The organism is Caballeronia udeis, assembly GCF_001544555.2.
Lineage (GTDB): Bacteria > Pseudomonadota > Gammaproteobacteria > Burkholderiales > Burkholderiaceae > Caballeronia > Caballeronia udeis.
In genome coordinates this window covers 1-55,095 of the sequence record NZ_FCOK02000067.1, presented here as the reverse complement: position 1 = coordinate 55,095, position 55,095 = coordinate 1, and the positions used below count along the sequence as shown (strand labels likewise).

Sequence of the window (55,095 nt, the reverse complement as noted above, 5' to 3'; positions counted from 1 at the left end):
TGAGCCTTCGGTTCTTCGGAGCCTCAAGCTTAACCCGCGTCGCTTGAGGTACAGCAGGTCCAATACATTGTGTCTAGAGATCGGCAATCATCTTTTTGGTGTCCAGATGACGGCGTTCCACGGGGTATAACGTGTCGAGGAGGTACCCGCGACCTGGCCGCGACTGTTGATTGCGCTAGCCGAACCGCCGTTGCCACCGGGGAGCGTGCCCAGGTCGGTCATCACTCCGTGTTCATACAGAAAGGCGTGAAAGTTCCCGCTTGCATCGGTCGACGAGCCGACCACCTGGCCTCGATCGTTGATTCCGGACGCAGCACTGATATTGCCACCGGGGAGTGTACCTAGGTCGGTCATCACCCCTTTTTCATACAGGAAGGCGTGCTCGTACCCGCCCGGAGTGGCCGCCTGGCCGACCACCTCACCGCGATTGTTGATCGCGAAAGCGTCAGCGCTGTTGCCGCCGGGGAGCATGCCCAGGTCAGTCATCACACCGTTGTCGTACAGAAAGGCGTGGTCGTTGCCGTCGGTTGCGGTAGTGGACCCGCCGACCACCTGACCGCGATCGTTGATCCCAAAAGCCCAGCAGAAGTAGCCACCGAGTGAGCCCAGCTCGGTCACCACGCCTTTTTCAAACCGAACGGCTTTGGCATCCGTGATTGCGTCGAGCGACCAACCGACCACCTGGCCGCGATTGTTGATGGCGGTAGCGATACTGGCGTTGCCGCCGGGGAGCGTGCCCAGGTCGGTCATCACTCCGTTTTCAAACAGAAAGGCGCGCTCGTTGTTCCCGTTTGCAGTGGACCAGCCGACCACCTGGCCGCGATCGTTGATCCCGTCTGCGGCAGCATTGTTGTCACCGGGGAGCGTGCCCAGGTCGATCACCTTCCCGTCTTCAAACAGGGTAGCGTGCTCGTCCCCGCTCACGATGTTCGAGAAACCGACCGCCTGGCCGCGCTCGTTGATTCCACTAGCCTGGCTCGCATTGCCAGGGAGCGTGCCGAGATTCCTGATGACAAAACTTTGACCTGCGGCGGGCTGGAATGCGGCAGCCGCGAGCAGGGTGAAAACAATCAGGGCACGGTGAACGGAGTGCACACTGCAAATTGGCCTGCATGCGGTTTGCATAATAATTCCCTTTCCTGGGGCATGAACTGGATCGCCGTCGGCAACCGGGCAGTAGGCATACCGAATGCGCTTTGACAAGGACGCAACTGATCAGGCACGGACTTCAGCACGACTTCGGTTCATGTGCGGCACAAGGCGGTACACCTTGCGTCTCAATGTCGGGGGAGGTCGACAGGGAGTAGCGTTTTTTTGTATTTGGAAGATGGGCGCAGACAGAAGTTATCGAGCAGTCTAGTCCACGAAGTGGTTTTTTCAACTTATTAAGTGTGAGGCAGATTAATGACAATGAAAAATTGTGATTACTTGCCTTTGCTCGACAGTGGGTTAAACAATAGCTTGGGTTCGAGCGCCCGACCCTCTGGACCTCTTCGAACGCGGGACGGACATCAGCCCGTCGCGCTATATAGCTTTCGGCATGGCGTCGTCGGAGACAAATACACTTGGCCAATTTCCCCTTGCGGACTTCTTGGCGAGTCCTGGGACAGCGTCGCCGGTCATCAAGCTTCCCATCAGGTGATGCTCCATCCATTAATAACGTGGAACTCGACCACAATATTGTCGACGATGTTTGGGCGACAGCAGAACGACCGCTCCCGGCCGAACAGCGGCGGATGACGATCGGCTCACATCGACCCTGAGCGACCTTTCGTGGCATTGCGGTTCAAACGTCTCGCTCTTGAGTACATCGGTCACTCTTGGGACTGCCCTTGAGGGCGGTCCGGCCTTCACGTGGGTGCTGACTTTACTGTTCCGAACGATGTCTTCGGCACATACAGCCATTCAGGCATCCTTTAATCTAACGAAGAAGCGGGCCGACCGTGTCCTGATCGAGTCGGCCGACTGCTTGCTATCACTTGCCGACACAAGTGCCTTGTATACCTGACGCGATATCATTGAGCGAGGGCGCGTTCGTTTTTGGACTTGCGTCGCTCAAGAACGCGACAGCCGTCTTTTTCAATAACAATCGCGGGTCGAGCAACATGCGTGCAATAGCGAGACGAAGATTCATTTCACTGTCACTGGCTGCATGCGCAGCCGGCATAATCGCTTCTCGGGCGCGCCCGGGCGGCATCGCCTATGGCAAGGCGCCGCGCCAGCGGCTAGACGTATATGCGCCCGAGTCCCGCATCAGCACGAACCACCCCGTCGTCGTGTATTTCTACGGCGGAGGCTGGCAAAGTGGTCAACGCTCGGCGTCGCGCGGAGTCGCGAAAGCGCTCGCCGCGCGAGGTATCGTAACGATCGCGGCGGATTACCGCATCTATCCGGAGACCGTCTTCCCTGGCTTTCTCGACGACCCTGCTGCCGCCGTGCGTTGGACGCGTGATCATGTGCGCGAATTCGGCGGCGACAGCGGACGCATTTTCGTGATGGGACATTCCTCCGGCGCGCATATGGCGGCGATGCTCGCGACCGATCCGCGCTATCTGGCCGCGCAGGGCATATCGAATACCTCGCTCGCCGGGATGATCGGACTCGCGGGTCCGTACGCCGCAATTCCGACGAGCGACCCTCACATGGACGAGATCTTTCCGGCGGCCCTGCGCGAGCGGGCGCTGCCCATCGCGTTCGTCACGGGAAACGAGCCACCGATGTTGCTCGCCGCCGGCACAGCGGATACCGATGTCGATCCGCGCAACAGTGATCGTTTCGCAGACGCGCTGCGCGCGCATGGCGACGCCGTCGAACTGAAAAAATATCCGGGTTACGGCCACGATACGATCGTCGACTCGTTTTCGGGGGGGCAGAATACGGTCTCCCCGGTTCTGGCCGACGTCACCGCCTTCATCGATGCGCATTAAAGATGCGATTCGATAATCGGCGCAAAAAGACTGCGGCTTTCGCCCAGCCGATGGGCGGTGTCGAAAGCGAACGGCCATAGGAGTGTCTTGCTAGCCGATCGGACGAATGTCGCAAGCAGTGTGCACGCGTGCCGGGAAACGGCACGCTGCTGTGGGAAGAGGAACTGGTCTGGGCATATGACGCGGACAGCGTCTTCGACTCCGATAACGAAGTGCCTATTGCGGTATTTCCGGAACCCTGCGTCTATCGCGAAGCTGCTGTCGCGGCGCTGACCCGCGCCGCGAGACCATGGCGTCTGGTGTTCGAGAGCAGCAGCATGGCCGGCTGTTTGTCGGCCGCGCAGGCGGGCTTCGCGGTGAGGCCTGTCGCGCGCAGTCAGTTGCGCGAAGGGCTGCGTGTACTGGATCTGTCCGACGGCATGCCGCCCCTGCCCAATGTGCAGTTCTACGCGTTCGCGAACAGTACTTCTGCCGCCGCGCGCGAATTGATCGCGGCGGTGGAGAAATCCGGCAGGCAAGCCCGGTTTCATATGCCTGCACATTGGTAGCGGATGAAAAAAGTCGCGCGAAATACGTAAGTCATCCTGTCTAAATTAACCTCTTCGACCGTTTCTGCTATTTGCATCAGAGCCGTTTGACCCGCGGCGCGACATCGAAGTTAAAACAGATGGCGCAATCGCTTGAGAGATCGTGTTGCAGGTTGGCTGGTGTTGGCCACTCCATCTTCGAAGATGCACCCGATACCATCATCGTGCAAATCACGTGATTCCTGCAGCAGACCTGACACCGGATCCTGCATATTGTGTTGAAACGGACCGCACCAGACTGAAGCCAAAGGCTCCTGATTTCGCCGCAATGGAGGCACTCGTTCACGCTCGCCTATAATGGCAAGACCGATAGTGATTTCAAGGCAGGAGCCCTACTTTATGAGTCAACCACGCGGGCGATACTCGGGATCTCGCGACAAGGGCCAGCATCAGCCACGTCAACCTTCAAAAGCGACATCCCATCGGCAGAACAAGCCGTTTGCAAAAACTCAATCAACTCGAGACCCGGTTCAGACAGCATCCATTTTCAAAACACGTTCGTTCAAATTGCTGGTCGATGCAGCAGGGGCGGAGAACATTGCGCTCGGACTCGACTCCAACCTGACACGCGTAGCCGAATTGATAAACGGCGAGCGGTTCACGCCCGAGACAGCCTTTCACATTGAAACTACGCTTGGGTTACCCGATGGTTTTTTCGATGACCCCAATCCGGTCCTCACGCCTGAAATTATTGCACGCTTGAGGTCACCACTGGACTTCATTGACACAAACGTTGAACCGGAAGCTACCTACGTGGAAGCATCCAGGCCGACGTCCGTCATCCAGTTCAACCACCACCCCACCCCCACTGATCATTTGCCCAGGGAACCAGAAATGCCGAAGAAAACAAGTGGCGGGTCGCCAAGGGCTGCTGCAAACAGCAAGACTACGACAGCCGCGAAGCCTGCTGCGGCAACCCGGCCGCAATCGGCCCCGGCGAAAGTCAAAGCGTCCTCAAAGTCAGAGTCTCAGCAATCCCTCGCGTTGAATGACATTGCAACAGTGGAAAACATTCGTCGCGCCAACCTGCATGTCCTGACCTCCCTCAAAGGATCGAAGGTACGGCTCGCCGAGGTGATGGAGATCAGTGACTCCAACATGGCCAATCGTTTTTATGGACAGAAACGTATGGACGATCCCGAAGCAAACCGGTTCACGGAGCGCCTTGGTTTGCCCACCGGATGGCTGGACATTCCGCGTTCAGTAACCGATATCCCCGAGCCGGTTTCGGCGTTGCTTGTTCCTGCGTCGCGTCGTCATACGGCCGCTCAGCACGAACTGCCGCCGGTGGTTGAACCGAAAGCGACAGCCGCGAAGAAGCATGCCGTCACGAGCGTGAAAACTGCGAACCCTCAGCACGCTTCACCTCCAGACACCGGCGATATGAGTGCCGCCGCCTTCAAAACGAGCGCGGTCGTGGCACAACAAGATCAGGCGCTCCCGTTCGTCGCCGAACCTGCGATTCGGCAATCTGCCAATAACGATGTTCCGTACGTCGCCGATCATCAACGGTCGACGCCCGCTCCCTCAACGCAGGTCGTCACAGAGCCGCAGGGTCAAACTTCGGCGACCAGTCTGAGCGATCTGCATGGTATCGGACCCATAGCAGAGGCACTTATCAAGACACTCGCCGGCAAGGCGCGTACGGGTCGGTTGGATGAATTGAAAGCCTTGGAGCTTTTACAACAGGCGGTGTTGCTTTGATCTGATTTCAATGTGGCGATCGATATCGCCAGAAGGACGCCGGGAGAGCTCCCGCGATAACCCGCGAGGAGCGGTTTTCGCCGGCGTTTCGAATAGGCGTGCGGCATCGAGAATGTTTCGATGCCCGGAGCATAAGTACCGCAGCACTTGTTCGGGTTTTGTCGAGATAAGGCAATCGGAACGAGCAAAAGCGATATTGTCAGGATGACTTATTGATCTAATCTTGCACCCGTGTGCTTACGGCTGTCGAAGTATCTACGGGCCAGACCGCGAAGAAGAAGCTGTATTCGAGGTATTCAATATGCCGTCCGGTCCGAACTGAAAGCTGATCGTGGTGCCACGGCCGTCCGTGCCACCACCAAACGTACCAATGATTGGAATCCATGTCACCGCGAGCGACTGTGGTTTTGTGAACGCATAAACCAGATAAGTCGATCCATCTGGTAAAGCAGACGTCTGCGATGGCGTGCCCAGTCTGGCAACCACCTGCTGCTGCGTCGTCACCCCGGGCCTGAAGTCCGATATATCCTCAGGTTTGATCTCCCGCCCCGTCGAGCCGCAGCCGGCCAGAAAGCACGCACAAACGATCAACAGGGTCATCGTGGTTCGCGAGCCTTTCATACACTACCTCCTCCGTCAAATACCTGGTTCAACTTGATGCACATTAAAAAACTTGTGAGCGTACAGGTTGGTGGCGTGTCGCACTCGACGCGCCGCTTCATTTCTTTTTAAATACAACATTATTACATTAATATTTCAATAATTCGCCGGGCGTTCTGACTTGGCGTCGTGACCTTTCTCCACTATGGTTTTGACCTCATTACATTTAGTCAGAAAGCGTAGTCCTACAACAATTTCAGCAAATCCCACCCCAGTACCACTACAGAGATCGAGGTGCATCGCCGTATACCGATACAACGGCCATGGCTATTGGCCCCTCCTTTGGCTTTGCAAAGTCTCGCAAGGCCATTGGGAGTGCCGTAAGAGAAACCGGGATTCGAATCTTATAGCCAGATGTCGCGGATTGGACTCGTTAGCGATAGATCTCAAGGATGCGTGATGATTGAGTTCATGAAATACCTGAAAGCCGCCAAAGAAATAGCGGCTATTCCCAAAAACGATTCCGATCTACTGATCGCTCAGTATAGAGCTTTCACATTTCAGATGCCCCTCATGTATGTGATCTTGATGATCAACACATGGGGTTTGGCGGCGACCCACATGCACATGGCGCCGCGATGGATGACAATCTACATACCGGTTGTCATGACCGTGATCTCGGCCGTGCGAGTGATCGGCTGGCTGCGTCGTTCGAAGCAGGATGCAACCCGTGATATTGCGTTAAAGGCGCTGTCTCGCACCCAGCGACTCTCGGGCATTATTGCCCTCGCTTTCACGCTGTGGGCATTCATGCTATTTCCCTACGGCGGCGCCTACGAAAAGGCTCATGTAGCCTTTTATATGGCGATCACCGTTATAGGTGTAATTTTCTGCCTGATGCACTTGCGCTCGGCCGCTTTCACGGTTGCTTTCATCGTCAACGGCTCGTTTGTCATTTTCTTCTCCCTGTCGGGGAACCTCGTCTTCGTCGCAATCGCCATCAACACGGCCCTTGTCTCCGCGGCCATGCTTGCCATACTGCTGGTCCACTATCGTGACTTTACCGACATGGTGAGTGCACGCGTGGAAAATTTCCGGCTTGCAAATGTTGATAGCCTGACGGGTCTGGCCAACCGTCGTGCATTTTTTTCCTACCTTGACAACGCGTATGCGAAGGCCAGATCCGATGGAACCCGCCTCGCCGTAGGCATTATCGACCTGGATGGTTTCAAACCCGTCAACGACATTTATGGTCATGCGACCGGCGATAAACTGCTTCAGACAATTGGGATGCGCCTGGGAAAGGTATGTCCGGAAAACTACTATGTCGCAAGGCTCGGTGGGGATGAGTTTTCGATTGTGGCCTCAAATTTCGGCGATACGAGCGAACTCGTGGCAACCGGAGAACTCATCTGTTCTGCGATACGAACTGCTGCGCCGCTGGGAGATACGACACTGCGAATAGGAGGATCAATAGGATTCGCCGTCTATCCCGATATGGCGAGTGACACGGTGCAATTGTTTGCGAATGCCGACTACGCGCTCTATCACGGCAAGCGCACGGGTCGTGGCAGGGTGACACTTTTTTCGGTTGATCACGACGCCAAAATTCGATCCGACGCGAAAATTGAACAGGCGCTACAACATGCGAACCTCGAAGATGAACTGACTGTAGTGTTCCAACCGATCATCGATGTTTCGAGTCGATCGACAATTGGATTCGAGGCACTTGCTCGTTGGTCCAGTCCGACATTGGGTTCCGTCACGCCGGCGCAGTTCATTCCTGTTGCTGAACGAACAGGGATGATCCTGACGATCACCCAGACGCTATTGAAAAAGGCGCTTGCGCACGCCTTACTTTGGCCTGGTCACATCCGTCTTTCGTTTAACCTGTCCGCCCACGATCTTAGCTCGCCCGAGAGCGTCCACGACATCATTGCGCAAATCGAAAGGAGTGGATTCAATCCCACTCGGATCGATCTCGAAATAACCGAAACCGCCTTTATTCGTGATTTTTCGCAAGTTCGTAGTGCCACGGAGACTTTGCGATCGCTCGGATGCGGTATTTCCCTGGACGACTTTGGTACAGGTTTTTCGAGCCTGACGCACCTTCATGCGCTCCCGCTCACCAAAATCAAAGTCGATCGCAGTTTTGTAACGGGTCTGAACAAGAATCCCGCGAGCTACAAGATCGTCAAGTCTCTGCTTGCGCTCAGTCGGGATATGGGCCTTGATTGCATTGTTGAAGGCGTGGAGACGATAGCCGAATTAGCTATTCTCAAAACACTCGGAGACCTGACGGTTCAGGGATATCTGTATTCCAGGCCAATCCCGGCAGACGACGTCGTTAGCTTCCTTGAGCAACCGGCGACCGCTGCTTAGTCTTTACTTGTTCACCCTTTCCCGCGCAATCAAAGCGCCTGCGTCGCCCAGCCCGCGAGCGTGTCGCCGAAACCGCCCTGCACGCGCGCAGCAACGCGAGCGCTGGTGACAACGCGCGGCGCGGCGCTCCACGCAATGTTGGCGCCAATCGCAATCAACCGTTCGACGAGCACCACATCTTCCCGGCACGCGAGTGGCGGGAAACCTCCGGCTCGCCGGTACGCCGATGCGCACACGCCGAGATTCGCGCCGTGTACGTGACGGTGGCCGTCCCTATCGCGATAGATGCGGGCGAAGACCTCCCTCACCGCGGGCGGATGCGCGTCCCAATCGTCGACGCAGATCGAACCGCAGACCGCCTCGACACCGAGCGAAAGCTGCACGGCTAGCCAGTCCGGTGAAACGCGGCTGTCGGCGTCGGTAAAAGCCAGCCAGCGCGCGCCGGCCGCAAGCAGGAGCGCCGCACCGGCCGCCCGCGCGACGCCGACATTGCGCGCGGCAACGGTCAGGATTTCCACGCCGGCCGCACACGCGATCGCTTCACTGCGATCCGTACAGGAATCAAGAACGACGACAATACGCACGGTCTCGCCGGCAAGCGCGGCATGACCGGCGGCCACGGCAAGCGCGGCAAGGCAGCAGCCCAGGAGCGCCTCTTCGTTGTGTACGGGAATGACGGCGCCGATCATGCAAGCGACTCTCTTTGTGCAACGGAACGTCCGTCGCGGGTCCAGACGTCGATCAGCACATCCGCGTCCAGATGGTGTGCCACCGGCAAAACACCGCAGTGCGAAGCAAAGCAGTCGTGCACCGCCTCGGCCGAGGCCTGCCGCTCGGCAAACGCATGCCGCCAGTCGCAGGCGAGCAGGCAGCCGTCGTCGGCCAGCGAATCTCCGATGCGTTTGGCGAGCTGTTGCAGGTCGTCCGAGCCGAGGTAGTACGCGAACTCGCTGACGACGATCAGATCGAATGGCGCGTAGCCCTGGCCCTGCGGCCATTCCCGAGGCAGCATGCGCTGCTCGACACGTGCGTGAGGCCATGATGCAAGCCGCGTACGCGCCGCCCGAACCGCGCTCTCGTGCAGGTCGGCCGCGAGCAAGGCGTCGCAGCGCGGTGCGAGCACAGCGCTCAACTCGCCGTTCGCGCAGCCGGGCTCGAAGACGTTGCGGTAGTGCTCGCGCGGCAGCATCGCGGCCGTCAATGCGCGCTTGCGCCGCTCGTACCAGCGCTCACGCAAACACCAGGGATCGTCGTCATGCGCGTAGAGAGCGTCGAAATAGCGCTGTTGTTCACGCCGGTCCGGTGTGTCGGAAAGAGGCGGCAGCGCGCCGGTGCAACCGATCAAAGCGACCATCGCTCACCCCCAACCGTTGATGCCGCGTCTTGTGCCACGGCCTCGCCGAGCGCCGCCAGATCGCGCTCGGCATGGCTTTGCCTGATGAACACGGGAAGGTCGGCAAGCGCGCGTGCGAACGCCGCATCCCGGCAATACGGCGCCGCTCCGAGCGCGCGCCCGACCGCGGCAAGTACGGTATCGACCGCGGCCTCCACGCCGAGCCGGGCTCGCAACGCAGCGTCATGCAGACCGTCGCTCGGGTTGGCATCGATAAGCCGTGCGGTCTCGCGCAAGAGCGCTGCTGCGCCCGCCAGGGCGACATCGGCCGTGCCAAGATGCGCGAGCCGATATGGATCGGGGCGCGCCGCCGTCGCCTCGCGCAAACGCCGCGCAAGTCCGGCTGCGGCGCCGAACCAGCAGGCAGCGATGCCCGCGCCGCCCTGCCAGAACCCGGGGCGGTGGACGTAATCATGGGGCTTGCCAATCAGCACGGCCGGAGCATTCTCGAATCGCACATCGCCGCTCGCGGTGGCCCGCATGCCCACCGCGTGCCAACGCTCGGTGCTCACTGCCGTCTGCGGACCGCCTATCGGCACGGCTGCGAGTATCGGCTCGCCGTCGAGCCACGCTATGACGAGTGCATCGGTTACGGCGCGCGCGCCGGAGCACCACGACTGCACGCCGGAAAGCTGAACAATCCGGTCTTCGACACGCACCGCTGCCACGCGCGCATCGGGCGCCTGAGCGGCCCATACCGCCCAGCGGCGACCCGGGCGCGGCGCCGGGCCGTGCAGTTCGGCGAGAATCGCAAGCGCATCCGTGTGTCCTTCGAACAGTTTGACGAGACCCAGGTCGCGCGCCGCGACGGCGGCGAGCGAGCGCCAGCGTTCGAGCGTGGCGCCGCCGCCCGGCAGCGGCAGACGATCGAAACCGCCGTCGACCAACACGTCAAAAGCCTCGCCTAGCGAGCGTGGATCGTCGGGATCGAAGCGCAGTTCGGCGAGACAGGCGTCGAGTGCGTGCGGGGCGAGGTTAACGGTTTCCTGCATCGCTTCTCCTTGTCGGTGGCCTTGGGCAACGCGCCCATTGCGAATTGGTCCCGCAAGGGCTATTCCTGTGCCGGCCGTCGATCCCGGCAGCGGCTTTGTCGCGGGCTAGCACTGGGTCAGCAACCCCCATGCCACGGCGGCGCTCGCGCCGCACAAGGTGTTTGAGCAGGACAGACGGAATGTCGTGTTTTGATGCCGGGTGCGATGATGGCCCCGCCTATCGCGATGGATGCGACCGGCAATGGATGCGACCGGTTTCTTAACCTCCTTGTGTGCGTGCTTCGGTTCATGTCACTCGCTGACGATCACCGCGAGGCGCAGGAGCATATTCACCGGATGGTCGACGCACTCGAAAATCTCTATCAACTGACGAACGTGACGCTGAATACATCCAGGCTGAGCGCGGACGAGGCGCTGCAGCAATTGCTGACGTGAACCCATCCGGCCGAGACAAGCTCGGCCGCCGTGGATCACTAACAGCCTTGTCCAAGTCAGTCGCTCGCGCTCTGCGGTCCGGCCGTGGGCTCAAGGCTCAACTCTCAGGGCTCCGGGCCAATCTCCGTCGCACCCTCTGCCGACTCGGCCAGCCACACCAGCTTCTCCATGTTCGACTGGTGCATGCTCTTCGACGTAAGCCGGACATCGACGCGATTGACGACGACCAGATCGAGCGACGGCACAACGACCGCATATTGCCCGTGGTTGCCGTCGGCCCAATAGGTTGCGCGCAGGAGGGCCAGCTTCGCACCACGCGGACCGCTCGCGGGCGTGCTCGTCCACCACATGTATCCGTAGCCGCCAGTCGGCGTATTGGAGTACGAACGAGTTGATTCCATGACCCAGCTTGCAGGAACAATCTGCCGGTCACCCCAGCGGCCATTGTTCAGGTACAGCAGCGCAAAGCGAGCGAGATCGCGGGCACTCATGTCAATTGGATAGGCCGGATATCGGGTCGTCAGTCCGCCCGACACATACTGCCCATCCGAAGGACGATAGTCCTGCATGCCGATCGGATCTGCGATTTCAGTTTTCAGTGCGTCGAAGATGCGCTGATTCGTTGCCTTCTCGTAGATCGTGCCGAGCGTGTTGAAATCCCAGTTGTTGTAGTACCAGAACGTACCCGGAAAGTGACTGCCGCGCGGCGGCTTCGACGCCACCATTCCTGATGTTTCATAGACGGTGGGGTGATAGACACCCGAGCGGGCCTCGAGCATCATGCGCACGCTTGCCTGCTTCTCGGTCGGTGTCAGGGACGGCTCGTTATCATCTATACCGAGTTGTTCCAGCGTCTCGTCCGGATGTATCTGGCCTCTGGCGACCGCAATTCCAATCAGCGCGCTCATGAAGCTCTTCCTCCCCGAATAGAGATTCGACCTCCTTGAAACATCGCCCCACTCAGCGACGACCAGACCATGCTGAATGATCATGCCGGATGTCGAGCCCTCCCGTTTTGCATAGGCTACGGCCTGGTCAAGTCCTTGCTGCGAGAAGCCCACTGTTGCAGGGTCGACTCGAGTCCATTCCACTCCGGGAAACGGCGACTGCGCACTCTGGTCGCCAAGAGCTATTGAGCGGTACGGATAAGGAAATTACCCTTGCGAGAGTGGCAAACCGATCGCCAGGAAAATCTTCAAATTTCCATCGACACGATAACCCCGTCCCCGACTCTCAACTCACCCGGGACCGGACAATCACCTCCCCTGCGCGCGCACCACAATGCGCGCCTTGCCACCACGTCAACTCCCCGTTCACCACCACGGCTTCCACACCGTCGGCGGCGTCGGTCGGCGTGTCGTAGGTTGCCCGGTCCTTGATGGTGGCGGCGTCGAATATAACGATATCAGCGTGATTACCCGTCTCAAGCGTGCCGCGTCCCGTCAAGCCGAAGTTCCTGGCTGTGAGTCCGCTCATCTTCCACACTGCGGTTTCCAATGGAAACAGGCCGACGTCGCGACTGTAGTGTCCAAGCACGCGTGGAAACGTACCCCACAAACGCGGATGCGGCTTCTCGCCCAACGCCAGCCCGTCCGATCCGATCATCGTGTCGTCGAATGCCAGGATGCGCCGCACGTCGTTCTCGTCCATGCTGAAGTAGATCGCGCTCGCCGGTTGCAAGCGTCTGGACGCCTCGGTGCGGCTTACGCCCCACTCCTGTGCAATCTCCCCCAGATCACGACCCGCCAGTTCGGGATGGGGTTCACTGGTCGCAATACGCACCCGTCCCTGGAGTTTCGTTTCATCGGTGTGCAGCATGGTCGAGCTGGCGTCGTAGGGATAACAATCGAGTGCCACGCACTGGCATTGCATTGCCGCACGGATCATCGGCAACGTCAGCGTCGACCTGCCGAAGTTCGCCTCGCGTTGCAGCTTGTGATGCGAAATCACGACCGGCACGTCGAGCGCGCGGCCGATCTCGAACGTCTCGTTGAGCGAGTCGATGCAGCCGTCCGCCTCGTTGCGCATGTGCGTCACATAGACCGCGCCGGTGCCGGTCAACGGGCGGCACACCCTGATCACTTCTTCCGTTGGCGCAGCGGCGGCGGGCGGATAGTACGTGCCCGTGGAAATGCCAATTGCACCAGCTTCCAGCGCTTCGGTCAACAAGCCCTGCATCGCTTCGATCTCCCCGTCATCGGCTGCCCGATCGAGCGAGTCCATTGTCATCACGCGCAGGGTGGTGTGACCCACCATCGCGGCCACGTTGACGGATGATGGCGAGCGGCGAACCGCGTCGAGATAGTCGGCAAAACGCGAAAATGCAGCGCGTGGCGCGTGTTCGTCGTCCGTCAACAAGCTCAACGGCATTGGGCGCGGCGCATCCGGGCTCAATGGCGCAAGGCTGATGCCGCAGTTGCCGGTCACGACCGTGGTTACACCCTGGGAGATCTTGCAGATCATCTGCGGATCGAAGAGAACAGCAGAGTCGTCATGAGTATGCGAATCGATAAAACCCGGCGCGACGATCTTGCCGGTTGCATCGATAATCTTCGCCGCTGAACGCGCTCGCAGGTCACCGATCTCCGCGATACGTCCGTTGCGGATACCCACGTCGGCGTCAAAGCGCGGACGACGCGTGCCGTCGATCACCGTACCGCCGCGAATGATGAGATCAAATAAATCGGCATCCTGATTAATCATGAAAGATAGTCCATTTCGTAATCATTTGACATGCGGCCGGTTGTGAATGGGCCACTTGGGCAGCTTGATCTTTTTATACGGCAACGCAGACCAGTCGGGACTCGCGGAACCGGGCGCGCCAACGTAGATGATCTCGTGAGCAATGGTGGAAAACGATGCATGAAAATGCTGCGCCGACTTCACCACTACCATCTTCTTACTCGCCAGATCGCACTCGAGTTGCGTGAACAGATCGATGTTGAGCGCCTGCGCGCGGCGCGTGGACAGAACGATCTCAATGCCTTGCAATTCGACCAGCGCACAGTCGCCGAGCGGCGATGGCGTGCTTGCCTGACCGGTCATTGTCATGTCCGGGAACACGGCGCGCACCAGACACCGCCCATCGACCGGCGTGCCCGAGAGCGGCCCGATCTTGCCGCCGATCCGCAGATCAAGCGTAGCGCCGACGCCGGCATCCAAAGCGATGCTGACCGCAACCGGATCCCACAACGGTCCGAGCGCGGCATTACCAATGCGGCGCGCCAGCATGCGTTGAAGGATGAAGGTCGAGTCGCCGGCTGCGCCGCTGCCCGGATTGTCGGAGCGGTCCGCCAGCACGACTGGGCCGCCGGAAGATGCCAGCGCGCGGTCCAGCGCCGTGTCTATGTCGAGGTAACGCACGAGCAAGGCGTCGCGCAAGGTGATGACCTCATCGGCGAACCTCCTTGCAATGGTTTGCGCCGTGGGCGCATCGCCATCCGCATAGACCAGGACCTTGGTGCCCATGTCCTTGACGTCCCCGGTCGCGAAGCCCTGCACGATCGAGATAGACAACACGCCGTCGTGTCCCTCAAGCGCCTGGGCGCGATCCGTCAGCGAGCGGCCGGGTTCGCGCGTGGTATGAATCGGCACGACCATGCCGCAGTCCACCACTGCCGCCACCGGATCGATTTCGCCCAGCGCAGTGCGGTGACAGAGATCGGCCAGTTCAAGCGCCCGCTCCAGCACGTCGGTATGCGGGTACTCCTTGAACGTGATGAGCACGTTGGCATGGCCGACCATCGCTTCACTCAAGTGCGCATGCGGGTCCAGCTCCGCACCGATCACCGCGTCAGGGCCCACTATCTGCCGGACCTCGCGCAACAGATCGCCCTCGCAATCGTCGTAACCGTCAGCCACCATTGCACCATGCAGGCCGAGCAACACGATGTCGATGGGCAAGGCCGCGCGCAGATCAGCCAGCAGTTCGTCTCGCAAGGTCTCATACGCCAGGCGCGTGACCACGCCGCCGGGATTCGCCGATGCGACGAGCCCTTCACTGAGCGTCCAGCCATAGGTTGCGGCGCGTTGCCGTGCCGCCCACAAGGGACCGCCGAAGAAAGTCATTTCGTCGGGATGCTGCCCGGCCCGGAAATAACCGCGATCATGGAACGCGCCCAGGCCTGTGGGGATTGGCGCGAAGGTGTTTGTTTCCGTCGCGAGGCTGCCGGTAAACACACGCATTGGGGTCTCCTTTGGTGTTCAGGTTTGCAGGCTCGGCAGAGGCGGCTCGTTGGCCGGACTCCACGTCGACGCTACCAGCACCGCCAGGATCGCGGAAACCAGCAGCAGCCAGAACGCAGCAAAAAACGAACCGTCGAATGCGGCGATCAGCGTGCCCATTGCCAACGGCGCAATCGAGCCCGCAATCTGTCCGCCAAAATTCATCAGGCCCGTGGCGCTGCCGACCAGATGTTCGGGGAAGTGCCGCAGCGGCGCTGAAAAAACCGTCGCATAGACGAAATTGAACGCCAGCGAGAACAGCGTCCAGTAGATCAGCAGCAACGAGATCATGGTGGTCGTGATCATCAATGCAAGAAATACCGCGCTCATCAGCGCCCCCATCACAAGGAACAAACGTTCCTTGCTCTTGCCGTATTTGTCCAGCAACGCACCCACTACATTCGTGCCTGCAAATGCGATCAGGTTCGGCACAGTCACCGCCAGACTGATGTGAAGCAGATCGATGTGATAGGTCTTCATCAGGTACGACGGCATCCACGACTGTACGCCGACATATAACATGCTGGTGAAGAACCAGATGGCGGTCAGCTTCCACGCCATCCGGATGCGCAGCAGCGAGCGCCACAAATGCCGCGGCCGGTTCGCGACGCGCGCCCTCTGCTGCGCGACGCCGCCGCGCAGCGAAAGCCACAGGATCATCGCTACGAGCAAGCCCGCACCGGCAAGGATATGAAATGCCCCGCGCCAGCCGAGATGCACGACGGTAAGCGCGATCAGGCCGGATCCGGCGGCATTGCCCAGGAACGTGGTTGAAATCAGGAACGACTTGGCGCGCGCCCGCTCGGGCTTTGGAAATACCTCGGCGACCGTCACTGAACTGGCCGGCGAGAAGCTGCCCTCGCCCATGCCGAACATGAAACGGATCGCAAGGAGCGAACCGAACGACCACGCAAGGCTCGTCGCGCCGGTGAACACCGACCACATGACGATACATAACACCACGATAATCCTCGAGCCGAAGCGGTCCGAGAGCCAGCCGCCAGCGAGCTGCATGAATGCATAACTTATGTAGAACGCGCTTAGCAACATGCCGGCTTGCCGGGTATCGAGCGCGAATTCATGACTGATCGGAATGATCGCGGTGCTCATCAGGATCCGGTCCGCGTAGCCGACTGCCCACGCAAGGAACAGCCCCGACAGACACACCATTTTTTGCGACCGGGAAAACACGTACCCCGCAGACTCCATAAGCCCTCCACTTCACGTTAGCGCTACGACGCACTCGATACCCCCGGCGGCCGTTCGGCGCGCGGGACCGGCCTGCAGACCGAATATGAGGGCGCGTCCGGGCTGCGTCTAATGAAAATAAAATTCCAAAATATAACCCTGTGTTATAGGAGGCTTACAGAAGTCCAGGCAGCTCAGGCCGAGAACCGTGTTCCAAATGACCGGGCCGTATCGTAAGCTGCATGGCGATGTCAATCCAGGAGACTCAGGTGCGTTTGCGACATATAGAAATCTTCAGCGCGATCATGCTCACCGGCTCGACCAACGGCGCGGCCAAGCTCCTGCACATCTCGCAGCCCGCTGTCAGCAAGATGCTGCAGCACGCCGAGCAGTCCGCCGGCTTCGCGCTGTTCCTGCGCAGCAAGGGCAAGCTGGTGCCCACCCCCGAGGCGTTGCGCTTGCGCGAAGAACTCGGCCCGTTCGATGAACAACTGAAGCGCATCCGGCGGCTTGTCACGAGCCTTGCGCACGGCGCTGTCCGCCCGTTGCGGGTCGCCGCTACGCCCGCGCTTGCGCACCACGCGCTGCCGCAGGTCATGGCGCGCTGGTGCCGCGCGTTTCCTCAATCCAAGTGCGAGCTGAGCGTCGCGCACACCCGCGAGATCGAACACGCGCTGCTGCTTGACGAGATCGAGCTCGGGCTGACCATGCGGCCCGTCTCCCATCCCAATCTGGTTGCTACGCCGGTATGCGAAAGCTCGCTGTGCGCCATTGCGCCGGCCGGCTGGTGGCCTGACGCCCTGCTTGACCAGCCACTGACGGCAGACGATCTGGCGGGGCAACCGCTGATCACCATCGATCCGGATGACTACCTTGGGGCCATCCTCTCCGCGTGGCTCGCTGATGCTGCCGAACCGCCCGTCAGCAATCTGTCGGTGCAGACTTATCCGCTTGGAAAGTCGCTGGTGCAGCAGCGCATCGGCATTGCGATAGTCGACTCGTTCACGGCGAATTATCCCGAGCATCATCCGGACATCCAGATCCGGCCGATTGCGATCGATGAGACCTTGCAGGTTTATGCGGTGACCGAGCACTCGAGACCGCCGCCGCAAACAGCGGAGCGGCTCATCCAGTTCCTGCGTGACGATGCGCCGGGGCCATCGACCCGTGAGTTATCGCGGTCTTAGAGACGGCCCGCTTGGTCTCTATAACCGACGGCTATAGTACGAGCGCTGGTCGATATTGGACGCCGTTGGCGAGCTGCAGAACAATGTCCTCCAGCGCAACCAACCATCGACTATTCCATGCATGTGCTCGTACTCGGAGCAGGAGTCACCGGACTGGCGACCGCCTGGTATCTGCGGGAGGACGGCCACACCGTCACCGTCGTGGAACGCAATGAGGACGTTGCACTCGAATCCAGCTTTGCCAACGGCGGACAGCTTTCCTACAGTTATGTCGCCCCGCTCGCCGGGCCGGGGATACTGTCAAAGCTGCCTTCCTGGCTGTTGCGCGGTGACTCGCCGATCCGCTTTCGACCGCGTCTGGATCCCGACCAGTGGCGTTGGCTCGCGCAGTTTGTCGGCGCGTGTACGCAACGCCAAAGCGAGTTATCCACGCGGCGCCTGTTAGCCCTCTCGTTCCTGAGCCGTGACTTGATGCAGCAACTGCGGACCAGTGAACCAGGCTTGCACTTCAGCCACTCGAATGCCGGCAAGCTGGTGGTGCATCGCAAACGCGCCTCGTTCGACGCCGCGCTGCGCCTGCTCGATTACCAACGCTCGCTCGGTTGCGAACAGCAAGCCCTCGACACCCGTGAGTGTGTGGAGAAAGAACCCGCGCTGGCGCATCTCGCCGGGCAGTTGCAAGGCGGTATCTTCACGCCCAGCGAAGACAGCGGCGACTGCTACCAGTTTTGTGTCGGGATGAGCCGCCTGCTGCGGGCACGCGGCGTGGTATTTCGGCTCGGCACTAAGGTTACCGCCCTGCGTCGCGTGCAGGGCGGCGACCGGCGAGTCGAAGCATTGGCTGACGATCGCGCGATCGATGCCGATCAGATCGTGCTGGCAGCCGGCGCCGCCAGTGCGGCGCTGCTCAAGCCGCTAGGCCTGCGGGTTCCGCTTTATCCGTTGAAGGGATATAGCCTGACCATGCAGGTCGACCCGCGCGGCCACGCACCGCACATCAGCATCACGGACTTCGAACGCAAAATAGTCTATGCCCGTCTCGGCGACCGGCTGAGGGTCGCCGGCATGGCCGACGTCACCGGCCGCCGGGCCGATGTCGATCCGTCCCGCGTCGCCACGCTGCGCGCCGAATCGGCTGCGGCGTTTCCGGACGCCGGCAATTTCGATGAAGCAACGGTCTGGTGCGGCCTGCGCCCGGCCACGCCGCACGGCACACCAATCATCGGATCAACATGCTACGAGAATCTCTGGCTCAACCTTGGGCAAGGTGCACTGGGATTTACACTCGCGCTTGCAAGCGGCCGATCCATTGCCGACCTGATCGCAAAACACCTCCCGGCGGTACCGCTCGACGGTTTTACGCTGTAAGTAAAACCACGCCACGGCAAGCTAGAAAATCTTGCCGGGGTTCAGAATGCGCGCGGGGTCCAGCGCTTCCTTGATTGCACGCATTGACGCTACATCCGCCTCCGAACGCGTCAGGTACCACCCCGAAGGCAAAGCTGCTTACGAACCATCGCAAAGGGCTTACCCCATATTGCACTTTGTATCGTCCGGTTAGTTCGTCAGGTGTTAGATGCGTCGCGTAGAAGCCCACGTCGCGTTGACTTAACGTCTGCGGCAAGGGTCCGGACCGGTCTTGCAGCAGGAGCTGTCGTTATCGTTTGGTTACTCGCTGTAGCAAGTGCCGTTGGTCGAAGCTGATAAGTTCGGAACAGTGATGCCGTTCATGCGACGTATCGAGTGCGTGGACGAGTGCACCTCACCGGAACCGAAGGAGAAGCATGAAGAAGATTGCAGCTATGGCGGCCCTCGCGGCCGTGACATCGTTACTTGGCGGCTGCTGGTGGGGACCGCCACCGGGCGGCGGCGGTTGGGGCGGTCCCGGTGGACATGGTGGCCCAGGCGGTGGGGGTGGAGGTGGTCCGCAAGGCGCCGTTATCGTGCCACACACGACTTCTGTGACCTGAACATCCATCGCGGTCGGCGCTGCCCATTAGTGGGGCTTCGTCAGTTCACCTATGGTCAATGGTCCGGCGCCACCAGTGGCAAAGATCAAAGGGCCGCTCCATTAACCATACGCCTCGCGATCTACCGCGCCTTCGCTACCGGGCAACACCCTTGCGGTCCGACCAGCTCCCGACATACTTGACGAGCTCAGTCATGTCGCGAGACTTGCCGTCCTGCATTGCCGCGTAGTTCCATACCTGACGTGCGGTGTTGCCTAACCACATTGGAACGCCAAGCGCTTGACACTCTTCCACCGCGAGCCCGATGTCCTTGCATACGCTGCCGATCGGGAAGCCGAAATCGAACGTGCCCGGCAACACCTGCTTCGGGAATTTATCGAGCGTCGCGCCGTTCTTGCCGCTGCCCGCGTTGAACACCGACATCATCACTTCCGGGTCGAGCCCGCCCTTCACTCCCGCCACGAAAGCTTCCGAAGTGATCGCAAACGCCGTTGACGAAAGCATGTTGTTCAGCAGCTTGAGTAATTGCGCCTGCCCTGCCTTCTCCCCTACGATGAACACCTTCCCGAAGATATCGAATAGTTCGCGTACCTGAGCAATAGCCTCCGGTTTACCCGCGGCCATGACGGCGAGCGTGCCTTTTTGCGCGCCCGCCGCACCGCCGCTGATGGGGGCATCAACGGTTTCGATGCCTCTTTCAAGCAGTCCGGCCGCCACTTCCTGTTCCGTGCGCGAGCCCACGGTGGACAGGTCGACCAGGATCCTGATCGTCTTGCCGAACGCCAATCCGTCCGCGCCCAATGCGACGTCCTTGAAGATAGCGGGGGTGGGAAGGCTCGTGAAAACAACCTGCGCGCTATCTGCCACTTCACGCGCACTGCTCGCCACCTGTGCGCCGATCGCCGATAACTCCGCGAGCGCCTCCTCGTTGCGATCGTAGATCACCAGGGAATGACCGTGCTCGATCAGCCGGCGTGCCATGGGACGCCCCATGACGCCGACACCCACAAAACCCAACTTCATTTGTTCCGACATGATGTTTCCTCGACAGTGTTGAATGGTGTGCTTGCCGCATGTGTTCGCTTATGGATTCATGGACAGGCGAGGCGCATTGGCAAGGACGCATCGGGAGCGATTTCCAGCGCCCATAGCGCGTCGATCAAAGGGCTTGCCCTGCAAGAGGACCCGCCGTATTCGGCCAGATCCCTGAGCTTGTCTTCCAGGTCGGTGTCCGCGAGCGGCGCTTGCAGGCTGCCGCGCGCTGCATCGATACGGCGCGACATCGTCTCGCCCGAGCGCAACACGATCGTCACCTGCGCAGCCTCGACGGAATACGCAGGGTCATCGACGAAATCAAGGCGGCTGGCAAAGGCCCGCAAGAGTGGATCAGCCACCGCTGCATCGGTGAATTCGGCGAGGCCAGCGCGGCCTCTGGCAAGCGCAACCGCTACGCTGTGTTGCGCACTGACCTGTGCTTCGCGCCCAAGCGTGATGTTCGGCCGGTCCGTTCGTGCACGCAGCAGAGGGTGCCCACTGAGCGTGACCTGTTCGACATTGGGGAAAGAAAACCCCGGAGCCGCCGATAACTCCAGGCACGCCTCGATGACTGGATTGAGTACAACCCCGCATGGGTAAGGCTTGTACGTGTTCGATAACAGCGCCCATTCGCGGCCGAGCGTGGCGAATGCGGAGTCGACATCGGCGTCGGTGGCATCGCTCATCACGCGCAGGAAGCCGCGCTCGCCTTCAATGGGCCGTTCGGGTCCTGCAAAGCCTTCTTGTGCGAGCAACGCCGAGAGCAGCCCGTTACCGGCCGCATTGCCCACGCTGATGCTCTTCGACATGCTGCCCAGCGTTTCAACCAGCCCGGACGATTGCGCCGATGCATTGCCGAATGCCCAGGCGATGTGAGAGGCATCAAGATTCAGGGCCTTCGAAATGGCCGCCGCCGCGCCGAACACGCCGCAGGTGGAGGTGATGTGCCAGCCGCGCTGATAGTGCCCGGGCGACACCGCGTTGCCCAGCCGGCACTCGATTTCCACGCCGAGTACAAACGCAAGCAGCCACTGCTTGCCGCTCAACGGCAACTTCTCCGCAAGCGCGAACAACGGCGCGGCCACCGGCGCGGTCGGGTGAATGATGGTGGGCAAATGCGTATCGTCGAAATCGAAGACGTTCGCGCTCATTGCGTTCAGCGCGGCCGCATTCAGGATGTCGGTCTTCTCTTCCCGTCCGATGAGCCCCGCTTCACGCCCCGAACTGAAACGGCCGTACACGCTCACGGCTTTACTGATGCCCGGGTCCGAACAACCTGCGAGCGCCACGGCAAAGTAATTCACCAGCGCACGCTTCGCTTCATGGCGCACCTTCGGCGGAATGTCTTCCCACTGCGTCTGCGCGACGAACGCGGCCAGCGTACGCGTGATGTCTTTCATGAACGTCTCCCTCCGTATCACGATGCGTTCAGCCAGCGAGCCAGCCGCCTTCCATCGGCATCATGGCCCCCGTTATCTGACTACCCGCGTCCGAGCACAGGAACACGACAAGATCCGCGACATGCGCGGCGCTGACGAATTCGCCGGTGGGCTGCTTGCCTGTGAGGAACTGCTTGACGGCGTCAATGTGGCCAAGACCTTTCTCCTCCATCAACTGCTCAATGCGACTTTCGATATTCGGCGTCTTCACAGTCCCCGGGCAGATCGCATTACAGGTAATTCCGTCATGGACCGTCTCCACCGCAACGGCGCGTGTCAATCCGAGCAACGCTGTCTTGGTCGTCACATAGTCCACGCGGTTCGGCGTGGCTCGTGATCCGTACACCGACGTCATGTTGAAGATGCGACCCCAGCCACGCGCGCGCATGTCGGGCAAGAGCAACTGGATGGCAAGAAATGCGGCTGTCAGGTTGACGGCCAGTGCCTGGTTCCAGCGGTCTGCGGGAAAATCCTCGATCGACGCAAAGTGCCGGACAACCGCGTTATTGATCAATATATGGATGCCGCCCATGCGTTCGCATGCCGTGTTCACCAGCGTCGAAACCGCGCCAGGGTCGGACAGGTCCGCTTGAACATAGGCAGCCTTGACACCGTAATCCTGCTCGATCCGGGCCAGGGATTCACGCACGCTCTCCGGCGCTTCGAGTCCATGCAGCACGACGTTGCAACCCGAGCGGGCAAGACCTTCAGCCATCGCCAATCCCAATCCGTTTGACGACCCGGTGACCAGCGCAGACTTTCCTTTCATGAAAAGTAATCCTAATGAAATGAGAAAATGCCGGCCTGAGATTGGAGACGACAACCCGGGCGCGAACGCCCGAGCCATGCCTATTCGCTCGCGGTCTCGTCCAGCATCCGCATGGCTGCCTTCTCTGCATTCGCCACATGCAAGCGCGCGGCAGTCTCGGCGGCCGGCGCGTCTCGCGCCTTCAGCGCCTTGAACAGCTTGTCGATTTCCTTGAGACTCGAAGGCAACCGGTCGGGATGCATCAGCGAGGTCGCGCGAAGCAGGTTCACCCGCGAATAAAGACTGGTCAGGATCTCTTTCACCAGAGCGTTCCCGCAATTATCGAGCAACACGTCATACAGATCCGTCTTCGCGGCCAGCACGCCAGCCTGATCCCCCGTCACGGCCTTCGCCTTCAGCGCCTTCGCGGCTTCGCCAAACTGCGCTATGGCGGCGTCACTCGCTACCCGCGCAAACTCCCCCGCTGCAAACCCCTCGAGCAGACCGCGTATGGCGTACAACTCCGACGCCTCGCTCTTCGAAATGACCGCGACCATGGGTCCTTTGTGCGGCACGCTGCTGACCAGCTTCTCGGCTTCGAGCCGGCGCAATGCTTCCCGAATCGATGTGCGGCTCACGCCAAGTGTCTCGCACAACTCGCGTTCCACCAGCCGTGCTCCCGGTGCGAAACGCCCGGACATGATGGCCTGGCGAAGGACAGTCTCGACCTGATGCCGTAATGTTTCCGGTCGTATCAAATCCATATCGGATGCCATGATTGTATTCCCGTCGGACGATTTATCAGTGACCCATGATACGCGAAGTTCCGGCTGAAACCGCCATTGCGCAAGGCTCTGCATGGCCGGGAGTTACCCGGACGTCACCTGGACGTTACCCGGGCGTTCCGGGTTCGAACTCGTCCAGCGCAGCCAACAGGATAGGCGCGGCGAGTACAGCGCCGTGTATCCCGATGGTGCTTACAATCTCCAGCACTTCCATGATCTCCTCGGCCGTCGCGCCGTAACGAAGCGCATTGCGCATGTGCAGTTTCAGGCCCGGCATATAGAGGTGGGTTGCGGCGGCATCGAAGGCGCAGTACATGAACTCCTTGACCTTGGGTTCCAGTACGCCCTCGCGCCACGGCACGGAGGAAAACGCCACGTAGGTTTCGAACAGATCGGGATCGAGTTCAAGGAAACCTTCCCACGACGAATGCCAGTACCCCCGGTTCTCAACGAAACTTTCCTTCAGCGCGGCACGACGGGAATCGAGCGGTGCCGGACCCTGGCGTTTGCCCTCTTCTTCGAGCACCTCGATCAGCACGGGCACCCCAACGTTCGCAGCATGAATGCCCACGGTGCTCGCAAGCTGGATCACTTCTACCAATTCCGCACGCGTAGCACCCGCGCGAAGTGCAGCCTTGATGTGCTGCGCCACCCCCGGCGCATAGAGGTGAGTCGCAGCCGCGCAGGCAGTGATTGCGACAAACGCTTTCACCTTGTCGTCCAGATGATTTTTCTTAGACGGCACCGCCGAGAACGCCAGATACGCCTCGAAGAAGCTTGCGTCGAGGCGTAGCAGACTCTCCCAGTCATCGCTCCATGTGCCGTGCACGTGCATGAACGCATCCTTCGCCTGCTGCTGCCGCTGCGTCAGGGAAACGGTCATGGCTCTAGCCCACCGCGTTCCGGTATACCGCTTCCGCGACCTCTTCTTCCCACATTGTCTTTCCGAGCGAGGTCGCCGTATGAACCATGTAACTGTCACGTCCGGCTCCGTGCCAATGACGTTCATTGGCGGGAATCCACACCACGTCGCCGGTGCGGATCGCCTGCGGCTCACCGCCATCGACGCATACGAAACCGCTGCCCGACGTCACCTGCAGGATCTGCCCCTGCTCATGTGTATGCCAGAAGGTACGCGCGCCCGGAGAGAAAAATACGTTCGCGATGGTGACCTTGTCGGTCATCGGCATGATCGAATCTGCCCACACGACACCACTGAACGTAGCCGAGCGTTGCTCGGATACCGCACCTTCGGCCCTGCCGCGAAACACTTTCATTACTGTTCTCCCGTTGAAGAGTTCCTGGTGTCCTTGAGGCGTACGCCACCCGACACGTCACCGATCGCATCCACCACGCGGTTGCTGATCACATCGCCGTAACCCAGCGCCGTTGCCAGCCCGAAACTCGCGAGGGGCCCGGATGAATTCAGCGAAGACACTCCAAGCTCGCGCACGCGGTCGATATAAAGCACGACGTCCTTCGTCATCAACTTGCTCGTCAGGCCGCCCTCCAGGTAGTCGCCATCGACAATCTTCGGAAAGCGGTTCTGCGTGGCGAAGTTCACACCGCTGCTGCTGTTGAGCACGTCGAGCAGCCGGTGCAGATCAAGCCCGGCCTTCTTGCCCGCGACCATCACCTCGGCGGTGGCAGACAGACTCACCGCGTTCAGGAAGTTGTTGAGCAGCTTGGTCGTATGGCCCGCGCCGCTCCCGCCCATGGTGATGACCTTTGTCGCGATCGGCTTGAAGACCCACTGGATTGCGTCGATGGCTGCGGCGTCGCCGCCGACCATCAGCGTGAGCGTGCCTTTTTCCGCCGCGGCCGCACCGCCGGAAATGCCTGCATCGATGTACTGCACGCCGCGCTGCTTGAACAACGCGTTGAGCCGGATAGTGGAACTCGCGGCGGCCGTGCTCAGATCGATCACCGTCTGTCCTTCGCGGCACGAGGCAAGAATGCCGTCCGCGCCCTCCACTACCGCCTCGACCACCTTGCTGTCCGGCAGCGACAGCAGCACGACATCCGCTAACCGGGTCACTTCCGCGATCGATGCAGCCGCTCGCGCGCCGGCTGCGAGCGCGCGTTCTGGTGTGGCGTCGAAGCCCAGCACTTCAATGCCCGCCTCGACCAGGCGCCGGGTCATACGCCCGCCCATGTTGCCCAAACCGATGAAGCCAATGCGTTGCGTGTTCATGAGTGTCTGCCGTAGGTTCAAAAGTCGACGTGCTTCGTTTCCGGTCCCATCAGCGCGCCGATCGTACCGATCACGCCACCAATGCATAGCAGGACCACCGGCGTGAGCCGCAGCGGCATGAACGCACCCAGCCAGTTCATATAAAACGCATAGAACGAAGGGATGATCACCGAGAGGCTGAAGCCCACGCCAAAGCCGGTGGCGCGAACATCGGTCACGAAGCGCTCGTTGATGTAGGTCACGATCACGCCCCACGGCGAGGTGACCAGCACCGAGAGCAGCATGACCAGCAGAATGATGACCGGCAACGACAGGCCGTCCACGTTGGAAAGCACATAGAGAATGACGGCGCCGACCGTCGCGATCAACGGACCCGCCACCACGAAGAAAGTCCGTCGGCCGATTTTCTGTCCGAGCATCCCAGAGCCGATATAGCTGAAAAACAGCACGAAATAGGACAGCAGCAAAGTAAGTGACATCTGGAACCCGGACAGGTGCAGCGTGTGCACAAGCAGGCCCGTCGGCATGAAGATCGTGATGATGTTCTGCGTGAGCCAGAAGCCCGACATCATCAGCAGGACCTGCAGCAGGTTACGTCCGCTCTTGCCCCGAAGGAGGTCGGAAAGCGGCAGCTTCTCGGGCTTCTTTTCGCCGGTCTCGCTCTCCCAGATTTCCGATTCGGAGACTTTATGAACGTAGTACAGCGCGAGAACGCCCGCCAATACCGCACCAATAACAAACGGAATACGCCAGCCCCACTGTACGTACGGCGAGTGCAGGCCGTTGAGCGGGAACACAGCGAACATCAGCATGGCGACCAGGTTGATCGTCACATAGGCTGCCGGGAAACCGGCAATGATCAGTCCCCCGACAAAGCCGCGCTGCTCCTTCTTCGAATATTCGATGGCAAGTGGCATTGCGCCGGTGTAGCCGCCGCCGAGGAAAATGCCATCGATAAACCGTAGTATCACGAGCAGCCAGTAGGAGCCGATACCCAGCGTTTCGTAGCCGGGCAGCACCGCGATCAGCAGCGTGACGACGCCAAACCCGGAGACCGAAAGAATCGACGCCCGGCGACGCCCCACCCGGTCCGCGACCATGCCGAAGAGCAGCGCGCCGATCGGCCGGCCCAGCAAGGTGGTGATGAAAACGAGGGACGCAAGGATCGCCTCCGTGCCGGCCGCGAGATGCGGCGGCTGGAAGAAGAACAGCACCGGAGCAAGCACGACGACCGGCAGGTAAATGTCGAACATGTCGATGAATTCGGAGAAAAACGCGCCCTTGATCGCGTTCCGACGCTTCTCATCGATGGACTGCCCGGTCGCCGCCCTTGCGGCGCCATGTGTCGTGACTGCTTCCATGCTCGTCTCCATTGATCTGGTATTGCATCGCTCACGGATGCATTTTTGAATTCAAGGCCCGGGAATGCAGGACCTCAGCCCTTGACGGTGTCGGCCTCGTAAGCCCTGATTGCGTCGGTCGCAACCCGGAAAGCCGCGAGCGCGAGGGGAGCGCCGCAATACACGGCAGCCTGCATCAGCACTGCGCGGATCTCCTCCTTCGTGACGCCGTTTTTTAGCGCGCCCTTGACGTGCACGGACAGCTCGTGATGCTGGCTCATGGCGGTCAGCATGCCGATGTTGAGCATGCTTCGCGTCTTGAACGTCAAGGTCGGATCACCCCAGATCTCGCCCCATGCGTATTCGGTGACAAGCTTCTGCATCGGCCGGTTGAAGTCGTCGGCATTCGCCCAGGACTTCTCGACATGCGACGCGCCGAGCACTTCCTTGCGGTTCTCGAAGCCCTTGTCAAAACGTGCGTTGTCTTCCATTGCTTGTGGTCCTCTCGTGTTACGTAATTTCCGGGAGCGTCAGTCTTGACCGTAGCCGACCATTGCCTTGATTTCGAGGTATTCGCGCAGGCCCGCTTCGCCCCATTCACGGCCATTTCCCGAGCGTTTGTAGCCGCCGAAAGGCGCGTTGAAATCGGGTGCGGGATAGTTCAGGTGGACGCCGCCCGCGCGGAGCTGACGGCCGATGGTCCGGGCACGCTCAATATCGGCGGACTGTACGTACGCCGCCAGACCGTAGTCCGTTCCATTAGCGATCCTGATAGCTTCGTCTTCGGTGTCATAGCCCATGATGGATAGCACCGGTCCAAAGATCTCTTCACGCGCGATGGTCATGCCGGGCGTGACGTCCGCAAAGATTGTGGGCTTGACGTAGTAACCCTTCGATAACCCGTCCGGCCGCCCCGTTCCTCCGGTAACGAGCCGCGCGCCTTCATCAATACCCTTCTGGATCAGTACCTGCACCCGCTCGAACTGGTTGCGATTGACCAGCGGTCCGAGTTGCGTGGTCTCGCTGTCCGTTGCCCCTACGACGTAGCCCAACGCCGCCGCTTTTGCGATCTGTGCAGCGTCGTTCATCATGTGGCGCGGCACGAGCATGCGGGTGGGGATGGAACAGGATTGTCCGGAATTGGTGAAGCATGCGGCCACACCGCGCGTGACCGCGTCGTCCAGGTTCACGTCGTCGAGCAGGATGTTCGCGGACTTGCCGCCCAGTTCCTGCGCCACGCGCTTGACCGTTTCCGCCGCCATCTGTGCGACCAGAATGCCCGCACGTGTCGAGCCGGTGAACGACACCATGTCGATATCCGGATGCGACGCAATCGCCGCGCCCACGCCCGGTCCGTCGCCGTTCACGACGTTCAAAACGCCTGGCGGAACCCCGGCTTCGTGCGCCACCTCGGCAAACAGCAGCGCGCTCAGCGACGAATACTCGCTCGGCTTGAGCACCATCGTGCAACCCGCAGCCAGTGCCGGCGCAATCTTCACTACGATCTGGTTGATTGGCCAGTTCCACGGCGTGATAAGTCCGCAAACACCCACAGGTTCGAGGCGCACGCGCGTGGTCCCGCGCTGTTCCTCGAACTCGAAATTCTCGAGCACGCCGATCAGTGCATTCAGGTGTGCCCGACCGCGCGCCGCCTGCCCCTTGCGTGCAAACGCGATCGGCGCGCCCATCTCGATGCGCATCGCTTCGGCGAATTCATCGTAGCGCCGCTCATAGACCTGCACAATCCGGCGGAGCAAGTCGATGCGCTCCTGCACCGAAGTCGCCGAGTAAGCGGCAAATGCCTTGCGAGCCGCGGCTACCGCGCGATCGACATCGGCCGCATTTCCCAACGCCAGCCGATCAATCGTGCTTTCGGTCGCCGGGTCGATCAGGTCGAACCAGGCCGGCGAGACCGGATCGGTCCATTGTCCATCGATATAAAACTGTGCCGCGCGAGACATGTGCATCCTCTCTATTTGCGGGGTTGTTCGTCGACTATTCGTCGCCTATTCGTCGTTCACGAGCAACCGGTACATCTCGGTGTGATCCGTCGCGGGCGTCGAGCGTTGCGACACCTCGTCCCAGACCGCGGTGCATGTCATGCCAAGCTTCATGGGATAGCCCACTGCTTCGGACAACGCCCGCGCGATCTTCAGGTCCTTGTTCATCAACTGCAGCGCAAAGCCGGATGCATACGAGCCCGACAGCATGAACTGCTTGACCTTGTTTTCTGAGGTATTACTGCGTCCAGTCGATGCATTCAGCACGTCCGTCATGGAGGCCGGGTCGATACCGAAACGCTCGGCAATATGCAGCGCTTCCACCGTTGCCATAAGGCCTGCCGCCGAGACGTAATTGTTCAGCGCCTTCGCCGCGTGCCCCGACCCCGCCGTGCCGATATGCAGGACACTCTTTCCCATGGCGTCGAGCACGGGCTTGCAGATAGCCAACACGTCGGCGTCGCCACCGGCGAGGATGGCGAGCGTGCCCTCCTTGGCCTTCTTCACCCCGCCCGAAACGGGTGCATCGAGATAGTCGAGTTCCATCTTCTCAAGCGTCGCGCCGAGCTTGCGCGAGCGTTCCGGCTCCGATGAACTCATGTCGATCACAACCGCACCCTTGGGCAAGAGACGCGCCCACGCCTTAGCGTCGCCATCGAGCAGCACGCTCTCCACAATCGCCGAATTCGGCAGCATGGTGATCAGTACATCAAGCGACGCGGCGTTGTCGGCGGCGAGCCGCGTGGCACCGACTTCATTCGTCAGCGCATCCGCGCGGGACACGTCGGCATCGGCGAGAAAGAGTTCGAAGCCGGCCTTCGCCAGGCACTGCACCATGGGCGCGCCCATCATTCCCAGCCCGATAAAACCAATGCGTTGCGGTCGCGTCATCTGTCCCGCCTCCGTGATAGAGCTCAACACTGACAGGCGGCGATTCCTCGCCGCATCCATGCAATAAGTCTATGCGATTGTATGACAATCAGTCGATAGACAATTAATACGGGTTTTCCCGATCTTACTTCAATGCCGAGAAAGCTGTCGGCGTAAGGAACACGTTCTCTATCCGCTCGACAATCATCTTCTCCGCCTCACTCGCGGCGCGCTTGGCGATCCACTCCGCATCGGCCTGGAACGCGTTCCACTTGGTCTCGCGTTCGGCGAGGCTCTCCCACTTCAACAGGTAGGTAAGCGCGTGATTGCTGGGCCCGATCAGCGTGGTCCAAAAGCCGATCTGTTCGATGCCATATTTTTCGAAAAAGCCCAGCGTCGTGGTGCTAAAGCGTTCCTGAAGGGCAGGCAGACGGCCCGGCAGGCAGTGATAAACGCGCATCTCTACAATCATGGTGTTGTTCTCCGTCAGGTAAGGATCAAGGTAAGGGGCGATCAACGCGGCGCCACATCCAGGCGCGCGATCCAGCCTTCCGTTTTGTGGTCGTGCGGCGCATAGACCCTGAGAACTTCGGGGTCGTGGCCCGGCACGACATGATCGGGAGAGTCCGCGAGGTGCATGACGGTCCTGAAGCCCTCAAGCATGTCGCCGACGTTGTAGACGATCGGGTACGGCCGGTTCTCGCGTATGTTTGCGTAGAAGTGAGAGGCGTCGGAGGCGAGCACGACCCAGCCGCGCTCCGTGTGAACGCGCACGACCTGCAAGCCATTCGAATGACCGCCGACCCAGTGCACGCTCAAGCCAGGCGTGAGTTGCGAATCGCCGTCGTGGAACTGCACGCGACCCTCGAACACCCGGCCGACCATCGCCTTCACGTCTTCCGGCTCGAAGGGATGGCTCAGCGCGTGGTGACACATGCAGCGGCCCGTGCAATAGGCCATCTCCTTGTCCTGCACGTGATACCGCGCCTTCGGAAAGAGCGAGCGGTTACCCGCGTGGTCGTAATGCATATGCGTCAGGATGACGTCATCCACTGACTCCGGCCGGATGCCGATCTGCTTCAGACCGGCTTCGACCGGGTGGGTAATGGTCCGTCCGCGCTGTTGCGCCATGCTGTTGTCGAACCCCGTATCCACGATGAATGCGCGCGACTCGCCGACGACCGCCCACACGAAATAATCGAGCGGCATGGGGACATCGTGCGAATCGCCGCCAATGAAGTTCTCCGTGGAACGGCGCGCGTGGTGCGCGTACTTCACTGCGAAGATGCGATAGTTTTCGGGCGTTGGCATGAACGGGTATTCCTTTCTTTGCAGGTTGCTTGGGAACGGCGGCTGAGTGGCGACTATTCGAGTGCGCTGGCCGGGCTCGCGTCGTGGATCAGCGCGGCAAGCACCGATCCGGCAATGTAAATGTCGAACGAATCAAGGAACATGCCAGCCGCAACTAGGCCGAGCAGCCGCCCGTGAAAGCGCGAGAGCGGCAACCGGTCGAGACGATACCCAATACTTGCTTCGGCTAGCATCGACATGTATCTCCTGGATTTTCCTGCGAAAGCAGCCTGTTTTTTGGATACAGGTTTTGAACTTATTATATGTCGATCATACAATCCGTCAAGAAGGTGATCCGTGACGACGGCCGGATAGGAGGACAGGAAAGTACGCTCGATCTTGTTATGCGCGGGCTTTCAGCCGGCCGCACGCGGCAGGTGACCGAACCACACCATAAGCGTTTCTTCTCACGCGAGACTAAAACCGTCTTGGCTTAAAGTTTCCTTCGCTTCTACTGTTATGGGTAATCCCACAGCCGATGCAAGGAATTCCGTGAGTACTTCCCGAATCGCCGCTCGAGTGCGGCGCATCAAACCGTCTCCGAGCACATCCGCGGCAGACCGCGCCAACGAGTTGCGTCGCCAGGGCAAGTCGATCGTCAATCTCGTGGTCGGTGAACCCGATTTCGATACCCCGAAACATATTCGTGAGGCCGCCGCTGCCGCCATGGACCGCGGCGACACCCGATACACGCTGATGGCCGGCAAGCTTGAACTTCGCGAGGCTATCGTGGCGAAGCTGGCCCGCGAAAATGGGCTGTCCTACGCGCCGAACGAGATCATTGTCACGAATGGCGCGAAAAGCGCGATCTATAGCGCGTTTTCCATCACGCTCGAACCGGGCGATGAAGTCATCGTGCCGGCGCCCTATTGGGTGTCGTACCCCGACATGGTGCTTGCCTGCGACGGAACGCCGGTAACGGTCGCCTGCCCGGAAGAAAACGGCTTCAAGATCACCCCGTCGCAACTCGAGGCCGCGATCACGCCGCGCACCCGCTGGCTATTGATCAACTCGCCGAGCAACCCGACCGGAGCCAGCTACACGCTGGCCGAGTACCGCGGGTTAGCCGATGTGCTCGCTGCCCATCCTGATGTGCTCGTCATGACGGACGATATCTATGAGCACTTGCGCTACGACGGCCAAAGCACGCCCCACTTCCTGCAGGCCGCACCGGAACTGCGCGACCGGACGCTCGCAATCAACGGGGTGTCGAAGACTTATGCCATGACAGGCTGGCGGATTGGTTACGTGGCAGGCCCGCGCGACCTGATCGTCGCACTGGATACGCTGCTGTCCCAGTCCTCGGGAAACTGCTGCTCGATCAGCCAGGCGGCTGCGACGGCCGCGCTCAATGGCGACCAAAGCTTCGTGACTGAAAGTACCGCGATCTATAAAAAACGGCGTGACGTGACACTCGAAATGATCAACGCCATTCCGGGCTTGCGCTGCCGTCAGCCCGATGGCGCTTTCTATCTCTACATCAATTGTGCAGGGTTGCTGGGCAAGAGCACCCCTGACGGCAAGGTGATTGCCAATGACACTGACGTGGTGATGTATCTGCTCGACAGTGCCGGTGTAGCTGTCGTCGCAGGCGTGGCTTATGGCCTGTCCCCCTACTTCCGCCTTTCGATCGCGACGTCGCTCGATGTCCTCGAGGAAGGCTGCCGCCGTATCGCCACGGCGGTCAAGGCACTGGTTTAAGCGACGCTCCCGCAACCATTAATCGTTTTTGTCGATCCATGTCCACTTATAAAGCCATTCGCAAGAATCCCTCCGCACCTCAGGCCGATGCCGCGATCCTCGCGTCATTGCACGACATTCCCGTGTCGGCATTGAGCGACAACATGCATCGCAATATCGGCACGGTGGGTCTTTCGCCCTACCATCGGCCGGTCGCTCCGACCATGGCCGGAACAGCCGTCACCGTGCGCTCCCGTGGAGGCGACAACCTGACGTATTTGCGCGCCCTCGAGTTTTGCCGAGCAGGCGACGTGCTGGTCATTGACGCGGGCGGCGACCTCAACAACGCTGTCATCGGCGGCATTCTCACGTTCTATGCTGCAAGCATTGGCATGGCGGGTATCGTGATCGACGGCGCGATCCGCGATGTAGCCGAAATCCGCAGCCGCGAGTTTCCCGTCTATGCACGGGGCGTTACGCACCGTGGCCCCTATAAGGACGGTCCGGGCGAGATCAATGTGCCGGTCTCGGTCGGCGGCATGGTGGTGAATCCGGGCGATATCGTGGTCGGCGATCAGGACGGTGTGCTGGCGATTCCTCAGGAAGACGCAGCAACCGTGATCGAGAAAGCGCACGCGGTGCTGGCGGCTGAAGCACGCACCATGCAAGCCATGAGAGAGGGCAAGTGGGACCGCGCGTTTATCGATGTGCTAGAGGAGCGGTGCAACAACTAAGGCAATCGTAAGAAAGACAAAAAGCGCGTTGTGGATCTTGTGACCACAACGCGCTTTTGTCGCTTTTGTCTTCAGCAAAGCGCATTCGTTAAAGCGTTGCCGTCACGCCGCCATCGACATAAAGAATGTGCCCGTTGACGAAGTTCGAGGCCGCACTGGTAAGGAATATTGCCGCCCCCACCAGATCCTCGACATCCCCCCAGCGCCGCGATGGCGTGCGTCCGATGAGCCACGCGCTAAACGTCTCGTTGTTCACGAGCGCCTCGGTCAACTCGGTCTTGAAGTAGCCTGGTCCAAGCCCGTTCACCTGAATGCCATGTTTGCCCCAGTCGATCGCCATGCCCTTGGTCAACATTTTCACCGCGCCTTTTGTCGCGGTATAGGCGGCGATATCCGGGCGTCCCAGTTCGCTTTGAACCGAGCAGATATTGACGATCTTGCCCGCGCCACGCGTGATCATGAAGCGCGCGACCGCTTGCCCGACCAGGAATACGCTGTCCACGTTCGTCTTCATCAACTCCTGCCACTGCTCGTGCGAAAACTGGTCCAGAGGCGCGCGACGCTGCATCCCCGCGTTATTGACAAGAATGTCGATGGGTCCGTGCTCACGTTCGATCCTCTCGATCGCCGCCGATACCTCCGACGGGGACGTCACGTCGAAACTCGATGCATCGGCAGTCAAACCTTCACCGCGCAAACGCTCCACCGCTTCGGCAAGGCGCGCTTCATTGCGGCCGTTCAAGATAACCTGTGCGCCGGCGCCGGCAAGTCCGCGCGAGAGCGCAAAGCCAATTCCGGTACTCGACCCGGTGACGAGCGCCCGCTTACCCGACAAATCAAACATCTTGAGCATCTGATTCAAAATATCTCCTGGTGATTCGTCTATCTTCACGTGTGTTCGCGAGCGCAATCCCCGACATTTTTGCCGTGGCCGGGAGCGTCGAGCCATGCCGATATCTGGCCCAGTTGCAACTCCGTCACATCGGACGCGAGGACCGTCAGGACGTTCGATTCACCCTCCGGCGACTCAAGCGCCTTGAACTGGTCGGCAACCAACGCGGGCGGGAATTCATGCGCCGTCCGGGCAATCACGCGTTGCATCGCAATGCCTGGAGCCACGTCGAGAAAGACAAACTTGAGGTTCTCGACACGCCGCCGCAAGCTCTCGCGGTAACTCCGTTTCAATGCGGAACAGGAAAGGACGACCGAGTCCTTCTCGTCCGCCATTTTAGCGCCAAGCAGTTCAAGCCAGGGCTCACGGTCGGCATCGCCAAGTCCAATGCCGTTGCGCATTTTCTCGCGGCTGCTCGCCAAATGATGTTCGTCTCCTTCGATGAAACGCACATCGAGCACACGCGCGAGGGCTCGTCCGAGGGTCGATTTCCCCGAACCCGATACGCCCATCACAACAATTTTATGCTTCATGTCATGCACTTCACACGGCACGCTCAGGACACTGGCGTGAACTTGAGCTGGTCGATGGGCGTCACCTTGTCGGTACGCGAAAGACCGTAGGGCGTTTTCGGCCCGAGCCACTTGTTGAAGATCGCGTTCATTTCGCCGCTCGTTTCAAGCGACATCAGCGCTTTGTTCACCGCGCCAAGCATGGCGGGTTCGTTCTGGCGCAAGCCAACCGCAATCGGTTCGATCAACATGGGCTCGGCAGCAATAGCGACAGCGCCATCAGACCCTTCGACCTGCTTTGCGATCTTGATCGCGGTCATCTGGTTGGTGACGAAGCCCTTCACCTTGCCTTGCTGCAGCGCCAGGAACGCGGAACTCGTGTCGTGGAAGGTCACCGCCTGGCCATCCTTGATGGAGAGCGGGATCGATTGCGCTGACGTCGAGCCATCGGCTGCGCTGATCTTTTGTCCGGAGAAATCGGCGAGCTTTTTCCCGGCATCGGCCTTCTTGACGACCAGCACTTCCTTGGTCGAATAGTATGCGTCGCTGAATGACACCTGCGTAGCGCGGGTCTTGGTGTAGGCGAGGTTCGCCACCACCATGTCCACGCGGCCGAGTTTCAGTTGCGGAATGCGCGCTTCAACGGCCAGCGGTTCCAGACTTACCTTGACGCCAAGCTGCTTTGCGATGGCGGTGCAGATATCCACATCCATGCCTTCGAGCTGACGCGTCTGCGCGTTCGGATACGAGAACGGTTCCACATTGGAATACACACCGCAACTCAAGGTACCGTGCGCCTTGATATCGGACAATTGGTCCGCCTGGGCAGGCGCGACGCACGCGACCCACCCCGTAAACGCCAGCATGCCCGCTAATCCTGCTTTTGAACGCATCGAAAAACTCCTGACCTGGATTGAGTTGAGAAGAACCTGGCTTTGAAACCGTACTGGGAGCGCATCAGCCAACGGGTGTCAGTGCGTGCGCAAGTCCGACAAGAATCTCTGGGCCCGCTCATGCTGCGGATGCAGGAAGAACGCTTCCGGCTCAGCGGTCTCTATGATCTTTCCTGCGTCCATGAACCACACGCGGTCCGCCACTTCGCGGGCGAAGCCCATTTCATGGGTCACGCACATCATCGTCATGCCGTCCTGCGCGAGGCTCTTCATGACGCTGAGCACTTCACCCACCATCTCGGGATCCAGCGCGCTGGTGGGTTCGTCGAAGAGCATGGCCGGCGGGTCCATTGCAAGCGCACGCGCAATTGCCACGCGCTGCTGCTGGCCGCCGGACAATTGCCCCGGGAACGCCAGGGCCTTGTTGGCCAGTCCCACGCGCGACAACAGGTCTGCCGCCTTGCGTTCGGCTGCGGCTCGCTTCATGCCGCGTACGCGCATGGGAGAGAGCGTGATGTTGTCGAGCACCGAAAGATGCGGGAACAGGTTGAACTGCTGAAACACGAACCCGATCTTGCTTCGAAACGCATTCAGGCCGATCTTCTTTTCGTGGATATTCTGGTTGTCGAACGAGATATTGCCCTGGTCGATTTCTTCAAGACGGTTGACCGTGCGAATCAGGGTGGATTTGCCCGAACCGGAGGGTCCGCATACCACCACGACCTCGCCCTTGCGGACCTCGGCGTTGACATCGACGAGCGCGTGATATTCGCCATACCACTTGTTCACGCCGGAAAATTTGATCATGTCGGATCCTTTGAACGATTAAGCGCTCAGTGCTCGCTCACTGCGGTTTCAAGGAGCGGTTGCTCAGCACCGGGACGCGTTTTGTTACGCTTTCCAGCCCGCTTGCTGGTCACGCGTCTTTCAAGGTAATGGGCCAGTTGGGTGAGCGCGTAGCAAAGAATGAAGTAACTCAACGCGAGAATCAGATAGACCGGGAATGGCTTGGTCATCAACCGGTTGTTGATCTGGTCGGCTGCGAAGGAAATTTCCTGGACATTGATGATGTAACCCAGCGATGTCTCCTTGATGGTCGAGACAAACTGCGTAACCATGCTCGGGACCACGTTATAGAGCGCCTGCGGCAGGATCACCGCGCGCATGGTCTTCAGGTAGCTCATGCCCAGCGCTCTCGACGCCTCGGTCTGCCCCTTCGGCAAAGCCTCGATGCCTGCGCGAATGATCTCGCCGAGATACGCCGAGTCGTAGATCACGAGGGCGCACAGCATGGTCACGAATCCGGTCACGGGATATCCCGTCAGTACCGGAACAAGGAAATAGACCCAGAAAATAACCATGAGCAGCGGCACGCCGCGGACCGTATAGACCAGTGCCGTTGCCGGTGCACGCAATACCTTGAAGTGACTGATGCGAGCCAGTGCCACGAGGATGCCCAACGGAATGGCAATGACAAGCGCCGATAAAGACAGCAGGATTGTCACGACGATTCCGCCAATGGGACCATGCGGATACTGCCCGATCAGCAGTAACGTCCAGTTGTCGCGCAAGACATCGAACATGATCACCTGACTCCCGGAATTCGGTAGTGTGCTGCGATCCTGGCGCCTGCCAGCATGATGACCAGCGACAGGGCGAGATAGAGCACGGTCGCAACCAGATAGGATTCGAACGACAGGAACGTCTCGTTCTCGACCTTGCGCGTGACGTAGGTCAGTTCCGCTGCGCCGATCGCCATCGCGAGGCTGGTGTTCTTGAACAGCACGACCGCGTGGTTCACCATCGGCGGAATCGAGTTGCGCAACGCCTGGGGAAGAATCACGTAACGCATGCCGCTGACGAAGTTCAGCCCCAGCGCGCGCGATGCTTCGTACTGTCCGTAGGAGATGGCCCGCAACCCGCTTCGAATGTCCTCGGACAAGTAGGCGCCGCTGCAAAGGCCGATCGCGACAACCGCGAAGATGAACTGGCCGTTGTACTGGTTCAGCCAGTCTTGCACGGGCATGGGCAGCAGGGTCGAGATGCCGAAGTACCAGAACAGGATCTGCACGAGCGTGGGGACGTTCCGGTGATACGCCACGAAGGTCGCCACGAACAGGGTGGCCGGCCGCCGGTTGGTCAGCCGGATCAGCGTCAGGAGAATGCCCACCACGAGCGACAGGCACCACGCCAGTCCGGCCATCGCGAGCGTGAGCTCCACGCCATGCAGGAACAAGGCGCCGTAGTCGCCTTGCAGCACCGTTGCCAGGTCGAAATGAAGTCTCATGTCACGCGTCCAAAGGGTTTAGAGCACCCCGATCCAGGTGCCCGGGTGGTTCGACGAGATCCTCGTTTGACTGCCCGAAGATCCTGTCGACGTTCGCCATGAATTCATACTAGCTCGCAAAAAATTGACCATGCAGACGCCTTTCTTCTGGGGCTATAAGTTTGGGGAATGGTCTCCGCGACAATGCGCGAAAGCCAGTCCAGGAAAGGACGTGCGCCGGTTTTTCAGCCTTCCCCGAAACCCGTTCTTCCGACCGCTCAAGCCGGCGCGCACGCCTGCGGCAAAACTTGCGGATTCACCGCGGTGAGCACCTGACCGCCGTTGATCGCGGCGATCAGGTTATTGACGCAGAGTGACGCCATGGCACGCCGCGTCCTGATGGATGCGCTGCCAATGTGCGGCGTGAGTACCACGTTCTTGCAAGCCAACAACGCGGGATTGACCTGAGGTTCGCCCTCGAACACGTCGAGGCCCGCGGCGGCAATGGCGCCTTCGGTCAATGCCTCGGCGAGCGCGAGATCATCAACTACGCCGCCTCGCGCGATGTTCGTCAGCGTGGCTGATGACTTCATTTGCTTGAGCTCCGCGCGGCCGATCGCGTGATGCGAACTGGCGGAATACGGCACGACCAGGATCAGATGGTCAGACTCGCGAAGCAGCACTTCCTTCTCGACATAACGCGCGCCGCACTCGGCCTCTATCCCGGGCGCCAGCGGCGTGCGGTTGTGGTAGATCACGTCCATGTCGAAACCGCGCGACGCACGTTTTGCAATCTCCTGTCCGATACGGCCCATCCCCAGGATGCCGAGTTTGGCGCCGTACACGTCACCGCCCACGAACATGTCGAAGCGACCGGTCGTGACCCATTCGCCCGCCCTGAGGAAATGCTCGGACTCGGTCATTCGACGGGCGGCGGCCATCATGAGGGCGAAGCCGAAATCCGCCGTGGTCTGTGTCAGCACGTCGGGCGTGTTGGTGACGAGCACGCCGCGCGCAGTGCACGCGTCGACATCGACGTTGTTGTAACCCACGCCAATGTTGCACACGGCCTTGAGTTCCGGACACGCGTCGAGCAAGGTTGCATCGATCCGGTCGCTTCCCGCCGTCACTGCTCCCCGCTTGCCTTGCAGACGAGCGATCAATTCCTGCTGGGTCCACAAAGTGTCGGACGGGTTATCGGTCACGTCGAAATGCTCGCTCAGTTTTTCCACGATATCGGGAAACGATGCCCGCGTGACGAGAACGGAAAAGCGCATAGGATGATCTCCGGATGATTCAATGAGAGGTGCGAATTATTAGCGCGAGTGAGAAGCGCGAATGCGCCGGCACATGCAAAAGCGCCGGGCATTCGTCGCGGTCCGAGACGGCCGGCACGGCCCACGTTTTTGCAACGGCGCCGCGTGCATGGGAGCGGCTTAAAGTGGCTTAAACCGGCTTCAGGCGGCTCAATCGCGCTTGATCGTCGTCAACCCGCCCGGCACTTGCAGGGTCGGCAGAATTTCCATGTTGCTGATGTTGACCGCGAGCGGGGCCGCGATTGCGAATGCAATGGCGTCGGCAATATCCGAGGGCAAAGGCAGTTCGAAGCCGTCAATGAATTGCTTGCGCGCCGCCTCGATATCGCCGTGCACGTGCCCGAAAATATCGGTGGCCACGCGGCCGGGGCAGATCTCGGTCACGCGCACGCGCTTGCCGGTCGCATCAACGCGCAACTGGCGCGACAGCGCGTGAATGCCCGCCTTGGTCGCGTGATAGATCGAGTTGCCGCCGAAGTTGTAAATGGCTGCGATCGAGCTGATATTGACAATATGGCCACGGTCGCGCGCCACCATGCCGGGCATGGTCAACCTGACAATGTGCAGCACCGCCTGAAGATTGACTTCAACCTGCACGTCGATGTCTTCAACGCTGGCATCGAGGATCGAGCCCTTGCGCGATACGCCCGCGTTGTTCACGACAATATCGAATTGCACCTGCCCGGTCAGCCTGGTCACCGCGTCGAGATCGCAAACGTCGATGGCGTGCGGGATACATCCGGTGCGCTCCGCCAGTTCGTTCAGTCGCTCCGCATTGCGTGCGAGCGCATGCACTTCGAGCCCTTCGCGGCAGAAACGCTCGACAATCGCAGCGCCCATTCCGGTTGAAGCGCCAGTTACCAACGCGGTCTTGTAGTCTGAAAACGGCATGAATTACCCCTGTTCCTGATTCACTAAAAATTGGCGCTTACTTGATGAGCCTCGATACCGGCACGATCCGACCGCCGGCCGATTCGATCGCGCCCCGCACTGTGCGCGCGAGTTCGACTGCGCCGGGCGTGTCCCCGTGGAGCAGGATCGACTGCACGGCGATCTTCAGGCGCTGGCCTGTGATGGTCGTGACGGTTCCGTCCTGGAGCAGTTGCGTGACGCGGGCAAGCACCTCTGCACGATCCTTGATCACGGCTCCGTCGAGCTTGCGCGAGACGAGGTTGCCTTCGTTGTCGTACGCACGATCGGCGAGAAAAGTATTGGCGACCCGTAAGCCGATTTTATCGGCGGCACGTTCGATCTGCGTGTTCGTCGATACGCTGACAATGATGCGGTTATCGAACTCGGCCACGGCGCGCACGAGCGGCTCGGCCAGTTCGTACGATGCCGCCGCCATGTTGCCGAGCGCGCCATGAAAACTCATGTGCGTGAGGTGCGTTCCCGCCGCTTTTGCAATGCCCGCGAGCGCGCCCATCTGGTACAGCACGTACTTGGCGAGCTCAAGCGGATCAGCTTGAATCGGCCTGCGCCCGAAGCCCATCAGATCCGGAAAGCCGACATGCGCGCCAAGGTCGATATCCCGGCCGAGCGTCAAACGCACGGTCCGGTCCATGATCACCGGATCGCCTGCGTGATAGCCGCATGCCACGTTCGCCGACGAGACGATCTCCATCATCGCTTCGTCTTCGCCCATCCTGTAAGGACCGAAGCCTTCGCCCAGGTCCGCGTTCAGATCGATTTCCACGCTGTCGCTCCCTTTAAATATTGCCGGCTGGCGCCAGGTTCATCAGTGCGCTCCCGTATCCCACGGTCGCGCCCGGCTCGACCAGCCACGCCACGACGACCCCGTCGCACGGCGCGACCACCGGCAGGCAAAGCTCTGCAATGCGCAGCAAGCCAAGCACATCGCCTTGCCTGACTTGCCAACCCGGTTCGACGAAAGGCGTTGACCGCATCGGATGGCATGTCAGCAAGACACCCGGGGACAACGCGATGACCTGCGTCTGCCTCACGCTTGGCGCGGGTTGCGGATTCGCCGCAGCACTGCCCTCGCCATCGCGCTCACCCTCGAGCGTCAGCCGAACCAGAGTCCCTTTCCCGCCAATTTCGATAAACCCGATGCCCGCCGTTTCGAGCCATGCGGTGATCTGTCGAAGCTCGCTGATCTGCAATTCTTTTCCCTGTGTCATCGCGCTACGGCCTGTCACCGCGATGCAGCCCGACGAGGCTGCGCAACTTCGTCATATAGCGGTCGAGTTCATCCAGCGCGTCGACGGCCTCTGCGTAGCTGGTCTGCACGAAGCGCAGATTCGTGCCAATGCGCGCCTGCGCCAGCCGCCAAAGGTCCGCCTCGATGACCGTGCCGATCTTCGGATAACCGCCCGACGGCTGGGCGTCGCGCAACTGGATAATCGGCTGGCCACTGGGCGGCACCTGGATCACACCCGGCACAATGCCGTGCGAGCGCATTTCCACCGGACGTTTTGAATTCAGCACCGGCCCGCCAAGCCGATATCCATAGCGATCGCTTTGCGGCGTGACCTTCCAGCTTTCCCGCCAGAACGCTTCAATGGAGTCCTGCTCGTAGGCCTCGTATTCGGCGGCCGGCAACACGCGCACCACGGTGTCGGCGGGATCGCTCATCGAACTCGTTTCAAGCCTGCCAAGCGTCCACGAAGGGGGCATCACACCGAACCCGGCTGAGGTCCCGGCCTTCTCGCTGTGCGCCGGTTCAACTGCCGCTGCCTGAACGACATCGCCCTTTTTGAGCTGCCGTCCGAGGAAGCCGCCGAACTCGCCACGCAGTTGCGTACTGCGCGATCCGAGCACGACCGGTACGTCGACGCCTCCCTTGAGCAGGAGGTAACATCGCGCGCCGCTCGCCGGCACGCCGATAGTCAGCACGTCGTCCTTCTTCGCCTGCAAGGTCCACCACGGCAATACCGGACGCTCGCCAAGACGCGCCGAGCAGTCGGCTCCGGTCAACGCGAACGCGGTGTCTTCCGTAAAGCGGACGCGAAACGGGAACAGCGGGATTTCGATGCCGGCGGCATCGTCGGGGTTGCCCAGCATCAGGTTACCTACGGCAAGCGCCACGCGGTCCATCGCACCCGACGTGCCCACGCCGTATCGCAGATAGCCCTGGCGACCCTGATCCTGAATCGTCGCCAGAGCGGCGTTGGAAAGTACCTCGATCATCGGACAATCCTTTCGACACTGAAGCGGATCATGTCGCCTGGCGCCAGCATGGCCGGATTCGTGCGGGACGGGTCGAAGAACGACATGTCCGTATGACCGATCGTATTCCAGCCGCTTGGGCCCGTTGATGCAGAAACGCCGGTCTGTACTCCGCCTATTGATACCGCTCCGCCCGGTAACCCAAGCACCGGCACCTTGCGGCGCGGCGCGGCAATGCGCGGATCCATGCCACCAAGATAGCAATATCCCGGGTGACTGCCCAAGGCATAGACGGTGTAGAGCGGCTCGCTATGCAACGCGACAATCTCATCCACCGCCAGGCCGGTGTGTGCGACCACGTCGCTCAAATGCGGCCCGAAATCGCCGCCGTATTGAACCGGCAGCACAACGGTCTTGCCTTCGAGCGACATCTCCTCGGCTTCTGCCCAGGCGTCGTTCAGCGCGGCGGCCAGCGAGGCTGGCTGGCGCGGCGGCCGGTCGAACGTGAGCATGAGGTTCGACATGCCGGGAACAGCTTCCCGGATACCCTCCCAGGTCGCGGCGCGGCGCCCGAGCGCCCAGATGCGGCGCTGCGTCTGCAGGTCGAGTTCACCGGGTGCTTCAAACAACATCGCGCTCGTCCCAAGCAGGCTGATTCGCGGTCTTTGATCGGGGTCGATCGGGGTCATCGAGCGCACTTGTCCTTGCACATGTCGTGGAGGACCGTCGGAAGTCATCGTGCCCGTGGTCGTTGCGTCGGGCCCGAGCTCAAGGATCGGACTCAATTCGTTCTCCTTGACAACCAGCGTTCCAGATAATGAATGTCAACACCGCCCGCGCAGAAGTCTTGATCGTCGAGTACCGCGCGATGCAGCGGCACATTCGTTCGAATACCTTCAATGCGCATTTCCGACAACGCAATCCGCATGCGCGCGAGCGCTTCTCCGCGAGTTGCCCCGTGAGTTATGACCTTGGCAATCAGGGAGTCGTAATAGGGTGGCACCGTGAGCCCCGCGCTCATGTGGGAGTCGACGCGCACGCCGTTTCCGCCCGGCAGTTCCCATTGCGAGAGGCGGCCGGGGCAAGGCATGAAGGTCGACGGGTCTTCCGCATTGATACGGCACTCGAGCGCGTGACCTTGCGTCAGGACATCCGCCTGAGTGATGGAGAGCGCGTGACCTTGCGCGACGCGAATCTGCTCGCGAACCACATCAATACCCGAGGTCATCTCGGTCACCGGATGTTCGACCTGCAACCGCGTATTCATTTCGATGAAATAAAATTCGCCGTTCTCGTAGAGGAACTCGAACGTCCCCACGCCCCGGTATCCGTTCTGCCTGCATGCTTCCACGCAGCGCTCGCCGACCTGGCGGATCAGGAGTAAGTCGATGCCGGGCGCCGGCGCCTCTTCGAGCACCTTCTGGTGCCGCCGCTGCATGGAGCAGTCACGCGAGCCCAGCCAGAGCGCGTTGCCGTGGGTATCGCACAGGACCTGGATTTCGACGTGGCGCGGATGCTCGAGGAACTTCTCGACATAGAGCTCGGGTTTCCCGAATGCGCGCCGGGCTTCCTCGCGCGTCACGGCCACGGCGTCGAGCAGTTGCCCAGCGTCAGGCACGACGCGCATACCGCGCCCTCCTCCGCCTCCGGCCGCTTTCACGATCACCGGATACCCGATCTCCGCAGCTGCCCTCAGGATGCTCTCAGGGTCCTCAGGCAAGCCGCCGTCGGGTCCGGGAACACACGGCACACCCGCGGCGCGCATCGCACGCTTGGCGGCCACCTTGTCGCCCATGGTGCGTATGGAGCGAGGTTCCGGACCGATGAAAGCCATGCCCGCTGCCTCGACCTGTTCGGCGAAGTCCGCGTTCTCCGATAGAAATCCATAACCCGGATGCACGGCCTCGGCGCCGCTGACATGTGCGGCGAACACGATCGCTGCGGCATTCAAATAGCTTTGCCCCGGTGCTGCGGGACCAATACAGATCGCCTGGTCAGCGAGACGTACATGGCGGGCATCCGCATCGGCTTCGGAGTAAACCGCGACGGTTTCCAGTCCCAGCTCGCGGCAAGCGCGCTGGATTCGCAGCGCGATCTCTCCGCGATTTGCAATCAAGACCCTGTTGAACATGATCAGCGTCCGATCCGAAACAGCGGCTGGGCTGACTCGACTTCATCGCCTGCATTGACAAGAATGGCCAGGACCGTGCCGGCGATCTCGGACTCGATCGAATTGAACATCTTCATCGCTTCGATCGTGCAGAGCACCTGGCCCTGCGCCACGGTGTCACCAACGCGCACGAACGGTGCCTCTCCCGGCGCCGGCGTGAGATGCACGACTCCGAACATCGGCGCCTCGATCACGTGAGTGGCGCTTTCAGTGGAAGCGGACGAGGCAACGGGAGCCATCGCGAGAGACTCGGCTTGCGGCTCGGCGGGCAGTGTCGATGCCATTGCAACGCCGGCAGAACCTGCGCGGCTGCCCGGTGTCTTGACGAGCCGAACCTTGTCGTCACCTTCTATCAACTCGATTTCCGCCAGCGGCGACTGCGCGAGCAGGTCGATCAAGGCCTTGATTCTTTGTAGATCCATCATTGAGTCCAGCCCGGTTATTCATGCGCCGACGCTTGACAGCCGTGCGGCAAACCGCGACGCCCGCGAGCCACGCTCACTGGCGAATAACGATGAACTCAATGTATCCGGCGCATAACATTCGCGCCAAGACGGTTTGGCTTTGTAGCAATAAGGCGCGCTTATGGTTCGGCGCTGACGGCTGGAGCGACGCCCAGCGCAAGGTCCGCAGCCAGTTCGAGCAGGATGTCCTTGACCGCCGCAGCCGGTTCGGAGAGCGGAAGATGGTCAGACAAACACACCGAAAGCGGGATCTTGATGACGGGCGAAACGATCCGGCATTGAACGACATCGCCGGCCCCCGCCACCACGCGCGCAGTCGAATCCGGCAGGATCGTGGCGCCAATGCCGGCGCTCACGGCTGCAGCCAACGTGGTGGCCGACTCGATCTCCGCGACCACCTTGGGCACCATCTGGACGCGAGCAAACCCTTCGTCGACGTATTTTCGAAGGTAATTGTAAGGTCTGGGCAGCAGCAACGGGACATCGCGCAAGTCGGTGACGGCAATCTGGCCGGGGCTGATACCCATGCTGCGTGGCGCCACGAGAAAGAGCTCCTCATTCAGCAACAGCTGAAATGAGAGGCCATGGACCGGCTTGTCGCCGTACAGCACGGCCATGTCCATGCGCCCGTTCATGATGAGTTCGCTGAGCGTCGTACCGAAGTTCTCGTTGATGTACAGAAGAATGTCCGGATGACGCGCCCGCACGGACGTCAGCAGCGGCAGCGACAACGCGGAAGCGCCGGTCCCCGGCGCGAGCCCGACCGACACGGACCCGGACAGGGTCTGCCCCGCGCTCTTCACATCGGCCTGGGCTTGCTCGTATTGCCGCAGGATCAGTTGTGCATGCCTGTAGAGCGTTGCGCCCGCCTCGGTCGCCGTCACACCACGCTTGGTCCGGACCAGGAGTTGCTGCTGGAACTCGCTTTCGAGCGTGATCAGTTGCTGACTGAGCGCCGGCTGGGCAATGTGCAGAACTTCGGCTGCCTGCGTGAGGCTGCCTATATCCACAATCTTCACAAAGTATCTGAGTCGCCGCAAATTCACGTTCGTCGCCTGAAAAGTCATTCGATTTTCAGATGATAGGGCAAGGTCCGCCCAGCCGACACCCGTCAAAAACCCCAGTCGCGCGGGTTCGACCCTCAAGTTCGTTATCCATAAGTGGATGTTATTGCGCCAGCGCAAAGACGTCTTGGCGCTAACTTTTTCACCCGCTTAACGTGGAGCACCAACAAAAGCCAGTGGTTACCGACCGTGCGAGACGGCCATGCCGAAGCATCTCCATTGCTTCGCCGCGCCGGGCTTCAGATCAACGTATGTCATGCAGCGGCCTCTTCCGGAAGTGTGGTTCGACGTGTTCGTGCCGGGAAATATCGCGTCAAGAAAGCTGATCGAGTGCGCCGGTAATACAAAAAAGCTTGCCAGGAAATAGAGGGTTTGGACTTTTGACAACAGGGGAAACAAATGAAAAAGCTTTGCTTCGGTATACTAAGTACGGCATGTGCCATGAACATCGCCCATGCGCAGTCGTCGGTCACCCTTTACGGGATTATCGACGAAGCCATTCGCTTCGATAACCACCAGACCACGTCCGGCGGAAAGCTTTTCACCATGGGAAGCGGCGGTGAACTCTCCGGCAGCCGCTGGGGCCTGCAAGGCACGGAAGACCTGGGCGGTGGCCTGAAGGCGATCTTCCAGCTTGAAAACGGTTTCACGCCCAACACTGGGGTGACGCAGCAGTCGACCCCGTCGGGCGCCGTCCGGCTTTTCGGCCGCACGGCAATGGTTGGGCTGGTGTCGCCCTTCGGCACGGTCACGCTTGGCCGCCAGTACACGCTCGTGCATGAGATGGGTTACACGCACGACATCTACGCGTTCTCGAACTACACCGGGACCACAGGCTTCCAGGGTGCGGGGGAAACCGGCGGTGGGCGCCTCGACAATACGGCGCGCTATACCTCGCCGACCTGGGCCGGGTTTACGCTGCGCAGCGCCTACACGTTTGGCCAGACCGCAGGCAACGTCCATCAAAACTCGTCTCCTGCGGTCAGCCTTTCTTATGACCGCGGACCGCTTAGCGTGGGCGCCGCTTATCAGGTCATCAACGATATCGGCGGCCTGACGCCGTCGACCACGGCTTATGGCAGCACCTATTTCGGCATCACGATCCCTGACAGTTCGCAGAAGGTATTTACCGCGGGTGCGACCTACACGCTCGGCAGTGCCAAGATCTACGGCTCCTACATCTATAGCCACGTGTATCCGGCTGACTACAGGAATGATTCGTTCTCTGTTGCAGCAAGCTACTTCATCACGCCCGCGCTGCAGGTGATGCTGCCGTTTTATATCGACTTCCTGCATCACGCGAATACAAGCGGAACGCGGATCACGACCGGCCCGACGCTTGACTACCTCCTCAGCAAGCGAACCGATGTTTATGTCGGTGCGGACTACAACCACCTGACCGGCGCGTGGACCACGCTAGCAGGCAGCGCAGGTTCGAACCAACCCTTCTTCGGCCATAACTCGCTGTTTGAAGCGACGATCGGCCTGCGGCACAGGTTCTGACCGATTGATCGGCTTGCTGTAAATGCGCGCGGTTCAAGCCGTGCGCATCGAATCATAAGGCGAGCCTATCGGTCCAGATCGAATCGATCTTGTTCAAGCTGAAGCCCCGGTCGTAGAGTGGGGGACACTCTACGCACCGCTCAACAAGGGGTTTTCGCCATGCATGCACTCGTGATTCACGCGCCGCTGGATTTGCGGATTGAAGATGTTCCCACTCCCGAACCGGAAGCGCATCAACTGCTGATTCGCATCCGCGCCGGCGGCATCTGCGGTTCTGATCTCCATTACTTCAATCACGGTGGCTTCGGGACCGTTCGCATCAAGGAACCGATGGTGCTCGGGCACGAGGTATCAGGCGTGGTCTCTCGCACAGGCGCGGAGGTCACCGACATGCCCGTCGGCACGCGAGTGGCGATCAGTCCCAGCCAGCCTTGCGGCCACTGCGAGTATTGTCAGCAAGGTCTGCAGAATCACTGCCTCGACATGCGCTACTACGGCAGCGCAATGCGTACGCCGCACGTCCAGGGTGCGTTTCGCCAGGAGATTGTGATTAATCGGTCGCAGGCCCACGTTGTGTCGGATGCGCTGAGCGATGCCGAAGCCGCCATGGCCGAGCCACTCTCGGTTGCGCTTCACGCGGTACGCCGCGCGGGGCCATTGCTTGGCAAGCGTGTACTGGTCACAGGATGCGGCCCGATCGGCGCGTTGATTGTTGCGGCAGCGCGACGCGCCGGCGCCGCGCATATTGTGGCTACCGACGTCAATGAATTGCCTCTTGAAAGCGCGCTTGCGGTCGGCGCCGACCAGACGTTCAACATCTTGCAGACGCCTGATGCACTCCTGCCCTTCGCCGCAGGCAAGGGTACTTTCGACGTGCTGTTCGAAGCCAGCGGCAACGCGTCAGCATTGCGTGGTGCATTCGACGCAATCCGGCCGCGTGGCATCATCGTCCAGGTGGGTCTCGGGGGCGACGTGCCCCTGCCGATGAATGTGATCGTGGCCAAGGAATTCGACCTGCGCGGCGCCTTCCGGTTTCATGAGGAGTTTGCCGTTGCCGTTGAACTGCTCAACAAACGGTTGATCGATGCCAAGCCGCTGATATCCGATGTCTTCTCTTATCGCGATTCACTCAAGGCTTTTGAAACCGCCAACGACCGCTCCAAAGCGATGAAGGTCATAGTGGATTTCGCGTAACCCGAGGCTCGCCCACGCTCCACTGCTGCGGAACCTGGCGAAGCTCCCGGGTGGGAGCAATGTCCGCCCCGGGCCAAAGCGACGAACTACAATAGGCCTTCGGCATGCTAGACAAGCTGTCCAGCGCCGTCTCAAGTGCTCAACCACTGAGGCGGTGAATGCCAATTGACCCCGGGAGCGTGTGAAAAGCCATGCCAGTCTCTTTAGATCACGATCTGCATTCCCTTAGACTGTTCCTCGTCGTGGCAGAGACAGGCAGCCTGACCAAGGCGGCCGACCAGACATCGCTTACGCTATCCGCTGTCAGCAAGCGCATTTCGGACCTGGAGAAGAGGATCGACTGCCAGTTACTGACCCGTATGCCGCGTGGAATCGAATTGACCGCGGCCGGCCGCGGTCTGGTTGGTCACGCACGTCAGGTGCTGGATCGCGTTAATCGCATGGCCCACGACATGAACGACTTTGCTGTGGGTGTACGGGGACATGTACGCGTTTGGGCGAATACCTCGGCCATTATCCAGTTCATTCCGCAAGACATGCACGCGTTCCTCTCCAAAACGAGCGCCGTCAAGATTTCGATTGAGGAAAAGCTGAGCGGCGAAATTATCAAAGCCGTCGGTGAAGGTACTGCCGACATCGGAATTTTTGCGGACAACGTGCCCTCGCCGGGTATCGACAAGGAAGTCTACCGGCAGGACCGGCTTGTATTGCTGGTGCCAGTAGGCCACCCGCTCGCAGCGTCCACCGAGGTATCTTTCGTCGAAACGCTCGACTACGAATACGTGGGCTTGAGCGATGGGAGCTCGCTGCTCGCCCGGCTAACCAACGCCGCGTTCGCGTACGATCGAGTCCTGAACCTCCGTATCCAGGTCAGGAGCTTCGACGCAATCTGCCGCATGATCGAGCAGGGTCTTGGCATTGGTATCCTGCCTGAGGGCGCGGTACGAGCCGAAATCCTCGAAGCAGGTTTGAGGGCGGTGTACCTGACCGACGCCTGGTCCAGGAGAACCCTTTTCATAGGCGCCAAATCCCGCGACCTGCTCTCACCCGAGGCCAGGCGATTCTTCGACTTCATGACAGCAAGCGCTTGAGCGCATTTTCGCGAGGCTTTCCTAACCGGAAAGGGTCCTTGAAAATCAATTGATTCTCAACTTGCTTGATTTGTCCCAGGATGAACGCATAAAACGTTCAATCTGGAGACAGCACAGTGAAATCACCCCTCAATAGCGTCCGTGTCCTCGCGCTGAGCCAACTGGCCGCGGCAGGATCCTTGCCGAATTCGGCGCTCATACGATCAAGATCAAACCACCCGCCACGGGAAAACCGCCACCGGGCGTTGTATCCAGGCTAATGGGGATAGTTGGCCCGACCGAGCGCCCCGCACCCGAAATGAACCCGTGAATCAATGATGATTTATCAACTTCAATATCATTCAGGATCACGAAGTTATTAACGTGAAATAATTTTTTACCACTCGTGCTCCCCGCCACGCAGATGACGAGTTACCACCCAATGCGCTCTCTAACTGGTCTTTGCGAACCGGGGAGACCGCTGTTCAAATACCTAAGGAGACGGCATGAGCAGCAACAATATAGACCTTAGCGATGGCGCACCGATCCATTCCGCAATCCCTTTGCCCAGCGCTCACGCCGCCCCCGGCGTAAACGCGACGCTTGCATTGGGAGACTGGATGGACAATTTGCCGGTGGGCTCGCTGCATCGATTTGTCGTAGGCGTTATCGGCATCGGCCTGTTCTTCGACATGTATGAAATCTTCCTCGTCAGCTCGATCGGCACGGCACTGCAAGGCGAATACGGTATCGACAAACATAGTATTGGCTTTAAGCTGCTGCTCGCCTCAGCCTTTATTGGAATGTTCCTTGGTTCATTGTGCCTGGGCACCATGGCTGACCGCATTGGCCGGCGCAAGGCGTTCTTGTTCAACCTGATCTGGTATAGCGCGTTTTCCCTGATCGGCGCGTTCTCCGTGAATGCCGGGATGCTCGTAATCTGCCGCGTCCTGACCGGCATTGGCGTCGGCGCAATCTATCCCGTTGCCGACAGCTTCTTATCCGAGATCCTGCCTAAGGAGCGAAGGGGACGACTGGCCGCGTGGGCATATACCACGTCGTATGTTGCGGTGCCATTGGTCGGATTCCTGGCGGTGTGGCTGAATCCGCTGCACATAGGCGTGGTGGCTGGATGGCGTGTCATTCTGGTCATTGGCAGCCTGGGAGCTGTCCTCGTCTTGCTGGTCCAGCATAAGCTGCCTGAAAGCCCACGCTGGCTCCTTTCGCAGGGCCGGGTGCAGGAAGCCCACGCGATGCTCCGGAGGTTCGCGGAAAGTGCCGGCGTAACCATCTCTTCAATTCTCCCCGAAACAACGACCAACCGGAAGCCGATGACATTACGCGAGCGCATAGCGTTGCTCTGCCGCCCTCCTTACAACAAGCGCTATGTAATGCTTACCATTTTTCATCTGCTCCAGGGATTTGGCTATTATGGTTTCGGCACACTAGCCAGCACGGTGGTCAAAAGCCGAGGTTATGACGTAACCGACGGAACACTATTCATGGCCATTTCGTTCCTTGGCTATCCATTCGGATCCTTGCTTTCCATCCCTCTGCTCAACTGGATCGAACGCCGTACACTGGTGATCACAGCCATATTGACCATTGCTGTCTTTGGGTTGGGTTTTGCTTATTCGAACAACTCCGCATTGATCGTATTTTTCGGATTTTTGACGACGTGCGCCTCGAATGTGTTCAGCAATGCGTACCATGTGTATCAATCTGAAATCTTCCCGGCGAGCGTGCGCTCAACGGCTATTGGCAGTACCTACTCGTTGTCGCGGATCGTCAGCGGAGCATTGCCTTTCATATTGCTTCCAGTACTGAACCAACAGGGTGCGGGGGCAATGTTCGGCATTATCGCGACTGCATTGTTCATAGTTGCGATTACCTTGCGGGCGCTCGGTCCCTTGACCACACGCCGCAGCCAGGACGACATCAACCCCGTCTGAGCTGACTGCCCCTCCCTTATCCTCATAAGTAACCCCTAACCCGTTGCGACAGGCTTTCTGCATGGGAAAGGGTTCTTGAAAATCCATTGATTTTCATCTCGCACGCTTTGTCGCAAGATGAGTGCATAAATCGTTCAGTATGGAGACAGCGTAATGAAGAAGCCTCTCGATGGAGTCCGCGTGCTTGAAATGGGCCAGCTGATCGCAGGGCCGTTCGCGGGCAAGATGCTTGCCGAATTCGGCGCTCATGTGATCAAGATCGAGCCTCCGGTCACGGGGGACCCCCTGCGCAAATGGCGCCTGCTCCATGAGGGCACCTCGGTCTGGTGGGCCGCTCAATCGCGTAACAAGGAATCGGTCACGCTTGACCTGCGTTCGCCGGAAGGACAGGACGTAATACGGCGCCTGGTCGCGCAATCCGATGTTCTTATCGAAAATTTCCGGCCCGGAACGCTCGAAGCCTGGGGGCTCGGGTGGGACGCATTGCACGCGTTGAATCCCGGCCTGATCATGCTGCGCGTGTCGGGATATGGCCAGACGGGGCCCTACCGTGATCGCCCGGGCTTTGGCGTGGTAGCCGAGGCCATGGGCGGTTTGCGGCACCTTAGCGGCGAACCCGGCCGTACGCCGGTCAGGGTCGGGATATCGATTGGCGACACGTTGTCGGCGTTGCATGGTGTGATCGGCATCCTGCTTGCCCTTCGGCACCGCGACCAGAACGGCGGCGATGGTCAGATGATCGACGTCGCCTTGTATGAGTCGGTCTTCAACATGATGGAGAGTCTGCTCCCTGAGTTCTCGACGTTCGGTGTCGTTCGGCAAGCGGCAGGAAGCAGCCTGCCGGGCATCGCGCCGACCAACGCCTACAAATGCCGCGACGGTAAATACGCGCTTATTGCAGGCAATGGCGACAGCATTTTCCGCCGGCTGATGGAACTGATTGAACGCCCCGATCTCGCCGCTGACCCGGCGCTCGCGCAAAACGATGGGCGGGTAAAGAACGTCGAGCGACTGGATGCCGCTATTGGTGAATGGACCGCGATGCACAGCCTCGACGAAGTCCTCGCCGCCTTGAACGAAGCCCGCATACCCGCGGGCAAGATCTACGACATCGCGGATATTGCCGGCGACCCGCACTATCACGCACGCGACATGATCCTCGACTCTGAACTGCCCGACGGCACGCCCGTCAAACTGCCGGGTATCGTGCCGAAGCTGAGCGAGACACCGGGAACAGTCGAACGCCGCGCACCCGAGCTGGGGCAGCATACCGACGAGATCCTGGCAAGCGTCGGCATCGACACCCCCACCCGAGACGCCTGGCGCGAACGTGGCATCATTTAGAAAGGACTCCATCATGTTTCAGAGAAAGCGTTTGTACATCCAGGAAGTCGCCACGCGTGATGGCTTCCAGAACGAAAAACAGTTTGTTGATACCGATGCGAAGATTGCGCTGATCGACGCGTTGAGCGAATGCGGTTATGCAAAGATCGAAGTGACGTCGTTCACCTCGCCCAAAGCGATCCCCGCGTTGCGCGACGCTGAAGCCGTCATGCACGGCATCGCGCGCAAACCCGGAATGGTCTATACCGTTCTCGTGCCCAATGTGCGTGGTGCGGAACGTGCGCTCTCCAGCGGAGTCGATGAAGTCAACCTCGTGATGTCAGTCAGCGAAAGCCATAACCGCACGAACCTTCGCATGAGCCGCGAGCAGTCATTTGCGCAGTTGCGTGACGTGATCAACGTCGTCAAGGCTACCCCTGTAGCAATCAATGTGTCGCTTTCGACCGCGATGGGTTGCCCGATGGAAGGAGACATTGCGAAAGAAGAAGTGCTCGGCTGGATGCACCGCTTCGCCGACCTCGGCGTGCATGGCATCACCCTCTGCGACACGACCGGCATGGCGTTTCCATCGCAGGTGGGCGACTTGTGCCGCAGCGCGCGCGGCTCGTTCAGTGCGCTCGAACTGACGCTGCACTTTCACAACACGCGGGGCATGGCGCTCGCGAATACGCTCGCCGCCCTCGACGCCGGCATCGACCGTTTCGATTCATCGCTGGGTGGTCTTGGCGGTTGCCCGTATGCGCCAGGCGCAAGCGGCAATGTCTGCACTGAAGAGCTCGTGCATATGCTCGAACTGGACGGCTACGACACGAACATCGACCTCGATCGTGTGCTGGCAGCATCGGCGCGACTGCCCGGGCTGATCGGCCACGATGTCCCGAGCCAGTTGCTGAAGGCAGGACGGCGCCTTGACCTTCACCCCATGCCGCCCGCCGAGACTGTGCCCGGACAACACGCGTTCGCAAAGGAAGGTACCTGACATGCCGTTCATCGACCACCTGGATCACCTCGTCCTGACTTGCATCGATATTGAAGCCACAAAGCGTTTTTACACCGATGTAATGCAAATGCAGTTGCAGACCTTTGGTGAAGGCCGCTACGCGTTGCGCTTCGGCAATCAGAAGATCAATCTGCACGAACGCGGCCTCGAGTTCGAGCCTAAAGCCCACTTGCCCGTCCCCGGAGCGCTCGACCTGTGCTTCATTGCAGGGGTACCGCTTGACGACGTGATCGCGCACCTGAAGCAATGCGAGTGGCCAATTCTGGAAGGCCCGGTCGAGCGAACCGGCGCGACCCAAAAAATCCGCTCCGTCTATGTTCGTGACCCCGACCTGAACCTGATCGAGATATCGGAACTGATGGGATGACAACGACTCTTGAGACTGGACCCCAATGAACGTTGTCATCCTCGACGCCGGCACGCTCCCGGTTCCCGTCACCCGTCCCGCATGGGCAACCGGTTGGGTCGAACATTCATCGACCCAATATAGATAGTCCGTCCCGCTTTCATCGATACTGATGGCACTGGCAGCGAGCTGCCAGTCGAGGCGGGACATGCACCC

56 protein-coding genes and 1 pseudogene are annotated in these 55,095 nt (G+C 60.2%); 18 read left to right on the top strand and 39 right to left on the bottom strand.

The features are described 5' to 3' along the window. Positions 1-87: 87 nt before the first annotated feature. Positions 88-1,125, bottom strand: coding sequence for an HAF repeat-containing protein (locus tag AWB69_RS33970; protein WP_063977967.1), 1,038 nt, complete (start codon positions 1,123-1,125; stop codon positions 88-90). 893 nt (positions 1,126-2,018) lie between these two features. Between AWB69_RS33970 and AWB69_RS33965 the strand changes: the two genes are divergently transcribed. From AWB69_RS33965 to AWB69_RS33955, 3 genes are all read left to right on the top strand, one after another. Further along, positions 2,019-2,927, top strand: a complete 909-nt coding sequence (locus AWB69_RS33965) for an alpha/beta hydrolase (protein ID WP_231937322.1) — start codon at positions 2,019-2,021, stop codon at positions 2,925-2,927. 128 nt (positions 2,928-3,055) lie between these two features. Beyond that, on the top strand, positions 3,056-3,475 hold the full coding sequence (locus tag AWB69_RS33960; RefSeq protein WP_062091194.1) for a LysR substrate-binding domain-containing protein: 420 nt from the start codon (positions 3,056-3,058) through the stop codon (positions 3,473-3,475). Between the two features lie 378 nt (positions 3,476-3,853). Next, positions 3,854-5,218, top strand: a complete 1,365-nt coding sequence (locus AWB69_RS33955; protein WP_062091193.1) for a hypothetical protein — start codon at positions 3,854-3,856, stop codon at positions 5,216-5,218. Positions 5,219-5,473: 255 nt separating this feature from the next. Here AWB69_RS33955 and bamE read toward each other — a convergent pair whose 3' ends face one another. Then, positions 5,474-5,818: an outer membrane protein assembly factor BamE domain-containing protein gene (gene bamE / locus AWB69_RS33950; protein ID WP_062091201.1), complete on the bottom strand. Its 345-nt coding sequence runs from the start codon at positions 5,816-5,818 to the stop codon at positions 5,474-5,476. A 459-nt stretch (positions 5,819-6,277) separates the two neighbouring features. Here bamE and AWB69_RS33945 point away from each other — a divergent pair, with 459 nt between their 5' ends. Next, positions 6,278-8,200, top strand: a complete 1,923-nt coding sequence (locus AWB69_RS33945) for a putative bifunctional diguanylate cyclase/phosphodiesterase (RefSeq protein ID WP_231937321.1) — start codon at positions 6,278-6,280, stop codon at positions 8,198-8,200. A 29-nt stretch (positions 8,201-8,229) separates the two neighbouring features. Here the strand turns inward: AWB69_RS33945 and AWB69_RS33940 are convergent, their stop codons facing one another. From AWB69_RS33940 to AWB69_RS33930, 3 genes are read right to left on the bottom strand one after another with little or no spacing between them, the layout of a single operon-like run. After that, positions 8,230-8,889 (bottom strand): glycosyltransferase, encoded by a 660-nt coding sequence (locus AWB69_RS33940; RefSeq protein ID WP_062091192.1) that lies wholly within the window; start codon positions 8,887-8,889, stop codon positions 8,230-8,232. After that, positions 8,886-9,554 (bottom strand): SAM-dependent methyltransferase, encoded by a 669-nt coding sequence (locus AWB69_RS33935; protein ID WP_082913707.1) that lies wholly within the window; start codon positions 9,552-9,554, stop codon positions 8,886-8,888. The genes AWB69_RS33940 and AWB69_RS33935 overlap by 4 nt, the downstream gene beginning before the upstream one ends. Further along, the gene (locus tag AWB69_RS33930; RefSeq protein WP_156529058.1) at positions 9,542-10,585 is read right to left on the bottom strand and encodes an acyl-CoA dehydrogenase family protein; all 1,044 of its coding nucleotides are present in this window, start codon (positions 10,583-10,585) and stop codon (positions 9,542-9,544) included. Before AWB69_RS33930 ends, AWB69_RS33935 begins: the two co-directional genes overlap by 13 nt. 204 nt (positions 10,586-10,789) lie before the next feature. Between AWB69_RS33930 and AWB69_RS48890 the strand changes: the two genes are divergently transcribed. Continuing rightward, entirely contained in the window at positions 10,790-11,020 is a 231-nt protein-coding gene (locus AWB69_RS48890) for a hypothetical protein (RefSeq protein ID WP_197500380.1), read from the top strand. 104 nt (positions 11,021-11,124) lie between these two features. Here AWB69_RS48890 and AWB69_RS33920 read toward each other — a convergent pair whose 3' ends face one another. The 4 genes from AWB69_RS33920 to AWB69_RS33905 all read right to left on the bottom strand — a co-directional run bounded on the left by AWB69_RS33920 (position 11,125) and on the right by AWB69_RS33905 (position 16,453). Beyond that, positions 11,125-12,012, bottom strand: coding sequence for a serine hydrolase domain-containing protein (locus AWB69_RS33920; RefSeq protein WP_156529056.1), 888 nt, complete (start codon positions 12,010-12,012; stop codon positions 11,125-11,127). 241 nt (positions 12,013-12,253) lie between these two features. Continuing rightward, entirely contained in the window at positions 12,254-13,723 is a 1,470-nt protein-coding gene (locus AWB69_RS33915) for an N-acyl-D-amino-acid deacylase family protein (protein ID WP_062091189.1), read from the bottom strand. A 21-nt stretch (positions 13,724-13,744) separates the two neighbouring features. Continuing rightward, a complete protein-coding gene (locus tag AWB69_RS33910) occupies positions 13,745-15,205 on the bottom strand; it encodes a M81 family metallopeptidase (protein ID WP_062091188.1) in 1,461 nt (486 codons plus the stop codon). A gap of 18 nt (positions 15,206-15,223) precedes the next feature. Further along, positions 15,224-16,453, bottom strand: coding sequence for an MFS transporter (locus AWB69_RS33905; protein WP_062091187.1), 1,230 nt, complete (start codon positions 16,451-16,453; stop codon positions 15,224-15,226). A 248-nt stretch (positions 16,454-16,701) separates the two neighbouring features. On the opposite strand from AWB69_RS33905, the gene AWB69_RS33900 reads away from it, so the two are divergent. Together AWB69_RS33900 and AWB69_RS33895 are read left to right on the top strand one after the other, a co-directional pair. Further along, positions 16,702-17,619, top strand: coding sequence for a LysR family transcriptional regulator (locus tag AWB69_RS33900; RefSeq protein ID WP_062091186.1), 918 nt, complete (start codon positions 16,702-16,704; stop codon positions 17,617-17,619). 117 nt (positions 17,620-17,736) lie between these two features. Next, positions 17,737-18,987: a D-amino acid dehydrogenase gene (locus AWB69_RS33895; RefSeq protein WP_062091185.1), complete on the top strand. Its 1,251-nt coding sequence runs from the start codon at positions 17,737-17,739 to the stop codon at positions 18,985-18,987. Positions 18,988-19,008: 21 nt separating this feature from the next. Here AWB69_RS33895 and AWB69_RS47260 read toward each other — a convergent pair whose 3' ends face one another. Further along, positions 19,009-19,119 (bottom strand): FAD-linked oxidase C-terminal domain-containing protein, encoded by a 111-nt coding sequence (locus AWB69_RS47260; protein ID WP_082913705.1) that lies wholly within the window; start codon positions 19,117-19,119, stop codon positions 19,009-19,011. Positions 19,120-19,403: 284 nt separating this feature from the next. Here AWB69_RS47260 and AWB69_RS46275 point away from each other — a divergent pair, with 284 nt between their 5' ends. After that, entirely contained in the window at positions 19,404-19,589 is a 186-nt protein-coding gene (locus AWB69_RS46275) for a hypothetical protein (protein WP_075644041.1), read from the top strand. A gap of 135 nt (positions 19,590-19,724) precedes the next feature. On the opposite strand, the gene AWB69_RS33890 is transcribed toward AWB69_RS46275, so the two are convergent. From AWB69_RS33890 to AWB69_RS33825, 14 genes and pseudogenes are all read right to left on the bottom strand, one after another. Further along, positions 19,725-20,624 (bottom strand): NAD(P)-dependent oxidoreductase, encoded by a 900-nt coding sequence (locus tag AWB69_RS33890; protein WP_062091184.1) that lies wholly within the window; start codon positions 20,622-20,624, stop codon positions 19,725-19,727. Positions 20,625-20,680: 56 nt separating this feature from the next. Next, positions 20,681-22,024, bottom strand: a complete 1,344-nt coding sequence (locus tag AWB69_RS33885; RefSeq protein WP_062091183.1) for an MmgE/PrpD family protein — start codon at positions 22,022-22,024, stop codon at positions 20,681-20,683. A 28-nt stretch (positions 22,025-22,052) separates the two neighbouring features. Then, positions 22,053-22,832, bottom strand: a complete 780-nt coding sequence (locus AWB69_RS33880; protein WP_062091182.1) for an SDR family oxidoreductase — start codon at positions 22,830-22,832, stop codon at positions 22,053-22,055. Between the two features lie 80 nt (positions 22,833-22,912). Continuing rightward, positions 22,913-23,587 carry a GntR family transcriptional regulator gene (locus tag AWB69_RS33875; protein ID WP_062091181.1) on the bottom strand — a complete coding sequence of 225 codons (675 nt, stop codon included), beginning with the start codon at positions 23,585-23,587 and terminating at the stop codon, positions 22,913-22,915. 115 nt (positions 23,588-23,702) lie between these two features. After that, positions 23,703-24,479, bottom strand: a complete 777-nt coding sequence (locus AWB69_RS33870; protein ID WP_062091180.1) for a carboxymuconolactone decarboxylase family protein — start codon at positions 24,477-24,479, stop codon at positions 23,703-23,705. A gap of 4 nt (positions 24,480-24,483) precedes the next feature. Beyond that, entirely contained in the window at positions 24,484-24,873 is a 390-nt protein-coding gene (locus AWB69_RS33865) for a cupin domain-containing protein (protein WP_062091179.1), read from the bottom strand. Then, positions 24,873-25,877 carry an NAD(P)-dependent oxidoreductase gene (locus AWB69_RS33860; protein ID WP_082913704.1) on the bottom strand — a complete coding sequence of 335 codons (1,005 nt, stop codon included), beginning with the start codon at positions 25,875-25,877 and terminating at the stop codon, positions 24,873-24,875. Before AWB69_RS33860 ends, AWB69_RS33865 begins: the two co-directional genes overlap by 1 nt. Beyond that, positions 25,808-27,151: an MFS transporter gene (locus tag AWB69_RS33855; protein ID WP_062091177.1), complete on the bottom strand. Its 1,344-nt coding sequence runs from the start codon at positions 27,149-27,151 to the stop codon at positions 25,808-25,810. Before AWB69_RS33855 ends, AWB69_RS33860 begins: the two co-directional genes overlap by 70 nt. A gap of 74 nt (positions 27,152-27,225) precedes the next feature. Continuing rightward, complete coding sequence (locus AWB69_RS33850; protein ID WP_062091176.1) at positions 27,226-27,621, bottom strand: carboxymuconolactone decarboxylase family protein; 396 nt, start codon at positions 27,619-27,621, stop codon at positions 27,226-27,228. Between the two features lie 39 nt (positions 27,622-27,660). Next, positions 27,661-29,091 carry an aldehyde dehydrogenase family protein gene (locus AWB69_RS33845; protein ID WP_062091175.1) on the bottom strand — a complete coding sequence of 477 codons (1,431 nt, stop codon included), beginning with the start codon at positions 29,089-29,091 and terminating at the stop codon, positions 27,661-27,663. Positions 29,092-29,136: 45 nt separating this feature from the next. Next, a complete protein-coding gene (locus tag AWB69_RS33840; RefSeq protein WP_062091174.1) occupies positions 29,137-30,021 on the bottom strand; it encodes an NAD(P)-dependent oxidoreductase in 885 nt (294 codons plus the stop codon). A gap of 124 nt (positions 30,022-30,145) precedes the next feature. Next, positions 30,146-30,472 carry an NIPSNAP family protein gene (locus tag AWB69_RS33835; protein ID WP_062091197.1) on the bottom strand — a complete coding sequence of 109 codons (327 nt, stop codon included), beginning with the start codon at positions 30,470-30,472 and terminating at the stop codon, positions 30,146-30,148. A gap of 41 nt (positions 30,473-30,513) precedes the next feature. Continuing rightward, on the bottom strand, positions 30,514-31,311 hold the full coding sequence (locus tag AWB69_RS33830; protein ID WP_062091173.1) for an N-acyl homoserine lactonase family protein: 798 nt from the start codon (positions 31,309-31,311) through the stop codon (positions 30,514-30,516). An 83-nt stretch (positions 31,312-31,394) separates the two neighbouring features. After that, a pseudogene (locus tag AWB69_RS33825) lies at positions 31,395-31,544 on the bottom strand (MFS transporter); the annotation flags it as partial. A 298-nt stretch (positions 31,545-31,842) separates the two neighbouring features. On the opposite strand from AWB69_RS33825, the gene AWB69_RS33820 reads away from it, so the two are divergent. Both AWB69_RS33820 and AWB69_RS33815 read left to right on the top strand, forming a co-directional pair. Next, the gene (locus tag AWB69_RS33820; RefSeq protein WP_062091171.1) at positions 31,843-33,051 is read left to right on the top strand and encodes an aspartate transaminase; all 1,209 of its coding nucleotides are present in this window, start codon (positions 31,843-31,845) and stop codon (positions 33,049-33,051) included. A 38-nt stretch (positions 33,052-33,089) separates the two neighbouring features. Next, the gene (locus AWB69_RS33815; protein WP_062091170.1) at positions 33,090-33,764 is read left to right on the top strand and encodes an RraA family protein; all 675 of its coding nucleotides are present in this window, start codon (positions 33,090-33,092) and stop codon (positions 33,762-33,764) included. An 88-nt stretch (positions 33,765-33,852) separates the two neighbouring features. Here AWB69_RS33815 and AWB69_RS33810 read toward each other — a convergent pair whose 3' ends face one another. The 15 genes from AWB69_RS33810 to nac form a co-directional block, all read right to left on the bottom strand. After that, positions 33,853-34,617, bottom strand: coding sequence for a glucose 1-dehydrogenase (locus tag AWB69_RS33810; RefSeq protein WP_062091169.1), 765 nt, complete (start codon positions 34,615-34,617; stop codon positions 33,853-33,855). 35 nt (positions 34,618-34,652) lie between these two features. Continuing rightward, positions 34,653-35,189 (bottom strand): gluconokinase, encoded by a 537-nt coding sequence (locus AWB69_RS33805; protein ID WP_062091168.1) that lies wholly within the window; start codon positions 35,187-35,189, stop codon positions 34,653-34,655. A 23-nt stretch (positions 35,190-35,212) separates the two neighbouring features. Then, positions 35,213-36,061, bottom strand: coding sequence for a transporter substrate-binding domain-containing protein (locus tag AWB69_RS33800; RefSeq protein WP_062091167.1), 849 nt, complete (start codon positions 36,059-36,061; stop codon positions 35,213-35,215). 78 nt (positions 36,062-36,139) lie between these two features. After that, on the bottom strand, positions 36,140-36,868 hold the full coding sequence (locus AWB69_RS33795; protein ID WP_062091166.1) for an amino acid ABC transporter ATP-binding protein: 729 nt from the start codon (positions 36,866-36,868) through the stop codon (positions 36,140-36,142). Positions 36,869-36,894: 26 nt separating this feature from the next. Then, positions 36,895-37,644, bottom strand: a complete 750-nt coding sequence (locus tag AWB69_RS33790) for an amino acid ABC transporter permease (RefSeq protein ID WP_062091165.1) — start codon at positions 37,642-37,644, stop codon at positions 36,895-36,897. A 2-nt stretch (positions 37,645-37,646) separates the two neighbouring features. Next, positions 37,647-38,348 carry an amino acid ABC transporter permease gene (locus AWB69_RS33785; protein WP_062091164.1) on the bottom strand — a complete coding sequence of 234 codons (702 nt, stop codon included), beginning with the start codon at positions 38,346-38,348 and terminating at the stop codon, positions 37,647-37,649. Between the two features lie 257 nt (positions 38,349-38,605). Beyond that, positions 38,606-39,604, bottom strand: coding sequence for a 2-hydroxyacid dehydrogenase (locus tag AWB69_RS33780; protein WP_062091163.1), 999 nt, complete (start codon positions 39,602-39,604; stop codon positions 38,606-38,608). A 189-nt stretch (positions 39,605-39,793) separates the two neighbouring features. Then, positions 39,794-40,534: an SDR family oxidoreductase gene (locus AWB69_RS33775; protein ID WP_062091162.1), complete on the bottom strand. Its 741-nt coding sequence runs from the start codon at positions 40,532-40,534 to the stop codon at positions 39,794-39,796. A gap of 37 nt (positions 40,535-40,571) precedes the next feature. Beyond that, on the bottom strand, positions 40,572-41,339 hold the full coding sequence (locus AWB69_RS33770) for a LamB/YcsF family protein (RefSeq protein WP_062091161.1): 768 nt from the start codon (positions 41,337-41,339) through the stop codon (positions 40,572-40,574). A gap of 13 nt (positions 41,340-41,352) precedes the next feature. Next, complete coding sequence (locus AWB69_RS33765; RefSeq protein ID WP_062091160.1) at positions 41,353-41,784, bottom strand: acetyl-CoA carboxylase biotin carboxyl carrier protein; 432 nt, start codon at positions 41,782-41,784, stop codon at positions 41,353-41,355. 4 nt (positions 41,785-41,788) lie between these two features. Then, positions 41,789-42,793: a 5-oxoprolinase subunit C family protein gene (locus AWB69_RS33760; protein ID WP_062091159.1), complete on the bottom strand. Its 1,005-nt coding sequence runs from the start codon at positions 42,791-42,793 to the stop codon at positions 41,789-41,791. After that, positions 42,790-43,461 carry a 5-oxoprolinase subunit PxpB gene (gene pxpB / locus AWB69_RS33755; RefSeq protein WP_062091196.1) on the bottom strand — a complete coding sequence of 224 codons (672 nt, stop codon included), beginning with the start codon at positions 43,459-43,461 and terminating at the stop codon, positions 42,790-42,792. Before pxpB ends, AWB69_RS33760 begins: the two co-directional genes overlap by 4 nt. Positions 43,462-43,553: 92 nt before the next feature. Further along, entirely contained in the window at positions 43,554-44,903 is a 1,350-nt protein-coding gene (accC, locus tag AWB69_RS33750) for an acetyl-CoA carboxylase biotin carboxylase subunit (protein WP_062091158.1), read from the bottom strand. A gap of 2 nt (positions 44,904-44,905) precedes the next feature. Further along, positions 44,906-45,364, bottom strand: a complete 459-nt coding sequence (accB, locus tag AWB69_RS33745; RefSeq protein WP_062091157.1) for an acetyl-CoA carboxylase biotin carboxyl carrier protein — start codon at positions 45,362-45,364, stop codon at positions 44,906-44,908. Between the two features lie 161 nt (positions 45,365-45,525). After that, positions 45,526-46,473, bottom strand: a complete 948-nt coding sequence (gene nac / locus AWB69_RS33740) for a nitrogen assimilation transcriptional regulator NAC (RefSeq protein WP_231937320.1) — start codon at positions 46,471-46,473, stop codon at positions 45,526-45,528. Between the two features lie 199 nt (positions 46,474-46,672). Here nac and AWB69_RS48140 point away from each other — a divergent pair, with 199 nt between their 5' ends. The 8 genes from AWB69_RS48140 to AWB69_RS33705 all read left to right on the top strand — a co-directional run bounded on the left by AWB69_RS48140 (position 46,673) and on the right by AWB69_RS33705 (position 54,900). Further along, positions 46,673-46,837 carry a hypothetical protein gene (locus AWB69_RS48140; RefSeq protein WP_156529055.1) on the top strand — a complete coding sequence of 55 codons (165 nt, stop codon included), beginning with the start codon at positions 46,673-46,675 and terminating at the stop codon, positions 46,835-46,837. 74 nt (positions 46,838-46,911) lie between these two features. Then, entirely contained in the window at positions 46,912-47,973 is a 1,062-nt protein-coding gene (locus AWB69_RS33735) for a porin (RefSeq protein ID WP_231937319.1), read from the top strand. Between the two features lie 159 nt (positions 47,974-48,132). Next, complete coding sequence (locus AWB69_RS33730; protein WP_062091155.1) at positions 48,133-49,167, top strand: L-idonate 5-dehydrogenase; 1,035 nt, start codon at positions 48,133-48,135, stop codon at positions 49,165-49,167. Positions 49,168-49,358: 191 nt separating this feature from the next. Further along, the gene (locus tag AWB69_RS33725; RefSeq protein WP_062091154.1) at positions 49,359-50,258 is read left to right on the top strand and encodes a LysR family transcriptional regulator; all 900 of its coding nucleotides are present in this window, start codon (positions 49,359-49,361) and stop codon (positions 50,256-50,258) included. A gap of 485 nt (positions 50,259-50,743) precedes the next feature. Further along, positions 50,744-52,189, top strand: a complete 1,446-nt coding sequence (locus tag AWB69_RS33720) for an MFS transporter (protein ID WP_062091153.1) — start codon at positions 50,744-50,746, stop codon at positions 52,187-52,189. Between the two features lie 153 nt (positions 52,190-52,342). Next, positions 52,343-53,533 carry a CaiB/BaiF CoA transferase family protein gene (locus AWB69_RS33715; RefSeq protein ID WP_062091152.1) on the top strand — a complete coding sequence of 397 codons (1,191 nt, stop codon included), beginning with the start codon at positions 52,343-52,345 and terminating at the stop codon, positions 53,531-53,533. 13 nt (positions 53,534-53,546) lie between these two features. Beyond that, positions 53,547-54,512, top strand: a complete 966-nt coding sequence (locus AWB69_RS33710) for a hydroxymethylglutaryl-CoA lyase (RefSeq protein WP_062091151.1) — start codon at positions 53,547-53,549, stop codon at positions 54,510-54,512. A gap of 1 nt (position 54,513) precedes the next feature. Continuing rightward, complete coding sequence (locus AWB69_RS33705; RefSeq protein ID WP_062091150.1) at positions 54,514-54,900, top strand: VOC family protein; 387 nt, start codon at positions 54,514-54,516, stop codon at positions 54,898-54,900. Positions 54,901-55,095 lie beyond the last annotated feature (195 nt).

Coding starts and splice junctions, on each gene's coding strand:
- AWB69_RS33970 (WP_063977967.1), bottom strand. CDS start 1,125: ATGCAAACCGCATGCAGGCCAATTTGCAGTGTGCACTCCGTTCACCGT.
- AWB69_RS33955 (WP_062091193.1), top strand. CDS start 3,854: ATGAGTCAACCACGCGGGCGATACTCGGGATCTCGCGACAAGGGCCAG.
- bamE (WP_062091201.1), bottom strand. CDS start 5,818: ATGACCCTGTTGATCGTTTGTGCGTGCTTTCTGGCCGGCTGCGGCTCG.
- AWB69_RS33945 (WP_231937321.1), top strand. CDS start 6,278: ATGATTGAGTTCATGAAATACCTGAAAGCCGCCAAAGAAATAGCGGCT.
- AWB69_RS33940 (WP_062091192.1), bottom strand. CDS start 8,889: ATGATCGGCGCCGTCATTCCCGTACACAACGAAGAGGCGCTCCTGGGC.
- AWB69_RS33935 (WP_082913707.1), bottom strand. CDS start 9,554: ATGGTCGCTTTGATCGGTTGCACCGGCGCGCTGCCGCCTCTTTCCGAC.
- AWB69_RS33930 (WP_156529058.1), bottom strand. CDS start 10,585: ATGCAGGAAACCGTTAACCTCGCCCCGCACGCACTCGACGCCTGTCTC.
- AWB69_RS48890 (WP_197500380.1), top strand. CDS start 10,790: ATGATGGCCCCGCCTATCGCGATGGATGCGACCGGCAATGGATGCGAC.
- AWB69_RS33920 (WP_156529056.1), bottom strand. CDS start 12,012: ATGATCATTCAGCATGGTCTGGTCGTCGCTGAGTGGGGCGATGTTTCA.
- AWB69_RS33915 (WP_062091189.1), bottom strand. CDS start 13,723: ATGATTAATCAGGATGCCGATTTATTTGATCTCATCATTCGCGGCGGT.
- AWB69_RS33910 (WP_062091188.1), bottom strand. CDS start 15,205: ATGCGTGTGTTTACCGGCAGCCTCGCGACGGAAACAAACACCTTCGCG.
- AWB69_RS33905 (WP_062091187.1), bottom strand. CDS start 16,453: ATGGAGTCTGCGGGGTACGTGTTTTCCCGGTCGCAAAAAATGGTGTGT.
- AWB69_RS33895 (WP_062091185.1), top strand. CDS start 17,737: ATGCATGTGCTCGTACTCGGAGCAGGAGTCACCGGACTGGCGACCGCC.
- AWB69_RS46275 (WP_075644041.1), top strand. CDS start 19,404: ATGAAGAAGATTGCAGCTATGGCGGCCCTCGCGGCCGTGACATCGTTA.
- AWB69_RS33890 (WP_062091184.1), bottom strand. CDS start 20,624: ATGTCGGAACAAATGAAGTTGGGTTTTGTGGGTGTCGGCGTCATGGGG.
- AWB69_RS33885 (WP_062091183.1), bottom strand. CDS start 22,024: ATGAAAGACATCACGCGTACGCTGGCCGCGTTCGTCGCGCAGACGCAG.
- AWB69_RS33880 (WP_062091182.1), bottom strand. CDS start 22,832: ATGAAAGGAAAGTCTGCGCTGGTCACCGGGTCGTCAAACGGATTGGGA.
- AWB69_RS33875 (WP_062091181.1), bottom strand. CDS start 23,587: ATGGCATCCGATATGGATTTGATACGACCGGAAACATTACGGCATCAG.
- AWB69_RS33870 (WP_062091180.1), bottom strand. CDS start 24,479: ATGACCGTTTCCCTGACGCAGCGGCAGCAGCAGGCGAAGGATGCGTTC.
- AWB69_RS33865 (WP_062091179.1), bottom strand. CDS start 24,873: ATGAAAGTGTTTCGCGGCAGGGCCGAAGGTGCGGTATCCGAGCAACGC.
- AWB69_RS33860 (WP_082913704.1), bottom strand. CDS start 25,877: ATGCATTGGTGGCGTGATCGGTACGATCGGCGCGCTGATGGGACCGGA.
- AWB69_RS33855 (WP_062091177.1), bottom strand. CDS start 27,151: ATGGAAGCAGTCACGACACATGGCGCCGCAAGGGCGGCGACCGGGCAG.
- AWB69_RS33850 (WP_062091176.1), bottom strand. CDS start 27,621: ATGGAAGACAACGCACGTTTTGACAAGGGCTTCGAGAACCGCAAGGAA.
- AWB69_RS33845 (WP_062091175.1), bottom strand. CDS start 29,091: ATGTCTCGCGCGGCACAGTTTTATATCGATGGACAATGGACCGATCCG.
- AWB69_RS33840 (WP_062091174.1), bottom strand. CDS start 30,021: ATGACGCGACCGCAACGCATTGGTTTTATCGGGCTGGGAATGATGGGC.
- AWB69_RS33835 (WP_062091197.1), bottom strand. CDS start 30,472: ATGATTGTAGAGATGCGCGTTTATCACTGCCTGCCGGGCCGTCTGCCT.
- AWB69_RS33830 (WP_062091173.1), bottom strand. CDS start 31,311: ATGCCAACGCCCGAAAACTATCGCATCTTCGCAGTGAAGTACGCGCAC.
- AWB69_RS33815 (WP_062091170.1), top strand. CDS start 33,090: ATGTCCACTTATAAAGCCATTCGCAAGAATCCCTCCGCACCTCAGGCC.
- AWB69_RS33810 (WP_062091169.1), bottom strand. CDS start 34,617: ATGCTCAAGATGTTTGATTTGTCGGGTAAGCGGGCGCTCGTCACCGGG.
- AWB69_RS33805 (WP_062091168.1), bottom strand. CDS start 35,189: ATGAAGCATAAAATTGTTGTGATGGGCGTATCGGGTTCGGGGAAATCG.
- AWB69_RS33800 (WP_062091167.1), bottom strand. CDS start 36,061: ATGCGTTCAAAAGCAGGATTAGCGGGCATGCTGGCGTTTACGGGGTGG.
- AWB69_RS33795 (WP_062091166.1), bottom strand. CDS start 36,868: ATGATCAAATTTTCCGGCGTGAACAAGTGGTATGGCGAATATCACGCG.
- AWB69_RS33790 (WP_062091165.1), bottom strand. CDS start 37,644: ATGTTCGATGTCTTGCGCGACAACTGGACGTTACTGCTGATCGGGCAG.
- AWB69_RS33785 (WP_062091164.1), bottom strand. CDS start 38,348: ATGAGACTTCATTTCGACCTGGCAACGGTGCTGCAAGGCGACTACGGC.
- AWB69_RS33780 (WP_062091163.1), bottom strand. CDS start 39,604: ATGCGCTTTTCCGTTCTCGTCACGCGGGCATCGTTTCCCGATATCGTG.
- AWB69_RS33775 (WP_062091162.1), bottom strand. CDS start 40,534: ATGCCGTTTTCAGACTACAAGACCGCGTTGGTAACTGGCGCTTCAACC.
- AWB69_RS33765 (WP_062091160.1), bottom strand. CDS start 41,784: ATGACACAGGGAAAAGAATTGCAGATCAGCGAGCTTCGACAGATCACC.
- AWB69_RS33760 (WP_062091159.1), bottom strand. CDS start 42,793: ATGATCGAGGTACTTTCCAACGCCGCTCTGGCGACGATTCAGGATCAG.
- pxpB (WP_062091196.1), bottom strand. CDS start 43,461: ATGACCCCGATCGACCCCGATCAAAGACCGCGAATCAGCCTGCTTGGG.
- accC (WP_062091158.1), bottom strand. CDS start 44,903: ATGTTCAACAGGGTCTTGATTGCAAATCGCGGAGAGATCGCGCTGCGA.
- accB (WP_062091157.1), bottom strand. CDS start 45,364: ATGGATCTACAAAGAATCAAGGCCTTGATCGACCTGCTCGCGCAGTCG.
- nac (WP_231937320.1), bottom strand. CDS start 46,473: ATGACTTTTCAGGCGACGAACGTGAATTTGCGGCGACTCAGATACTTT.
- AWB69_RS48140 (WP_156529055.1), top strand. CDS start 46,673: ATGCCGAAGCATCTCCATTGCTTCGCCGCGCCGGGCTTCAGATCAACG.
- AWB69_RS33735 (WP_231937319.1), top strand. CDS start 46,912: ATGAACATCGCCCATGCGCAGTCGTCGGTCACCCTTTACGGGATTATC.
- AWB69_RS33730 (WP_062091155.1), top strand. CDS start 48,133: ATGCATGCACTCGTGATTCACGCGCCGCTGGATTTGCGGATTGAAGAT.
- AWB69_RS33725 (WP_062091154.1), top strand. CDS start 49,359: ATGCCAGTCTCTTTAGATCACGATCTGCATTCCCTTAGACTGTTCCTC.
- AWB69_RS33720 (WP_062091153.1), top strand. CDS start 50,744: ATGAGCAGCAACAATATAGACCTTAGCGATGGCGCACCGATCCATTCC.
- AWB69_RS33715 (WP_062091152.1), top strand. CDS start 52,343: ATGAAGAAGCCTCTCGATGGAGTCCGCGTGCTTGAAATGGGCCAGCTG.
- AWB69_RS33710 (WP_062091151.1), top strand. CDS start 53,547: ATGTTTCAGAGAAAGCGTTTGTACATCCAGGAAGTCGCCACGCGTGAT.
- AWB69_RS33705 (WP_062091150.1), top strand. CDS start 54,514: ATGCCGTTCATCGACCACCTGGATCACCTCGTCCTGACTTGCATCGAT.